The sequence below is a fragment of the Gordonia aquimaris genome (assembly GCF_026262595.1).
Taxonomy (GTDB): Bacteria; Actinomycetota; Actinomycetes; order Mycobacteriales; family Mycobacteriaceae; genus Gordonia; species Gordonia tangerina.
The window spans coordinates 57,008-98,404 of the sequence record NZ_JAPKFM010000022.1; the positions used below are offsets into that span (position 1 = coordinate 57,008).

Sequence of the window (41,397 nt, forward strand, 5' to 3'; positions counted from 1 at the left end):
CCGGGAGAGCCGACTGCCGGGTTTCGACACGTGCACCGGCGGCCGCCGCGCTCGCCATGGTGTTGTCCGACGACCCCGAGTCGACGACCACGATCTCGTCGACAAGTCCGCCGAGCAGAGGCGTGATGCTCGCGACCACCGACGCGACCGTGGCCTCCTCGTCGAGCGCGGGCAGCACCACCGACACCGTCCGGCCGTCCTTGCGGTCGATGAGCTCGTCGACGCTCCAAGGCAGGCGATCCCAGGTGTTGGTCTCCAACCAGGTGGCCGAATCCTGCATCCCCGCGATCGTCATCCCGCCAACGCCTCCTCGAATTGCGGCCAGGCCCGGTGGAGTTCGTCCTGCCAGTACGGCCAGGAATGCGTGCCACCGGCATAGAGGTGGAAGGTGGCCGGCACGCCGAGGGCACGCATGCGTTGCTGGAGGTTGCGAGTGCACTGCGCGGTCGCCGTCTCGATCACGGCGCCCACCGCGAGCTGATCGAACAGCTTCATTCCGTCTCCGTCGATGCCCGGTCCGTCGAGGGTGTCATAGCGTCCGGGCGCCCCCGACCCGTTGGACACGTAGATGGATTTGCCGCGGAAATCCTCGACATGCAGATAGGGATCATTGGCTGCCCAGGCCGGATCGGAGGGCGGGCCCCACATGTTCAGTGTGTTGCCGCCGCCGCGACCTTCCACGACCATTCGGACCACCGCCTGCCCGACCGGATCACTGGTCTGCGCGCAGCCGCTGAACGATCCGAGCGCCCGATACCGCTGCGGCGCATGCAGTGACAGCTGGAAGACGGAGGTGCCGGCCATCGAAATGCCGGCGATCGCGTTACGCCCGTTCCCGTCGAAACGGGTGTCGATGACCGCCGGTAGTTCGGCGGTCAGGAAGGTGGCCCACCGCTGGCGGCCCAGTGTCGGGTCGACGCGCTGCCAGTCGGTGAAGTAGCTGGCCGCACCACCCATCGGCACCACGACGTTGACGCCGCGCCCGGTGAAGAAGGATCGGATGTCGGTCTGATCGAACCAACTGCTGCCGCCCTCCCCGCCGGCGGCGCCGTTGAGCAGATAAAGGGTCGGGGCGGGCCCGTCGGTCGCTGCGGGCAGCACCTTCACCAGCAGGTCAGCACCCATCGACGGCGAACGGACGGTCACGTCGACTTCCCGGCTCGGCTGCACCTGCTCGGCCACAATCCGTGCGATGCGCGGGTCGGCCGATGCCACACCCGGCCACACCTGCGCCGTCATCGCCGACGCGATCGCGGCCAACACCGCACACCACACGACCGTCCGTGTCGGGCGTGCACCGCCCTCGGGTCTCATCACTGCGGTCCCCCAAGATTCGATCCGCCGGGCTCACATTCCAGATTCGAGTCGGAGTGTGCCCCACCCCCACTCACGTTCGTGGGAACAATGGTGGAGATCACAATTAGGACAATCGACCCAGACAGTCGAACATGTTGTGAAACAAGACCTTTCAGAGTCAACTCCTTGATTGTCACGCGATGCCGACGGTACGGTCACAGCGTCGTCGAGTGATCTGGCACACACGGCGCCAGCCGACGGCCCCGGGCGCACTGCCCGCAGTCACACAACGCTGATGCGCAATGAAATGAGGTGCGAGATGGTCAGTTTCGGACTCATCGACGAATGGGATCCCCGACCCGGCCGGGTGACGAGTTGGGTCGCCGCACCACAGACGGTCGCCGCCGCCGAACACGCCCCGGATCATCACGTCCCGCCGTCGCACCAGCAGGAGGAGTACCTGCGCGCCGCGCAACGCAACCGGGATGCCTGCTTCCGCTTCTCCCGCCTCTGCCTGATCGCCTTCGACATCCAGGCACCGCTCGACACCGAAGCGATGACCACGGCGCTGACCACGTTCCTGCGCCGTCACGACACCTTCCAATCGTGGTTCGCCGTCGACGATGACGGTGTGGTGTCCCGGCACGTGATCGACCCGGAGATCATCGAACTCGCCCACGCAGCTCACGGAGAGCTTCCCAACGCCGCGCAGATACGTGAACACGTGCAGGCGGAGACCCCCGGCCCGTTCCGTTGGGATTGCTTCAGCTTCGGCGCCATCGAGTGGGAGGGCGGGTTCACCCTCTACTGTGCGGTCGACCACCTCAACACCGACGGCATCTCCCAGGCGATGACCTGCGTCGACCTGATGACGCTCTACATGAATGCGGCGTTCGGTATGGAGAATCCACTGTCTCCGGTCGGCAGCTACGTGGACTATTGCGCGCGGGAACGGGCGATCTCACGCACGCTGAGCCGACACTCGCCGCATGTCCAGCGCTGGGTGGAGTTGGTGCAGGCACACGGCGGCAGCCTGCCCCGGTTCCCCCTGCCACTGGGCAAGGAGTCCGACACCCACACCCGTAGCGCGCATCTGACCACGACCGTTTTCGACGAACCGGCAGCGCAACGGTTCGAAGATGTCTGTCGCGCCAACGGCGCCAACGTCACTGCCGGCCTCATGGCCGTCGCAGCAATGGCCTACGCCGACTTCACCGGTGAGTCCGACTACCTCGGGATGACCCCGAAGAGCACTCGAGCGGCGGGCCCCGAACTCAACTCGGTCGGCTGGTTCACCAGCCTGATCCCGGTGCCGCTCACCGTCGACGGTGCGGCGAGGTTCACATCGATGGCGACCCAGGCGGGACACAGCTACGCGGCCGGCAAGGAGCTGACCGACGTGTCCTTCCATCGCGTCCTCGAACTCGTCGAGCCCGCCGACGGCATCCACGTCTCGCCCGGCTGGTCGGTGCCGATGATCTCATACGTCGACGTCCGCAAGCTGCCGGGTGTGGAGATGTTCGACGCGATCAACGGCTGCCTCTACGGCAACCGCGGCAGCAGCGAGGAGGTGTTCCTGTGGATCAACCGATTCCAGGACGTGACCTCGATGACGTTCCTCTACCCCGACACCGAGATCGCACACGTTTCGGTCAAGGAGTACATCGAGAAATTCATCGGCATCATGACCGCTGTCGCGACTGACGGCGACCACGTGTTGAGCGCCCCAGCGCTGGCGTGATGACGGGAACCGATGTCGCCGAATCACATTCGGGGAAATCGGGGGCGCGACGCTCAAGCGCGCCGCGCGAGGTCACGGCGTCCGGGCGGTCGGCGGCACTCGCACTGACCGGATGTCTGGTCGGCGTGTTCATGCAGATGCTCGACACGACGATTGTCAACATCGCCTTGCCCGACCTGACCCGCGAGCTCGGGGCGTCGACGTCGGAGCAGCTGTTCGTCCTCAGTGTGTACACACTGGCGTTCGCATGCACACTGCTCACCGCCGCGACCCTCGGCGGCCGACTCGGGCGGCGACGGGTGTTCGTCGGCTCGGTCATCGCCTTCGTCGTGACGTCGATGGCGTGTGGGCTCGCACAGAACCCGCTCGAGCTGATCGTGGCGCGGGGCGCGCAAGGGGTCAGTGCGGCGTTGATGTCGGCGCAGACACTAGCGTTGATCGCCGCGTTGTTCCCCAAGAGCCGGCATCCACTGGTGTTCGGTGTCTACGGTGCGGTCGCCGGCCTCGCGGCCATGCTCGGTCCGGTCATCGGCGGCGTGCTGGTGACCGCGGACATCGCCGGCTGGGGGTGGCGGACGATCTTCTTCGTGAATCTGCCGATGGGTGTCGCGGCATGCGCGCTCGCGTGGCGACGACTGCCGCAGCTGCGCGATCGGCCGGCGACCCGGATCGATCTGGCCGGCGTCGCGTTGTCCAGCGTCGGACTGTTCCTGCTGCTGTATCCCTTGGCGGTCGGCCGTGAGATGGGATGGCCGCCGCTGCTCTGGGTGTTGTTGGCACTCGCAGCTCTGATGCTCATCGCGTTCGTCGGGGTCGAGAAGCGCCTGCTCCGTGGCGGGGGCACACCGTTGTTGCGGTTGGACTTGTTCACCTCACGACGATTCGCACTCGGCCTGGTGCTGTCCCTGTTGTTCTTCAGCGTGTTCGCCGGGTTCTTCTTCACAGTGTCGATCACCACCCAGTTCGGCCTCGGATACTCCGCGTTGCGAACCGGGCTGCTCGCGCTCCCGTTCGCGATCGGGGGCGCGCTGGGTTCGGTGGCGTCGCCGCAGGTCGTGTCGCGGATCGGCGCTGCCCGCACACTGGCACTCGGCGCGTTACTACTCGGTGTCGGTCTGGCGTGTCTCGCTGTGGTCCTTCGCCCGGAGACCGCGATGTTGTCGGTGCCCGCGGCCATCGCCCCGCTGGTGGTGGGCGGGCTGGGTACGGGTGTGTTCGTCGCACCGTTGCAGACGACGATTCTGGCCGACACGTCCCCGGAGACCGTCGGATCGGCGTCCGGATGTGTTCCCACTGTCCAGCAGATCGGCGCCTCGATTGGCCTCGCCGTGGTGACGGTGTTCTTCTTCGGTCAGGTCGCCTCGCAGGCCGAGACGGCGGTGTCATCGGCGCGTACCCAGCTGACCGCCGAGCTGCGCGACAGCCCGGTCGAACCCATCTTCCGCGAGCCGGTGACCCAACGCTTCGCCGACTGCGCCTCGGCACAACTCACCTCGGCCCATCCCGAACGGCCGGCCGCGGGCTGCCAACCCGGCGGCGGGGACACCACCGGTATGGCGGCCACAATCGCCGCACAAGCCGGCCCGCAGCTGCACCACGCCACTCGCACCGTCGTCGCACACAGCTTCGTGGGCGCATTCGTCGCGACCCTGTGGGTACTGGCGGGTGCCTGCGTGCTGATCGCGATTCTGTCGGGAACCCTGGGCCTGCGACGTCGACCCCGATTGGGGTCGGGGTATCAGAACCGGGGCCACACAGCACGAACCCCGCGCCACCGGTAAGTGACGCGGGGTTCTGCGGTCTGCGACCGGCTCAGGCCTGGCCGACCTCGAAGCGGGTGAAACCGTTGATGGTCACGCCGGCCTCGTCGAGGAGAGCCTTGACGGTCTTCTTGGAGTCCTGGACCGACGGCTGGTCGAGCAGCACGACGTCCTTGTAGAAACCGTTGACGCGGCCTTCGACGATTTTCGGCAGTGCCTGCTCGGGCTTGCCCTCTTCCTTCGCGGTCTGCTCTGCGATACGACGCTCGTTCTCCACGATGTCGGCGGGGACCTCGTCGCGGGTGGCGTACTTGGCCCGCAGCGCGGCGACCTGCATGGCGGCGCCACGCGCAGCCTCGGCCGCGTCGTCGCCCTCACCGGTGTAGGACACCAGCACACCCACGGCGGGCGGCAGGTCGGAGGCACGCTTGTGCAGGTACACCGCGACCGGTCCGTCGTAGTAGGCGACGCGACGCAGTTCGAGCTTCTCACCGATCTTCGCCGAGAGGGCCTGCACGGCGTCGTCGACGGTGCCGTCGCCGAGCTTCGCGGCCTTCAGCGAGTCGAGGTCGGTGGTCTTCGCCGACGCGGCGACGGCGACGATCTTGTCGGCGAGTTCTTGGAACTCGGCATTCTTCGCCACGAAGTCGGTCTCGGAGTTGATCTCCACCAGGGCGCCGTCCTTGGCGGCCACGAGGCCCTCGGCGGTGGAGCGCTCGGCGCGCTTGCCGACGTCCTTGGCACCCTTGATGCGCAGCTCCTCGACGGCCTTGTCGAAGTCGCCGTCATTGTTGGCCAGCGCGTTCTTGCAGTCCAGCATTCCTGAGCCGGTGAGCTCGCGGAGACGCTTCACATCGGCTGCGGTGTAGTTCGCCATCGTTGGCGAGCCTCCTTAGAGAGAGTGTGTCGATGCCGGTCGGGTCGCGACCCGACCGGCATCAGGACCGGGTGAGGTGATGCGACCGGTTACTGGGCGGCCGGTGCGGTACCGGCTTCGCCACCCGCGGGAGCGGTGGCCTGGGTGAGCAGCTCCTGCTCCCACTCGGCCAACGGCTCGCCGCCGCCCGCCTCCGGCTTGGAGTCATCCGACGACTGGCCGGCGCGGGCCTGCACGCCCTCGGCAACGGCCGAGGCGACCACACGGGTCAGCAGTGCGGCACTGCGGATCGCGTCGTCGTTGCCCGGGATCGGGTAGTCCACGAGATCGGGATCGCAGTTGGTGTCGAGGATCGCGATGACCGGGATGTTGAGCTTGCGTGCCTCACCGACAGCAATGTGCTCCTTGTTGGTGTCCACCACCCAAACGGCAGACGGCACCTTGGCCATATCTCGGATACCACCGAGGGTGCGCTCGAGCTTGTTCTTCTCACGCGTGAGCATGAGGATTTCCTTCTTGGTGCGACCTTCGAAACCACCGGTCTGCTCCATGGTCTCGAGTTCCTTCAGGCGCTGCAGGCGCTTGTGGACGGTCGAAAAGTTGGTGAGCATGCCACCGAGCCAGCGCTGGTTGACGTACGGCATCCCGACGCGGGTCGCCTCTGCGGCGATCGACTCCTGCGCCTGCTTCTTGGTGCCGACGAACAGCACGGTGCCACCGTGGGCGACGGTCTCCTTGACGAACTCGTACGCCTTGTCGATGTAGGTCAGCGTCTGCTGCAGGTCGATGATGTAGATGCCGTTGCGGTCGGTGAAGATGAACCGCTTCATCTTCGGGTTCCAACGGCGGGTCTGATGCCCGAAGTGTGCGCCGCTGTCCAGCAGCTGCTTCATGGTCACGACAGCCATGTCGTCACTATCCTTTGTGTGCAGTTGATGTCGACACCGGTTGATGCCGACCCTGGCGCCTGCAACCGTGGTGGACCCGGCGGCGGAACCGCTCCGAGACCGCCCACCCGGCGGCGTGGACCGCGTCGTCACAGGTGACGGCGGCCGCTTCGCAGGCGCGCGAAGTCACCTCATCGATCTGCGATGAGGTGCGTGAGCGAGTTTACGCCGGTCAGCTGCAGAAAACCAAAACCCGGCAGCCGCCCCCGTGACCGGCGTCTCGCACATCCACGGGAGCCAACCGGCGCGCTCGTGCGTCTGAAAGACATGGCGCCCCTGTCTTCGCGATTCCGAGGTCGATGGTCACCCACGCTGCGCGTGCTGATGACCGCCATCGGCGAGCTCTGCGTGGTCACCCTGCTGCTGTGGCTGCTGCCCGCGATCGCATTCGGTGACGCCACCCGCTTTGTCGCACCGATCCCCTCGCCAGAGGTGGTGCGCGGCTTCGATCCACCGGAGCAACGGTGGCTTCCCGGGCATCGCGGGGTGGACCTCACGGCAACTCCTGGCGCCGCGGTACGCGCGGCCGGTGACGGCCGTGTCCGGTTCGCCGGGGAGGTCGCCGGACGCCCGGTCGTTTCGATCCGGCACACCGACGACCTGATCACCACCTACGAGCCGGTCCGGGCGTCGGTACGCGAAGGTCAGTCGGTGCGTCGCGGCACGGTGATCGGAGTGGTGGTGGCGGGTCATGTGGGGTGCCCGGCAGTGGCCTGTCTGCATTGGGGTGCACGGCGCGGCAGCGGTCGCGCGGCGGTGTACCTGAACCCGATGGCGTTGCTCGGCGCCGTCCGGGTACGACTCAAGCCGGTCGAACCGGACGATGTCAGGCTCTCGGGTGGGCTTGGCGATGCACGGCCCGCAGGCGTTCCACGCTGACGTGGGTGTAGATCTGGGTGGTCGCCAGCGACGAGTGTCCGAGAAGTTCTTGCACGACCCGCAAATCCGCTCCGCCCTCGAGCAGATGCGTGGCGGCGCTGTGCCGCAGACCGTGCGGGCCGATGTCGGGCAATCCGGCAGCCTGCACCGCGCGGTGCACCACGCTACGGGCCATCCGCTGGTCGAGGCGCCCACCCTTGACGCCGAGCAGCAGTGCATCGCCGGACCGCGTGGTCGCCAGCGTCGCGCGTCCGTCACGCAGCCATAGGTGCAACGCCCGGGCGGCGGGATCGCCGTAGGGCACCGATCGTTGCTTGTCGCCTTTGCCGATGACCCGCAGCACTCGCCGATCGGTGTCCACATCGCCGAGGTCGAGTCCGCACAGCTCACCGACTCGGATGCCGCTGGCGTAGAGCAACTCCAGGATGACTGCGTCGCGCAGGGCGACGGCGATGTGCACAGGATCGGTCTCGCCGTCGGCAGCGTCACCGCCGGTCACGGTGCCGACCGCCGACACGGCGGCCGCGGCCTGATCCTGACCCAGCACGGTCGGCAACGTCCGGTGTGCTTTGGGGGCCTGCAATCGGGTCGCCGGGTCGTGCTCCAGCACTCCTTCACGAACGGCCCACGCGCAGAATGCCTTTGCCGAGGAGACCTGACGCGCAACAGTGGTCCGGGCCGCGCCGCGGCGGGTGTGGTCGGCGAGCCAGCCGCGCAACAACGCCAGATCCATCGCGGTGATCGCAACTCCGCGCGCACCCGCGAAGGCCACCAGGCCCCGAGTATCACCGACGTAGGCGCGAACGGTGTGCTCGCTGAGTCCCTTCTCGTAACGGAGATGGGTGGTGAAGTCGTCGAGGAGCCCGTGGCCATCCACAGTGGACGACGAATTTCGGGTGTTGGACCGGTCGGTCATGGTCCGACCCAAGCGGCTTGGCGGGCCGGGCGCAACCGGCCACGCGGGTCGTTGCCGGATCGTGGCCGCCGACGCGGCGAGCTGCAGGCGTTCAGGCAGGCGCGCCGGCCGCTTCCTCTGCGGCCCGTAGTTCCGATTTCCACTCCCGGAAACCCTCTTCTGTGCGGCCCCGGCGCCAGTACCCGGAGATCGACGCGTTGGCCGCACTCACGCCACGTTCCTTGCGGACGTAGGCGCGAAGGTTGTGCATCACTGCCTGGGCCTCACCGTGGATGAACACCTGCGGTTCCCCGTCGAGCCAGTCCGCGTCGCGGACCGCGCTGATCAGCGGTGCGTTGTCGCCGGCCCGTTCGTCTGCGACCTCACCGGCCGCGCCACCTCGATGCACCCAGACAATGTCGGCCCCGGGCGGGGCGGTCAGCTCGATCTCGTCCTCGGGTCCGGCGACCTCGACGAAGACCTTTGCGATCGCGTCCGCCGGCAGCGCCTCGAGGGCAGCGGCCACTGCGGGCAGACCCGCCTCGTCGGCGGCCAGCAGGTGCCACGGGGCGTCGCCGCGCGGCCGGTAGCCGCTACCCGGGCCGAGGAAGTGGATGGTGGTGCCGGCCACGACCCGCGCTGCCCACGGGCCGGCGATACCCTCGTCGCCGTGTACGACGAAGTCGACCGCGATCTCGCGCGCCGCGAGGTCGATTGCCCGGACCGTGTAAGTCCGCAGCACCGGTTGCTCGCGCGAAGGCAGCAGTCGGATCATCTTGCGGTCGAAGTCGCGTCCGCGGTACGGCTCACCGTCGGGCCCGAAGGCGAGCTTGATGTACATGTCGGTGTCCCAGCTCGCCGGCTCCCCCGCTGGGACGAAGTCGTCGAAACCGTTGCCACCGAGATACAGCCGGACGATGTGCGGGGTCAGCTGCTCGCGACGTAGCACCGTCATCACGTTCAGATTCTTGGCCATGAAGCCTCCTCTCCGCGACCACAGTACGCCCTATTAGGTAAACCTAACCAGAACGGGACGTCGGGCGACGTCCCGTTGGCACCGAGCTGCCCAGCGACCTGCACCGCGCCCGCACCGGCGACGGTGGTGATCTAATCTTGGACTTCAGGTCGTTGAATATCTGTCTCACCAGTCCGAGCGAGGGAAGTCATGCCGGAGTCGTCGTCACCCAGACGAGGGTCCCGCCTCACTGTGGACGATTGGCTCGACGCGGCGATGCAGGTGCTGATGAGTGACGGTGTCGGTGCCATCAAGATCTCCCGTCTGTGCGACCGGCTCGGGGTCACCAAGGGCAGCTTCTACTGGCATTTCACCGACATCTCGGCGTTGATGACGGCGCTGTCAGATCATTGCCGTGGGATCGAGGAAGCGGCCCGGCGGACGCTCGCCAATCTGCAGGAGTTGCCGCCGGTCGAGCGAATCCAGTCGATGGGCGAACTGGTCAGCAATACCCGCCGCCGTTCGGTGGAGGCAGCGGTACGTGCGTGGGCCGAGACCGACCCCGAGCTCCAGGCGGCGGTGGTGGCGCTCGATCACACGACATTCGATGTCGCACAGGACGCTTTCGTGGAGCTGGGTTTCTCGCCGTTGGACGCGCACGCGCGCGCCACCGCGCTCGTGTACGTCGGGATCGGCTACATGCAGGGCGGCGAACGAGTCGAGGCGCCCACCGAGGACGACAAACGCATCTTCGTCGAGATGCTGATCCGTAGATAGGACGAGCAGCAACTCGCCGTCGGGTGTCTGGTCATGCCAGCCGCCACGCACCGTCGACGTTGACGACATGACCGCTGACATCCATGTGAGCCAGCGCCGACCTGACCCGGGCGGTCTCGAGGCCCGCCGAGAAGGCGATCTCTTCGATCGTCACCGACCCGCGTGCGGGTATCGCGTCATGCACCCGCTTGGCTTCCGGCGACAACGCGTCAGTGGACCGCACCGGACCTCGCTCCATGTCCCCACTGCCATCCGGGGCAGCCAGCGCGATCACCGCCTGCGGGTCGATGATGAGCGCGGCGAGCCCCTCGGCGATCAGCTGATGACATCCGATCGACGTGGCCGAGGTGACGGGCCCCGGGACCGCGCCGAGCGGACGACCGAGTTTGCGCGCCCAGGCAGCGGTGTTCGCAGCACCCGACCGTCGACCTGCCTCAACCACCACCACAGCTTTCGACATCGCCGCGACCAGCCGATTGCGGGTGAGGAACCGATGCTTCGCAGCTGTGGTGCCCGGCGGATACTCGGAGACCACGAGCCCGCTCTCGGCGATCTGGTCGAAGAGTCGAGCATGTCCTGCCGGGTAGTCGCGGTCGATTCCGCAGGCCATCACGGCCATCGTCTGGCCGCCACAGGCCACCGCCGCGCGATGCGCCGCGCCGTCGACGCCGAAGGCCCCACCCGAGACCACCGCCCAGTTCTCCGCGACGAGCCCGCCCGCCAACGTCGAGGTGACCTGTTCGCCGTAGCGTGAGGCCGCCCGCGACCCGATCAGCGCGATGCCGGTGGACGCCACCTCGTCGAGACGGGAGGTGCCGCGAACCCACAAGGCGAGGGGTTCGCCGCCACGAAATGCGGTGTCGGCCTGACCGAGCGCCAACAAGGGCCAGGCGGGCCACTCCGGGTCGTCTCGGGTCACCAATCGGGCACCGATCCGCGCGGCAACGTCCAGATCCTGCGCCGCCAGATCGGTGTCGGCTCGGGCAGCCGTCGCCGTCAGAACCTCGTCGTGGCCGTGCGGCACCGAACGGGCACGGATAGCGGCAGCCGTCTCGATAGGACCGAGCTCATCGCACAGCGACAGCAGCGGAGCGTTGGGTGGCTCGACAACCCGGGCGAGGTAGGCCCAGGCACGCAGTTCGGTGTCGTCGGTCATCAGCACCCACCACGGTCGCGATAGAGCAACGCCTCGGCGACCTCCGTCTCGCCCGGCTGCGTCAGCCCTTTCAGGTCTCCCAGCGTCCAGGCCAACCGGATTGCCCGGTCGGCGCCGCGCGCGGTCACACGTCCGTCCCGTAAGAACAACTCGATCGGACGCAGAGCCGACGGTGACAGCCGAAAACGCTGCCGCAGAGCCGAACCGGGAACTTCGGCATTGGTCAGCCACCCGTGACATCCCCACCGATCCAGCGCCGCACGACGAGCGGCCGCCACACGGTCCCGGACGGCGGTACTGGATTCCTCGGCGTCCGACATCAATGCCGTATTGCCTGGCGGGTCCATCCTTACCCGTATGTCGACGCGGTCCATCAGCGGTCCGGACAGCTTCCCCAGGTAGCGTCGCCTGGCAACCGCCGAGCAGATGCAGTCGATGTCGTGCGCCGGGGCGCACGGGCACGGGTTGGCGGCCATGATCAGCTGAAACCGCGCCGGGTAGGTGGCCACCCCGTCGCGTCGCGAGACCCGGACCTCCCCTTCTTCGAGCGGTTGGCGCAAGGCGTCCAACACTTTCGGCCCCATCTCGGCACATTCGTCGAGGAACAGCACTCCTCGGTGCGCCCGGGATACTGCACCCGGCCTGGCCATCCCGGTACCACCGCCGAGCAGCGCCGTGGTGGAGGTGGTGTGGTGTGGGGCGATGAACGGTGGCTCGGTCACCAACGGGCGACCCGCACGTAGGGTACCGGCGATGCTGTGAATGGCGGTCACCTCCAGCGATTCCTCGGATCCGAGCGGCGGGAGTATCCCCGGCAGGCGTCGCGCCAACATCGTCTTACCGATGCCAGGCGGCCCGGTCATCAACACGTGATGCGCTCCCGCCGCGGCGATCTCGAGCGCGTGGCGCGCCTCGGACTGACCCACCACCTCGGACATGTCGTGATACTCGATCGGCGGCGGGAGGGATTCACTCTCGGTCACCGTGTCGAGGACCGTCTCGCCGGCCAGCCATCGCACCACTTCTGTGAGGTTCTCCGCGCCGCCGATCTCCAGGTCGGTCACCAATGTGGCCTCTGCGACGTTGGACATCGGCACGACCGCATGGGTGAAACCGTGATCGCGGGCGTGTTTGAGCGCAGGCAGCACGCCTCGGACCGGTCGGAGCCCGCCGTCGAGTCCGAGTTCTCCGAGGAACACCGTGCGTGCGGTGCGCGAGACCGTGACCTGCTTGGTCGCGGCCAGGATCGCCAGTGCCATACCGAGATCGAAAGAGGACCCGGCTTTGGGGAGGTCGGCCGGTGCGAGCGATACCGTCACCTTGAGATCGGGGAACTTCAGCCCGCTGTTGCTGATCGCGGCGCGCACCCGGTCTTTGGCCTCTCGCAACGATGCGTCGACCTTGCCGTTGACGACGAAGCCGGGCAAGCCGTGTCCCACGTTGGCCTGGATCTCGATCTGATTGGCTTCGAAAGCGTTGAGCCCCACCGACTGGATCGAACCCAGCCCGGTCGTCAGGCGCGGGTCGTCGGTCATTCGAACACTCCCCGGTGGTGGCGCACCCTCGCGCGGTCGAGCGCCAACGGTTCGTGCGGGTCGAGTTGCACGCTGATGATGTCGAACCGGATACGTGACCACCAGCGGTCGCGGTTGCCGGCGAGCCATTCTCGGGCCAGGCGGCGCATGCGTGCCAACTTGAGTGGTGTGACCGCGGCGACCGGATCGTCGAAGACCCGCGAGGCCCGTGTCTTGACCTCGACCACCACCAGTTCATCGGCGTCGGCAGCGATGATGTCGAGTTCCCCGAAACGGTTACGCCAGTTGCGATCCAGTACTCGCCAACCGAGTTCCACCACGAAGTCGGCGGCCAGATCCTCACCGCAACGGCCGATCTCGGCTGTGCTCGGTCGAGTCCGCGATGAGTTCCGAGCAGACGGTGGATCGGACGGCCGGGATGGGTTCTCGCTCATGAGAGCAGCATCGTCGGGTGAGGCCGCGAATCAGCCTGTACGACGATGTCCGGTGCAGATCTGTGGACAGAGCACCCCTGTGGACAGCCGGTCCGGGGGCGGCACGGGTCAGAGCTTGAGGTCTCGGTCCGGGTGGTCGTCGGGTTCGGACGACGACGCGGCATCGTCGGAGGTGGCCGGCGTGATCGGTTGTGGTGGTGCCCAATCGCCGATGACCGGGGGGCCCACCAGTGGCAGGGTGCCGACGATTTCGGCACCGTTGTCGGTGGTGTGCAGATAGTGTGCGGATTTGTGCTCGGTGTTGTTGGGCCCGCGGCCGCGGCTGCCGCCATGGGGTGCGCCCATCGGAGCCGCACCCGCTCGGCTCGGACCGGCACCGACCGGCGTCGTCGTCGCGGAGGTGCCCGACGTGGGCGCAGCTGTGGGCATTGCGGCCGACAAGCGGCGAGACAGTGCCGCGGGATTCGCTCCGCTCGAGCCGCTGGACCCGCCGGCCGAAGAACCTCCCGCGCCCCCACTGCCCGCGAGTTTTGCACCACCCGCGCCGGCGGCCGCACTGCCGGGCATCATCATCGCGGACGGTGACACCGTGCTGCTCGACGAGTCGGGGCTGCCAAGTCCGCCACGGGTCAAGCTGTCGGGCCCATCTCCCCCGCCGCCGCCGTTGCCACTGCCCTCGCCGAGGGACAGCGGGGAGTCGCCGGCTTTCGCCGAGTCTGCCTGTGGCACGGGATCGGTGGAGGTACCGCCGCTCGGCGGGGCCGTCGGTTCCTTCGTAGACTGCGAACCGTAGTCACCCAGATCGGTGGCTGCGGCCGCCGAGGACCACGCCGCTGCGCTGGGGCCACCGCTGCTACCGGCCCCGCCAGCCGATCCCCCGGCACCTGTTCCGGCCAGTAGACCGTCGGCTCCGGTAATGCCGGCCAGACCCAGGCCATCGCCGGCCGAACTCATCGGACCGTTGTAGGTTTCGGTCATCAACAGCCCCGCCCTGGTCATGGCGCCGAATGCGTCGCCCAACGGGTTCAGGAGCTCGCCCTGAAGTTCCATCAGCGACCCACGCTGGGCCTGCGAGGCCAGCAAGACCGACTGGGCGTTCACGAGCGCGTCGATGCCAGGCTGGGCGTTCGCCGCCGCGGACACGATGTCGCTGGAGATCTGCCGAGCCGCGTCCTCGCTGGAGCTCGCCGCGACCCCCTGCAGGCCGTCACCGCCGAACCGGTAGAGGTGTTGCGCCGCCTCGTGAGCTGCGGAGATGGCCTGGGCCAGCGCTTGGGCGTCGGCAGCCGCCGACTCGGGACCCATTGACTCCAGACGCGACAAGATCTGCTGAATCGCGACAAACCAATTGGTGTTGCCGCCCCCGACCGCCCCCGTCATCGCCCCTCCGTCCCGACTCGACCCACGGACATCCGTGCCACCGGATCTGGCCCGCTATGCTACAGACACTTGGAGCGGATCACGCCACACCGCTCGCAAGCGTTGACGCTTGGAACCACATCGGGGGTCTGTGCGTCCAAACCAACGTGGGGAGGAAACCGTGAGCGGCGGACAAAAGGCGTCCGACTATGTCCTGGAACCCTGTGTCGCGATGCCCGAGGTCACGCGTGCGCCGGATCAGAGGGACTGGGGGCAGGCAGTAGATGGGATTGGTGTGCTTTCCGAGAAGGGGATGTGGGAGGCGCGGGCGAAGGCGGCGGACGATGCGGCGGAGAAGCTTCGCGACTGCCTCAATACCGTGTCGCAGATCGCTGCAGCAAACTACTTCGGGCGAGACTGCCAAGAAGGCGGATTCCTGAGGGACCGCCTCAGATCGAGTATCACAAGTGACGCTGGATGGGCTGCCGCGATAGACCTGCAAATTAGCGAACTGATGAAACTCGCACAGAAGTGCGCAGAAGCAGCAGAAACCCTCGAATCACAGGACCGCTCGTCGGCGGGCAATTTTGCAGAGAAAAGGTAGACCATCGCGAATGGGAAACCGTGGATGGTTTGCAGCGCTAGTTGCACTTGCCGCATTGACAGCCAGCTGCTCACAGCCCAGAGATCTGACACCAGAATCTGCCCCTGTGGATTCGACTAACCCCACTGGGTCATACGTTCGACAGACGGACTCAGATGGTCTCCCCCTCCCGTTCGTAAACAGAATGCCGAAGCGATGGAACTCCTCAAACGACGGCTCGCCCTATGAGCCGTGCACGGCAATGGATCAAGGTACGGCCGCGGAACTAGGCTTAGACCTTAATTCGGTAAAGGACGCCGCCAAAGTCGACGGGCAAACGCTGAGAGGGTGCGAATGGCGATACATTGACGCCGAGGAGTGGTCATGGTCTGCCTACCAAATGGTGGCAGATTACGACGGCCTCGCCGACTATAAGAGTTTGAACCCGACATTCAATTGGCTTGAGAACCAAGAAGTTGATACACGTAGCGTGGGAGTTGCCTCCTTGAACTCTGGGCAATGCTTCACGTACGTGCAGTCCCTGGATTCCGGGGTCGTCACCGGGGTGGGTTATGCCGGTCTCCCCAAACCCCCACTCACCGAAATCTGCCAACGCGCAATCGATCTCACCGAGGCAACTATCGACAAAATCCCGGAGTAGCCCGATCCGAGTGAGGTGAACGTGCCGGAAAACAGCACGTTCTACTCAGTCGCCGGGGAGGTCACGGTTCGTCGGGGAGGCGGAGTTCGGGCTTCTCGAGTTCCTCGATGTTGACGTCCTTGAAGGTGATGACGCGGACCTGCTTGACGAAGCGGGCGGGGCGGTACATGTCCCAGACCCAAGCGTCGGACATGCGGAGCTCGAAGTAGATCTCGCCCTCGGTGTTGCGCGGGACCAGGTCTACGGAGTTGGCGAGGTAGAAGCGCCGTTCGGTCTCGACCACGTAGGTGAACTGTCCGACGATGTCCTTGTACTCCCGATACAAGGAGAGTTCCATCTCGGTTTCGTACTTCTCGAGATCCTCAGCACTCATTCGTCAAGCCTATCGTGGTCGGGTCGGGGTCGGAGGTCACGCGGGAGGCGACATTCCGGTAGGACATTCGGTGTTGCTGCGACGGCCCGTGACGGTCGAGGCAGGCCATGTGATGTGCGGTGCTGTAGCCCTTGTGGACGGCGAAATCGTAGCCGGGCAGGTCCTGATCCATCGCCACCATCAGCCGGTCGCGCGTCACCTTCGCGATGATGCTCGCGGCGGCGATGCAGGCGGCGGCACCGTCCCCGCCGATCACCGGCAGCGACGGAACGGTCAGTCCTGGCACGACGAAACCGTCGGACAACACATAACCCGGGGTCACATCCAGGCCGGCGATGGCCCGCCGCATGCCCTCGATGTTGGCGACATGGATGCCGATGCGGTCGATCTCGGCCGCGGGGATCACCACCGCATGCCAACTCAACGCGTACTTCGTGACCGCCTTGTAGAGCTGCTCGCGCGTGGCCTCGGTCAGTCGCTTGGAGTCGTCGAGATCGGCGAGCGAGGCCAGCTGCGTGGGCTTGAGTACACACGCGGCGACCACCAGCGGCCCGGCACAGGCGCCGCGGCCTGCCTCATCGACCCCGGCGACAGGGCCGAGCCCGTTGCGGTGCAGCGCGAACTCGTAGGTACGCAGACTCGCTGCCCGTCGGATCGGGAATCTCGGCGGCCACCGGCTCATCGGTCGGGCTCCCACATCACAGGTCAGCTCTCATGACTGCGGGTTGTCCGAGGACACACCACCGATCCTCGAGAAGGGATAGATGATGAACTGCACCTTGCCGCGAATGTCACTGACCGGCACCGTGCCCTGGTACTCGTCCTCCATGTGGAACCGGGAGTCCGCCGAGTTCGCGCGGTTGTCGCCCATCACCCACACGTTGCCATCGGGCACCTTGACGGGACCGAAATCCGGCCCGAAGCACGCATTGGGCTGACCGTTCGGATTCGCCGCGAACTCGTTGCCGGCCGCCACGTCTTGGGCCTGCAGCGACTTGTCTACGTAGGGCTCGTCGAGTGGCTTACCGTCGACGGTGACACCCACGTTGTCGGAGTTGCGACACTCGACGGTCTGCCCGCCGGTGGCGATCACCCGCTTGACGAGGTTGTTCTCGTCCGGCGGCGCGAAGCCGAACCACGACAGTCCGTCCTGGATCTTGTGCACCACCGCGTTGTCCGACCGCGGCGACAGCCACGCCCCGTCCCAGGATTCGGTCGGAGCCTTGAACACCACCACGTCACCGGGTTCCGGCTCGCCGAAGCGATACGACAGCTTGTCGATGACGATCCGGTCGTTGGTGCACCCCGTACAGCCATGCAACGTCGGTTCCATCGATTCCGACGGAATCACGTACTGCCGTCCGACGAAGGTCTGCAGCAACCAGGTCAACAACAGCACACAGCCGATGATGATGACGGCTTCGCGCAGAAGCGAGCCACGCTTCTCCGGCTTGTCCTTCTTGCTGCGCCACGGACGCTCGTCGGGGTGCTCGCCGTCGTCATCCCAGCCGTAGTCCTCAGGACGCGAGGACGAATCGGCAGACGACCGCTGCGCACCGGGGTCGGGTTCGTTACCGGCGGAGTGAGAGTCGGCCACGTCGTCAGGGTAGACGGGTCAGCGCTTTTCCTTGATCTTGGCTGCCTTGCCGCGCAGATCGCGCAGGTAGTACAGCTTGGCGCGACGGACGTCACCGCGGGTGACGACGTCGATCTTGGCCAGGTTCGGGCTGTGCACCGGGAAGGTGCGCTCAACGCCGACGCCGAAGGACACCTTGCGCACGGTGAAGGTCTCGCGAACGCCGCCACCCTGGCGACGGATCACGACACCCTTGAACACCTGGACACGTTCCTTGGAGCCCTCGATGACCTTGACGTGGACGTCAAGGGTGTCGCCGGGGCCGAATTCGGGGATGTCGTCGCGGAGCGACTGCTTGTCGAGGAAGTCGAGGGTGTTCATCGTGGTTGATCCAATCTGGCGTATGCGCTGAACAGAGGAACCTGGCGGCCCCGCACATGTACCCCCGACAGGTCGGGAATCATCTGTGAGGTTCGACCGGTTCGTGCTCCGAGTCGTTGGGTGCGCCCGGATCAGGTCCGTCCGGAGCTCTCCTCCGAGTCGAGACATCGTCTCCAGGCAACCCGACTATTGTGCCAGAGATACCCCGGTGGGGCGAAATCGCCGGTGGCGGCGGTGCCGGATGAACTGTCTGATTCAACCGGTCTTCGGTGGCCGCGCGCACGTGTGGCAGCACATCGGGCGTGCCGGCGATGAGATCCTGCACCAGGATCTTGGCTCGGACAAACGGTCGGCGCAAGGTGCGTTCGCGGGCAATGGCTCGCTCGAGCTTGCGGGGCCGGGACAGATACCGCCAACGCGCCCACGGCGAGGTCGGTCGCGCCAGGCGCAACACCCCGACGATCAGCAGCGGCCAGGCGAACACTCCGATGACCCCGGTCCACACCTTTCCCTTGAGAACGACGAGCGCCGCCAACGCGAGATTCAGCGTGGCCGCCGCGACGTCGACGACGGCGGTTCGACCGACCCGCAGATCATCGAGAGCATCGAAATAGAGATCCAAGGGCCGGAAGCCCAGCAGGATCATGCCGGTCGCGGCCAGCGCGATGAAGACCGCGTCGACCGATGTGCGTCCCTCGTGTGACCAGTACACATCGCGCAGATAAAAGATCAGTGCGAACTCGTCGAGGATCAGGGCGGCGCCGACACCGAACAGCCCCGCCAACACCGTCATCACCGCTTGATCGCCACTGACTGCGAACGCGATCAGTCCGAGCCCCGACAGCAATGTCAGCACCACACCGAACACCATGTGATGGATGTGGGTATCGCCGGCGGTCACGTTCGAGAACCACCACCGCACGTCGGCGCGGATCAGGCGAACACTGATCCGAATCCCCACGAACCCGACGATCAGCCCGAAGAAGAACACCAGCAGGGGCAGCCGCCCACGATCGATGATGTCGTGGTTCAGCCAGTCCGAGGCCCCTCGGGTGAGCCAATCGTGCACATGCCCAGGCTAGCCCGCATAGCGGATCAGCACGCTGCGCACGGCGGCCGGACCGCGGCAGGCCACAGCCGCCTCGTAGGTGGCATCGCGCAGCCGATCACGAGCGGGTCGACCACCCCGATCCGCACCGATCACGTGCGCGACGCAGTTGAGCGCCCGCGCCTGGAAGAACGCTCGCTCCCGCGCCGCCTGGTCCCCTCGCCGCCGTGCGGCGAAGGCACGTTGCTCGTACTGCGAGAGCAGGCTGTTGATCTGGAGCGCACTGCTCGGCGCCACCGACCCGCGTTCCTTGAGTTCGGTGAGAGCCGCGGTCACCTCGGTGTCGTCGCCCGTATCGACGGCCGACATCACCGTGATGGCCAGAGAATACAAGCACGGTGAGAGGTCGTCGGCTCCGACGCGATCCACCAGGTCGGCAAGTCCCGCGTCCAGGCGGTCGACGCGGTGACTCACGGTTGGTCCAGCTGCGAATCGTCGGCGAAGTCCGATCCGACGTCGTCGGAGCCATGCGCGTCTGGTGCGAACAGTTGGGTGTCCGTGTCGGCCAGGGACGCCACGGTCGCAGCATCCATGGGGGTCGCGGCGGCGATCGCCTGGCACCGGATGCCGTGGCGGGCCATGTGGTCGACGATGGCGAGCTCGGCGGCCTGACCGTCACCGACCAAAGTCTCGGCCGCGCCGATGCCGACTCCGTCGCGCTCGTAGGGATAGCACTCGTCAGTACCGACGACGAGTGTGCGGGCTCCGTCGGGACCGCGGCCGACGCCGACCGCCATCCGAACCGAACCGGTCACCGACGCCGGTAGCGCCGATTGCAGTGCCGCTGCGCGTCGCTGCAACCATTCGGCATCGGTCACGCTCATCTCCGAGGACTCGGCGCCGGCCGCGGCGGCGTGTGACCCCGCGAGCACCCCGGCCCCGGCGGCGATCGGCCCCAGCGCGGAGAACGGCATCATGCCGCTGGTGGCGGCGGGCGGGTGATCCCCACCGTGACGGCCGGCATCGGTCGCCTGGTCGGTGTAATCGTCGCCCGCCGCGGTCAGCGCCATCCGCCCGGCACCGGCCGCCACCACTCGCGCGGAATCGTCGCCGAGTGACGCCATCAGGTCCCCGCGCAACCGTTCACGATCGGCGACCGATGCGATCACCGTCATGTCGTTGTGCGTGGTGACCGTGGCTGCCGCGTAACGCTCCAGCGAGTCGGCGGCAGACTGCAGGCGCTCGGCGGTGCGGGCGAGCGCGGAGTCCGAGGAGGCCACGATGTCCCGATACCCCGCGTCGAGCCCTTCCCGGAACTGTCCGGACCCGCCCGAGCCTCGCCGATGGGCTGCATCCAGTTCGGCCACGACGGCGGCGAGCCGGGTTGCCAACCGGCGGCAGCGTGCTGCGGACTCGTACAGCGTCGCCACGTCGGCGGTAGGCCACCGACCGGGGGCGAGTTCGTCGGCCAGCGCCCGGATCTCCGGCGGTACCGGGAGCGCTACGACCCCGACGGTCACCGGGATTCCTTGGTGAGCCTCAGCGCGACATCGTGATCGGCGGCGTCGAGTTCACCGATGCCGCGGCGGATCAGATTTCGGTGACGTTCCAGCTCGGCGGCCGCCGATTCGGCCGCCCCCCGGATCTCGTGGGCCCGCGGTGCGAAGCCGGAGCGAAACGCCCGTGCGCCCTCGTCGACGCCGATCGCGGCATCGGCATCCCCGAGCACCGCATCGAGCTCATCCAGCAGACGGTCGACGTCCCGGTGGACAGCGCCCACCTGCTCGGCCAACTCGGTCAGCTCCGTGAGGTCGGCGTGAAGCCGGTTACCGCCGGATCCCGCGGCCGTTGCCTCGGTCATGTCTGCTGCCTCGGTCATGTCTGCTCCCCCGTCTGTCGCATTCCTCGCCGACGATCCTCGCCGATCTCGGCATAGCCCGGTGATGGTTGGACGGCCGCGGACAGGATCTGGTTCCGCTGATCGTGCAGACGCTGGTCGGCCTCACTGACGAGCGAGGTGATCTGCGCCGACAATTGCTCGGCCCGGTACCGACGCATGGCGCGCGGATCGATGCTCAGATCCACCAACAGCCCGCGGGCGTCGACGGTGACCGACACCAACTTGTCGGCGCTCGTCGCGTGCGCCGTCACCCGTGCGACCGCCTCGCTCACACGGCTCAACTCGGCACGCTGACGTTCGAGTTCGTCGAGCATGGCCGACCATCGATCAGACATGAGCCCCCTCCCCGGTGCGATCGATCGTATCGGCAGCATCGACGGGGCGAGAACCGCCGTCGCAGTCAGCGCCGTGTGTCGACCGTCCGGCGCCTCACCGGCCGTCGGTCGAGTCGTCGGCGGGCAGCAGGTCGGGACGCCGTTCCCGGGTCCGTTCGAGCGCCTGTTCGCGACGCCACGCCGCCACTTTGGCGTGGTCCCCGCTGAGCAGCACCTCTGGGACATCCAGGCCACGCCACGACACCGGTCGGGTGTAGCTCGGGCCTTCGAGTAGACCGTCGGAAAACGAATCCTCTTGGTGCGAACGAGGATTGCCCAGCACTCCGTCGAGCAGCCGGACGGTGGCCTCGATCATCGCCATGGCCGCCACCTCACCGCCGATCAGAACGAAATCCCCCAGCGACACCTCTTCGACGCGCACCCGGCGGGCCGCGTCGGCAAAGACCCGTTGGTCGATACCCTCGTAGCGCCCGCAGGCGAACACGAGGTGGCGTTCGCGACTCCAACGCTCGGCCGTGTCCTGGGTGAAGGGCACGCCGGCCGGTGTCGGCACCACCAGCAGCGCGGCGTCGGGGCACACGTCGTCGAGACACGGTCCCCACACCTGCGGCTTCATCACCATGCCGGGACCGCCGCCGTACGGCGAATCGTCGACACTGCGGTGGACGTCGTGGGTCCATTCACGCAGGTCGTGCACATCGACACTGATACGGCCGGCCTCGATGGCCTTGCCCAGTAGCGCAACGCGCAACGGGTCGAGGTAGTCGGGGAAAATGGAGACGACGTCGATCCGCATCGTCATCCTTCGGGGTGGTCGATCAGGCCCGGCGGCGGATCGATCGTGATGCCGTCCGTCGTCACCGACGGCACGATCTCGCGGACGAAGGGCACCAGCACCTCGCGATCGTCCGGAGTCCGCACGGCTAGCACATCGCTGCCCGGCAGGTGCAGGACGGAGGCGAGCACACCGACCTCGACGCCGTCGACGGTCGTGACGGGCAAGCCCTCGATCTCGTGGTCGTAGAACTCATCGGGATCATCCCCGGAATCGACCTCGGAACTGTCGATCACGAACAGCACCCCGCGCAGCGCATCGGAAGCAGTGCGGTCGGATGCCTCCGCCACCGACAGCAACAGCCGCCCGGCATGGTGCCGGGCGGCTGTCACGGTGAAATTCTGCTCGCCACCCCCGCGCGGCAGCAGTCCACGCAGAACAGTGCCGGGCCCGAATCGTGCCGTCGGATCATCGGTGCGGATGTCGACGACGATCTCGCCGCGCACTCCGTGCGATTTGGCCACGCGGCCGATCACGAGATCCATCGCGCAGAAGTGTCGATCAGCGGTCGGTGTCGACGATGTCCACACGCATCCCGCGGCCACCGATGCCGCCGACGAGAGTGCGCAGGGCGGTAGCGGTGCGACCATTGCGGCCGATCACCTTGCCGAGATCCTCGGGATTGACGTGTACCTCGACCAGCCGGCCACGACGCCCGGTGATCATTTCGACACGGACGTCGTCAGGGTTGGCAACGATGCCACGGACGAGATGCTCGACCGCGTCGGCGACGACAGCGCTCACGCGTCACCCTGAGCGGCCGGGACCTGGTCGGCAGGCGCCTCGGCCGGGCGCGCCTCTGCGGCCGCGGTGTCGGCGTCGGCCTTCTTGGCGGCCTTCTTCTTGGGAGTGGTGGCATCGGCGACCGGCTCGCTGTCCGCGGCGGCGAGCGCAGCGTTGAACAGATCCAGCTTCGACGCCTTCGGCTCCTTGGTCTTCAGGGTGCCCTCGGCGCCCGGCAGGCCCTTGAACTTCTGCCAATCACCGGTGACCTTGAGGATGGCCTCGACCGGTTCGGTCGGCTGGGCGCCGACGCCGAGCCAGTACTGGGCGCGCTCGGAGTCGACCTCGATCAGGCTCGGCTCTTCCTTCGGGTGGTACTTGCCGATGGTCTCGATCGCCCGGCCGTTGCGGCGGGTCCGAGAGTCGGCGACGACGATGCGGTATTGCGGGTTGCGGATCTTGCCGAGCCGCGTGAGCTTGATCTTGACAGCCATGTCTTCTCTTTCAGTGGTCACTGCGCAATTCAGCGGCCCGCCCGGAGCGACGGACCCGGTTTTGCGTTCTGTTTCGGTGTGACCGCCGGTCGGTACGTAACCGGTTCCGGCGAACCGACGTGCAATTCTGCCAGATGAGCGGGCCGGATCGGAAATCACGGGCCAAAGCCGCACCACTGACACGGGTGCGATTCACGGGGTAGCGGTGGAGTCTGTCGGTGGGGGTCCGACATGTGGTTACCCACCCCGCTGAAGGTAACCACATGTCACGCAAACGATCGCTGAGCTCTTTCGCACCTCGGTCGACTCGGCGGCCTCCCCCGACCGTTACCCGAACCGTCGAACCGAATGCGGGCTCCGGCGTCGCGAACCCTGCTGCGCAGCGATTACTTTACCAGCCGGTAAGTTAGCGCCACCAGCCCACACCGAGTGCATTACCTCACACGAATACGTCACACCAAAGGCTGCGACCTGGGATTACTGTGAGCTACCGCTAGTGGACAGTTAGCCCCGAGCAAACGATCTCGGTGGGCCGTCGCAGCGTGGTCAGGTCGACGCGGGGATCCTCGGCGAGCACCAGGAAGTCGGCCGGGTCGCCTTCTTCGAGCACCCCAGCACCCAGCCAGCGTCGAGGCGCGACCGATGCCGCGAACAACGCATCGCGCGCACCGAAGCCGACCGCGGCCATCGCGTCGATCTCGTCGACGATCCGACCGTGCTCGACGAAGCCGCCGGCGTCGGTGCCCGCGAACATCGCGACACCCGCCTCTCGCGCGGCGGCGAACACCGCACCGGCATTGTCGTAGAGCTTGCGCATGTTGGCCTGGTAGGTGGGAAACCGGTCCGCGCCGTCGGCGATACCCGGAAAGTTCTCCACCTGGATCAGCGTCGGGACCAACGCGATCGATCGCTCCACCATCGCATCCATCAGATCGGTGGTCAGCCCCGTACCGTGCTCGATGCAGTCCACACCGGCGGCGATCAGATCGGGCAGGGCATCGGCCCCGAACACATGCGCCGTGATGCGCGCGCCCTCGGCGTGGGCCGCGGCGACGGCGGCGTCGAGCTGCGCTCTGGTCCACAGCGGGGCGAGGTCGCCGACCTCCCGGTCGATCCAGTCGCCGACCAGCTTGACCCAGCCGTCGCCGTCGCGGGCCTGCCGGGTGACCTCGGCGGCCAGATCGTCGGGGTTCTCGAGGTCCACACCGTAGTCGCGCAGGTACCGCTTGGGCCGAGCGATGTGCTTGCCGGACCGGATGAACCGGGGGCAACTCGAGTCACCATCGAGCGGATGGGTGTCCAGCGGGGAACCGACCTCGCGGATCAGCAGGGTGCCCGCCCGCACGTCGGCATGCGCATACCGGCGGGCCTGCTCGATGGTCACGCCGAGTCCCGGTGCGATGCCGACATGGTTGTGCGCATCCACCAGACCCGGGATGATCCAGCCACCGTCGGCAGCCGTCTCGGCGCCGCGCACCGGCTCCCGGGTGATGAACCCGTCGACGACCCACAGGTCGATCTGTTCATCGGTGAACGGGTCGATGCCGCGGTAGTGACGAATGTCGCGGTCGGGCACGGCTTCGGTCACGTCGGCGGCCTCGTCACTTCTTCTTCGGGTTCTGGAACTGTGAGACGTCGATGCCTTCGAGCCCCGGCGGCAGTTCGTCGAGACCCGCCGGCATGTTGGACAGATCGGGGAACCCGCCCGGCATCCCGGGCATCCCGGCCATCCCGGGGAATCCACCCCGCACCTTCGGCGGCGTGGGCCCCCGACTCTTGCCCTTGCCCTTCTTGCCCTTGCCCTTCTTGCGGTTGTTCTTACGGCCGCCACCGACGCCCATCCCCATCCGGCCGGACATCTGCGCCATCATCTTGCGGGCCTCGAAGAAGCGGTCCACGAGTTGGTTGACCTCGCTGACCGTGACGCCGGAGCCATTGGCGATGCGCAGCCGCCGGGAGGCGTTGATGATCTTCGGGTTGTCGCGCTCGGCAGGCGTCATACCGCGGATGATCGCCTGCACCCGATCGAGCTGCTTGTCGTCGACCTGTGAGAGCGCGTCCTTCATCTGCCCGGCCCCCGGCAACATGCCAAAGATGTTGCCGATCGGCCCCATCTTGCGGATCATCAGCATCTGGTCGAGGAAGTCCTCGAGGGTGAGTTCACCCTGGGTGATCTTGGCGGCCGCGGCCTCGGCCTGCTGGGCATCCCAGTGCTGTTCGGCCTGCTCGATGAGCGACAGCACATCGCCCATGCCCAGGATGCGACTGGCCATCCGGTCGGGGTGGAAGACGTCGAAGTCGTCGAGCTTCTCCCCCGATGACGCGAACATGATCGGGCGCCCGGTGACCTCGCGCACCGACAGCGCCGCACCGCCGCGGGCGTCGCCGTCGAGTTTGGTGAGCACCACGCCGGTGAAGCCGACGCCGTCCTGGAATGCCTCGGCGGTGCTGACGGCGTCCTGACCGATCATGGCGTCGACGACGAACAGGACCTCGTCGGGTTCGGTGGCCTCCCGGATGTCGGAGGCCTGCCGCATCAGCTCCTCGTCGATACCGAGTCGACCTGCGGTGTCGATGACGACCACGTCGTAGTGCTGCGCCGTCGCCTCGGCCACACCATCACGAGCCACCGCGACAGGATCACCGGAACTGACCGTGCCCAGCTCACCGGTCTGTCCGATGCTGGTACCGGGGTCCGGTGCGAACACTTTGACGCCGGCACGTTCGCCGACGATCTGCAGCTGCGAGACCGCCCCGGGCCGCTGCAGGTCGCAGGCCACCAGCAACGGCTGATGCCCCTGCTTCTTGAGCCAGTTGCCGAGCTTGCCGGCCAACGTGGTCTTACCGGCACCCTGCAGGCCGGCGAGCATGATCACCGTCGGCGGCTTCTTCGCATATTCGATCCGACGGGTCTCCCCACCGAGGATGCCGACGAGTTCGTCGTTGACGATCTTGACGACCTGCTGCGCCGGATTCAGCGCTCCGGACACCTCCGCGCCCTTGGCACGTTCCTTGACCTTCGCGATGAAACCGCGCACCACCGGCAGCGAGACGTCGGCCTCCAGCAACGCCAGCCGGATCTCCCGGCAGGTGCGGTCGATGTCGGCGTCGGACAGCCGTCCTTTGCCGCGCAGGTCCTTGAGCGCACTGCCCAACCGATCGGAAAGCGAATCGAACATTCTTCTAGTCTTCCATGCTCGTCATGCGGCACTCCGGGTGTGGCCCCGACTCTTTGCCTGGCTGTCGCGCGTCAGCTGATGGGCACCCCGGACCGGGCGGTACCACCATAGGCGTCGGGACCGTTTCCGTCGTCGTCGGAACGCGGTTGGGGCGGTGGGCACACGGCGAGCACGTCGTCGGCGAGGGCGGTGCGGGCGGCTTCGCCGTCATCGGCGAGGTGCAGGCAGAACGTGTCGACCACGGTGCTGCCCAACGTGGTGACCTTGGCCCAGCGGACCTGCGCGCCGTGGCGTTCGATGACCGAGCTGACCCGACTCAACAACCCCAGTCTGTCGTCGGTGCGCAGCTCGAGGATCACCTCGCCGGGATCGGGGCCCGGATCGGGTCCCGTCGCCTCGGCATCGTGGTGCACCCACAGCACCCGCGGCGGCGCGACGGCGAACAATGCGGGCACCGCGTTCTTGGGGTGCCCGGCACCGTCGACGGCCGGATCGGTGCTGCCGGCCGACGTCGCGGCGCCCGGTGCCGACACCGAACCGATCGTCGGGATCGGCGACTCGGTCTCGCGGGCGTCGAGACGGGCCAGCACATCGATCTTGCCGTCCACCGCCGCCATCAGTTGTTGACGGATCAGCCCGGCCTCGGGTGGACTGCCGAACAGCGGCACCACCACGAAGGTGTTGACCGCGCTGCCCGCATGGCTCTGCACGGTCGCCGAGTGCGACCGCAACCCGTTCAGACTCAACACGCCGGCCATCTTCGACAGCAGGCCCGTCGCATCCGGGGCGACCATCGTGATGCGGAAGGTGTGCGGTCCGTCGGCCTGCTCGATGTCGACCGAGAAGCCGCCCGCCTCGGCGAGAGCAAGCTGTTCGGAGGTGAGCGCATCGGGGCGGGCGAGTTCGTCGCCGTCGATGAGGCGAAACGCCCGACGAACGAGGTCGTTGATCAACGACGCCTTCCACTCCCCCCACACACCGGGGCCGGTGGCCAGCGAGTCGGCCTCGGCCAACGCGGACAGCAATTCGAGCAGCGCCCGGTTGTATCCGAGTGTCTCCGCCACGAATTCGGCGGTGGCCGGGTCGTCCAGATCACGTCGGGTGGCGATGCTCGGGAGCAGCAGGTGATGTCGCACCATCTCCGAGAGCACCGTGACATCCTGCGGCCACAGCCCGAACCGGTTACCGATCTGGATCGCGAGGTCGGCGCCGACGATGCTGTGGTCGGCCCCGCGGCCCTTGCCGATGTCGTGCAGTAGCGCACCGAGCACCAGCAGATCGGGCCGCGACACCCGCGTGGTCATCGACCCGGCATGGGCGGCCGTCTCCACCAGATGCCGGTCGACGGTCCAGGTGTGAATCGCATCCCGCGGGGGAAGGTCTCGGACCGCACCCCATTCGGGCAGCAATCGACCCCACAACCCGGTGCGGTCGAGGGCCTCGATCGGGTCGACCATGTGGTGTCCGGCACCGAGCAACACCAGCAGATCGCTGAGTGCTTCGGCCGGCCACGGTTCACGCAGTTCCGGCGCGTAGTCGGCCAGTCGGCTCAGTGTCGACGCGCTGATCGGCAGACCCGTGCGCGCCGATGCCGACGCGACACGCAGGATCAGACCGGGGTCTTTACTCGGGATCGCGTTGCGCGCCAACACGATTTCCCCGTTGTGCTCCACCACCCCCTCGTCCAGGGGCCGTCGTATCGGCGACCGCCGTAGTTTCGCCAATCCACGGCGCGGCAAAGCGTTACCCGCGGTGCGCAAACCGACGTCGATGGAGTAGCTGATGGTGCGGGCGGCATCGCTGATCACCCGGGCGAGATCGAAACGGTCACCGATCCGCAGCGCCGCACCGATCTCGTCGGCATCCTGGGCACGCACCTGTTCGCGCGGTCGTCCGGCGATGCGGTGCAGCTCGGTGCGGATGTCCAGCAAACGCGCATACGCCACCTGCGGCCCTGCGCCCGGCGAGTCCGGGCGCAGACTGGCCATGCCGTCGGTGAGTTGGGCCATCGCCAGCGCCCCCAGCAGTTGCACATCACGCAGACCGCCCCGGCCGTTCTTCAGGTCGGGCTCCGCGCGGTGCGCGATGTCACCGGCTCGTCGCCACCGGTCCTGCGCATGTGACACCACGGCCGGGAACCGATCGCGGATCTCGGTGCGCCACTGCTGGCGGACCCCACTGATCAACAGATTGGACAGGTCCTCATCGCCGGCGATGTGCCGGGCCTCGAGCAACCCCATTGCGGCGCTGACGTCTTCGGCCGCCACCTGCAACGCCTGTGGCACCGTTCGCACACTGTGGTCGAGCGCAATGTTGGCGTCCCACAACGGATACCAGAGCCCGTCGGCCACCTCGGCGACCTCGTCATGCGGCATTCCGTCGTGCAGCAGGATCAGATCGAGATCGGAGAAGGGCAACAGCTCTCCGCGGCCGAGTCCGCCGACGGCGACGATGGCATACCCACTCTGTGGGCGCACACCGAGCTCGGCTCCCTTGCTGGTCAGCCAGAACTCGTGGAGATCGACAAGCACCTGTCGCAGGCCGGGGGCGTCGAGCTTGCCCGCCTGCCCCGACTGCAGGAGTTGCCGACGGGTCGCCGCGAGATCTGTTGCTGCCACGGAGTTCTTACACTTCCTTCGTGATGGACACGACCCCGCGCCTGAGTCGTCAGACGCGGGGTCGTGAGTCTTTTTTCAAAGGGGCGGGTTGCCCCGGATCAGAGCGCGTCGCCGCCGCGCTCCCCGGTCCGAACTCGGACAACCGATTCGACCGGCGAGACCCACACCTTTCCGTCCCCGATCTTGCCCGTGCGCGCCGCCTCGACGATCACGTCGACGACCTTGTCGACGGCGGCGTCGTCCACGACCACCTCGACGCGGACCTTGGGAACGAAGTCCACCGAGTACTCGGCGCCGCGATAGACCTCGGTGTGGCCCTTCTGGCGGCCGTATCCCTGGACCTCACTGACGGTCATACCCAGGATTCCGGCCTGCTCGAGTCCTGCTTTGACGTCCTCGAGCGTGAACGGCTTCACGATTGCGGTGATCAGCTTCATCAGTTATCCCTCTCCACAGGAATCAGCGTATAGGCGAAAGTGCAGGGATTCATGCCAGTTCATAGGCCGTCTCCGCATGTTCTGCCTCGTCGATGCCGTTGTGCTCGTCCTCCTGGCCGATCTTCCAGCCGAGTGGTTTGAGCGCGAGGGCGATGATCGTGGTGAGGACACCGGTGAAGACGAGCGCGAAGGCCGCGATGACGATCTGCACGACGACCTGCTTGTAGTCGCCGCCCCAGAACAGGCCGACGTCCTTGGCGAGCAGGCCCACACCGACGGTGCCCCACAGGCCGGCGACGAGGTGCACGCCGACCACGTCGAGCGAGTCGTCGTAGCCGAACTTGTTCTTCAGACCGATGGCGAGGGCCGCCAGTGCACCGGCGATGACGCCGAGCATCAGCGAGCCGACCGGGGTCAGCGAGCCACAGGCCGGGGTGATCGCGACCAGACCGGCGACGATACCGGACGCGGCGCCCACGCTGGTGGCGTGCTTGTCGCGGATGATCTCCACCGCAAGCCAGCCGATGATCGCTGCGGCGGTGGCGGCGGTCGTGTTGACCCACACCAGGCCGGCGGTCATGTCGGCGGCCAGTTCCGAACCGGCGTTGAAGCCGAACCAGCCGAACCACAGCAGCGCTGCGCCGAGCATCACGAACGGGATGTTGTGCGGACGGTAGGCGGTACGGCCGAAGCCGGAGCGAGCGCCGACGATCAGGGCCAGGACCAACGCGGCCATACCGGCGTTGATGTGAACCACGGTGCCACCGGCGAAGTCGATCGGCGCCACGTTGGCCTCACCGTCGGTGCTGCCGAACATCCAAGCAGCAAAACCGTCTTCGCCGCCGCCCATGATGCCGCCGCCCCCGACGAGACCGCCCCACACCATGTGCGAGAGCGGGAAGTAGACGATCGTCGACCAGAGCACGGTGAAGATCAGCCAGGTCGAGAACTTCACGCGTTCGGCGAGCGCGCCGCTGATCAGGGCGACGGTGATGACCGCGAAGGTCAGCTGGAAGCCCAGGAACACGATGGCCGGGATGCTCATTCCGGCGGTCACGTACGTCGTCGCGTCCTCGGTACCCGCGGTGGCCGTCAGTTGGTCGGAACCGAACAGCGCGAACGGATTGGCGAAGATGCCGGCGATGTCACTGTTGCCGGTGATGCCGTCGGAGAACGACATCGAGAATCCCCACAACACGTAGACCACGCTGACCGTGGCCAGCGAGCCGAACGACATCATCATCATGTTCAGGACAGACTTGCCCCGAGCCAGCCCCCCGTAGAAAAAGGCGAGTCCGGGCGTCATCAGCAACACCAAACCCGCTGCGGCGAGCATCCACGCCGTATCACCGGGGTTGACTTCGCCAAAAACTTCTTCTGGCAGTGCCAAAACCACTTTGTGAAACCTCCCTCAAGTGCGCCGACGGCTCGACGCCTGCACAGAGACTCTGTCGGCAGACGGTTTCAGCTGTGGTGCCCTGAGGTTTCGGGCGTGTGAACCCGTGAACGTTTTATATTTCGTGCGCGTAACGGCCCTGGTCGCGCTTCAGCTGCTTCTCAGCCTCGCCGAAGGATGTCCGACGCCGCTTTTGTGTTGTCGGATCGCGACTGTGACTACAGCAAAGCGTCGACGAAGGCCTCCGGCTCGAACGGCGCGAGGTCGTCGGCGCCCTCGCCGAGGCCGACCAGTTTCACCGGCACACCGAGCTCCTCCTGGACGTGGAAGACGATGCCCCCCTTTGCGGTGCCGTCGAGTTTGGTCAACACCACGCCCGAGATGTCGACCACCTCGGCGAATACCCGGGCTTGGGTGAGCCCGTTCTGCCCGACGGTCGCGTCGAGCACCAGCAACACCTCGTCGACCGGCGCCTTCTTCTCGACGACGCGCTTGACCTTGCCGAGTTCGTCCATCAGCCCGGTCTTGGTGTGCAGTCGACCGGCGGTGTCGATCATGACCACGTCGACGCCGGTGTCGATGCCCTTGGCGACGGCGTCGAAGGCCACCGACGCCGGATCGGCCTGTTCCTTGCCGCGCACGACGTCGGCACCGACCCGCTCACCCCAGGTCTGCAGCTGGTCGGCGGCCGCGGCGCGGAAGGTGTCCGCGGCGCCGAGCAGCACCCGGCGGCCGTCGGCCACGAGCACTCGGGCGAGTTTGCCGGTGGTGGTGGTCTTGCCGGTGCCGTTGACCCCGACGACGAGGATGACGGCCGGTCCACCCGCATGCGGCAGCGCCCGCACCGATCGATCGAGTTCGGGCCAGAGCTGGTCGACAAGGACCCGGCGCAGTGTCGCGCGCGCCTCGTCGGCGGTGCGCACGTTGTTGGCGGCGAGTTCGGTGCGCAGACGCTCGACGACGGCCATCGTCGCGGTGGTGCCGAGGTCGGCCATCAGCAGCGTGTCCTCGATCTCCTCCCAGCTGTCCTCGTCGAGGTCGCCGGCACCGAGCAGTCCGAGCATGCTCTTGCCGATGGCGCCTTGCGACCGCGAGAGCCGGCCACGTAGTCGTCCGAGGCGTCCGGCGGTGGGCGCGATCTCCTCGACCGGGGCCGGGCCGGGCGCGAGCCCCGCCTCCACCTCGGGCGCGCTGTCGGGTTCGGTCTCGACGGGGATGGTGTCGGGCGCGCCGGCGGCATCGGGCGCAGGTGCCTCGAACAGTTCCGCCGGGGACTCGGGAACCTCGACGCTCCCGGCAGTCTCGGTGGACTCGGTCGCCGCGGGGGTGTCCCCCGGTGCTTCCGCCACCTCGGAGGTCTCCACAGCGGCGTCCTCGACGACTGCTTCGTCGGGAGCCGAGTCGTCGATACCGGGCAGTGCGACGTCCTGGATGCCACGCTGCGCGGAATCGCGGGGAACCGAGGCGTCGTCACCGACGCCCGGCTGTCCATCGACCTCGGTCCGTTCGGTCGGCGGCACCGGTGTGGCCGGTTCGGCAGGCGTGGCCGGTTCGGCAGGTGCGGTGGGCGCTGCGGGCGTGGCCGGCTCCGGCGGCTCGGCGAGCCCGACCCCGCCCGCGCCACCCTGGCTGAAGCTGAATCCCGACCCGGCCTTGTATCCGCCCGATTTGTCGACCTGACGGGTCGTGCCGTCGACCGCACCCTGCGATCCGGTGTCGTCCGACAGCGAGATCCGCCGGCGTCGCGACACCGCCACCCCGCCCGCGACGAGCGCGATGAGCACGATGACGGCGATGACGATGCCGATGATGATGGGGGTGTTCACTGGCGATTCGCTTTCCGTTGGTTGTCGGTCGGGTGGACGCCGCGACTATCCGGGCGCCTGGGTTTGTTGACTCACCGGGATGTCGACACCTCGCAGGCGCTGAGAGATCACCGCGGTGATCCCATCGCCACGCATGCTCACGCCGTACAGCGCGTCGGCGACCTCCATGGTCGGCTTCTGATGGGTGATGACTATCAGCTGCGAGCGCTCGCGCAGTTGCTCGAACAACGAGATCAGGCGACGCAGGTTGGTGTCGTCGAGGGCCGCCTCCACCTCGTCCATGACGTAGAAGGGCGAGGGCCGGGCGCGAAAGATCGCCACCAGCATCGCGACGGCGGTCAGCGACTTCTCGCCGCCGGACAGCAGCGACAGACGTTTGACCTTCTTGCCCGGTGGCCGTGCTTCCACTTCGATACCCGTCGTCAGCATGTCTCCCGGTTCGGTGAGTACGAGGCGTCCCTCACCGCCGGGGAACAGGGTACGGAACACCTCGGTGAACTCGCGTTCCACATCGGCGTAGGCCTCGGTGAACACCTGCAGGATGCGCGCATCCACCTCGTCGACCACCGCGAGCAGGTCGCGTCGCGCCGCCTTGACGTCCTCGAGTTGAGCCGACAGGAAGTTGTAGCGCTCTTCGAGTGCGGCGAACTCCTCGAGGGCGAGCGGATTCACCTTCCCCAGCGTGTTCAGGTCTTTCTGGGCTTTCTTCGCGCGCGCCTCCTGGGCCTTGCGATCGAAGGGCATCGGTGCGGGCGCGACCACCGACTCGCCGCGTTCCTTGGCTTGTTCGTACTCCTGCATCTCGAGGGCGGACGGAGGCATCGGGACCTCAGGGCCGTACTCGCCGATGAGATCGTCGGGTGCGATCGCGAACGATTCCAGGATCTGTTCCTCGAGCTGTTCGATCCTCAGCGCCGCCTGCGCGCGGGCCACCTCGTCGCGATGAACCGCGTCCTTGAGGCTGCCCAGCTGCGCGGTGAGGTCGTTGACCTGGCCTTTCAGGTCGTCGACAGCGGCGGTGCGTTCGATTCGCATCTGTTCGAGTTCGTCCCGGCCGGACTGTGCGGCCGCCACCGACACCTGCAGCCGGTCCGAGACGTCGCGCGCCGCGGCCGCGACGGCCTCGGCGACGGCTGCTGCCTGACGTCGGGCCCGATCCTGGCGTTCGGCCCGCACCCGCGCCTCGCGTTCGCGCACGGCCGCCCGACGCAAGGAATCGGCGCGTCCGCGCACCGAGGCCAACCGTTCCTCGGCGGTGCGCAGCTGCAGCCGGGATTCCATCTCGGCCGCCCGGGCAGCGGCCACGGCCTCGGCGGCCGCGGCTCTCGGTTCCTCGTCCCCCACCTGGGCCGGCGCGGTCTCCGATTCGTCGCGGGCATACCGGAGGCGCTCTTCGAGTTGCCGCAGGTTCTCGACCATCTCGCTGCGGCCTTCTTCGGCCTTGGTGCGTTGCCGGGTGAGGCGGTCGGCCTCCGCGTGGGCGACCCGGATCTCGTGGCCCAGCCGCGCCATCTCCTCGTAGGTGCCGCCGACGTTGGCGTCGGACTCGTGCAATGCCGCGAGCGCCTCCTCAGCGGATTCGCGCCGGGTGACCTGCTCGGCGAGTGCGCCGTCGAGCGCGGCCTCGATCTCCTCGGACCGCCGGCGCGCCGCCACCAATTCCTCGGCGGCGATGTCGATCGACGACTGCACCTCGAGTGTGGACGGCCGGTGCGACGACCCGCCTTCCACCGATCCCGGGCCGATTCGGTCGCCGTCGCGGGTGACCGTGCGCAGTCGGTGGCGCTGGGCGATCTCGAGGCCCTGCTCTGCGGTGGCGACCACCACGGTGTCCCCCAGCACCAGTTCCACCGCGCCGCGGATCGAGTCCGGACACGACACGACCGTCGCCGCCCAGCGCGCCCCGGCCGGCAGCTCGATGTCGGGGGTTGGGCGCTGGCTCGGCAGACCCCCCAGGATCAGCGAGGCTCGCCCGCCGTCGCCGGATTTCAGTGCCGCAAGGGCGCTGACAGCGGCGAGCGCATCCACGGTCGCGATGGCGTCGACCGCGTTGCCCAGCGCTCCCGCGATCGCCGTCTCGTATCCGTTGTCCACGGTCAGCAGCTCCGACATCGGCGCGAGCAGGCCGTCGGGCGCGTGCTCGAGCAGCCAGGCGCCGCCGTCGTTGCGTTCCAACCCGAGTTCGAGTGCCTCGATACGCGCGGTGAGCGATGCGATGCGCTGCTCGGTCTCGCGCTGCTCGGTCTGCAGCGACGCGACACGTTCGTTGGCCAGATTCAGCGCGGTGACCGAACGTTCGTGGTGTTCATCGAGCCCGTGCTCGGCGGCTTCGTATTCACCGAGCACGGTGGCCGTGGCGTCCTGGCGGGCCTGCGCGGCCTCGGCACGTTCGTTGGCCGCGGCGATGGCCGCCGTCAATCGGGCCGCCTCGGCATCCACCGACTCCGACCTGGTGCGCAGGTTGTCGACCTGACCTTCGAGTCGGGCCAGCCCTTCGCGCCGGTCGGCGATGGCTCGCACCGCGGCCATGTGGGCGCGTTCGGCCTCGGCTGCGGCCTCCTCGTGGCGCGCCAGTTCCTCCTGCGTCGCCTCGAGATACTCCGCGGCGGCGGTCACCGCCGCACCGAGCTCGGACTCCGTGGCGGCGGCCTGCTCGGCCTGCCGGTCGAGTTCCTCGGGATCGGGGCCGCTGCTGGTGGCGACGGGTTCGCTGAGGTAGCGGGTGCGCTCGGCCGCGACGCGCGAAGTGGCGTCGACGCGTTCGGCCAGGGCCGACAACCGAAACCAGGTCTGACCGGCCGCCGTGGCGGCGGGTGCGACCTCGGCCAGATGACGTTCATGCTCACCCAGTTCCTCGGTGGCCCGGTCGAGCAATGCGGTCACCTCGTCCTGCTGGGCCCGCACCTCGTCCTCCACCGCGGTGTGTTCGGCCATCTCGGTGCGCCGGGTCACCAGGTCGTCGGCGGCCAACCGCAACCGGGCGTCACGCAGGTCGGCCTGCACCGTCTGCGCCCGGCGGGCGACCTCGGCCTGACGCCCCAATGGCTTGAGTTGGCGGCGCAGCTCGCCGGTCAGGTCGGTCAGGCGCGCCAGGTTGGCCTGCATCGAATCGAGTTTGCGGACCGCCTTCTCTTTGCGTTTGCGGTGTTTGAGGACGCCGGCGGCCTCCTCGATGAACGCTCGACGCTCCTCGGGCCGGGCCTCGAGGATCGCGGCGAGGCGGCCCTGTCCGACGATGACGTGCATCTCGCGGCCGATACCGGAGTCGCTGAGCAGTTCCTGCACGTCCATCAGGCGGCACGAGTTGCCGTTGATCTCGTATTCACCCGCGCCGTCGCGGAACATGCGCCGGGTGACCGACACCTCGGAGTACTCGATGGGCAGGGCCCCATCGGCGTTGTCGATGGTGAGGGTCACCTCGGCACGCCCCAGGGGCGGACGACCGGAGGTGCCGGCGAAGATGACGTCTTCCATCTTGCCGCCGCGCAGGGCCTTGGCACCTTGCTCGCCCATCACCCAGGTCAGGGCGTCGACGACGTTGGATTTGCCCGACCCGTTGGGGCCCACCACGCAGGTGATGCCGGGCTCGAAGCGCAGCGTCGTGGACGACGCAAACGACTTGAAGCCCTTCAGGGTCAGGCTCTTGAGGTGCACGACGGTACAGAATACTCACCATCGCGCGGTGGCGGCGCCAGCACGCGCACCCTGTGCAGAGTCGTCGGCACGCAGCTATTTCTCGACGAAACCCCGCAGGTCACCGCGTGGCGGGTCGACTCGTTCCACCACGACGTCGACCGACCCGGGTGTGTCGCCGGAACGCAACGCGGCGAGCAGAGCTTCGGTGTCGGCGCGGGAGCCCTCGGCGACCACGAGGACGCGGCCGTCGGCGAGGTTGGCGGCGTAACCGACCAGACCGAGTTCGAGCGCACGCGACCGGGTCCACCACCGGAAGCCCACACCCTGCACCAGTCCGTGGACGTGTGCGGTGAGCCGGACCAGGTCGTCGGCGTTGTCGGTCATCGCGCTCAGTCCGTTTCGATACTCAGATTGACCGTCGCGCCGGCCTTGATGGTGCGGCCGACCGTGCAGACGGCGTCGACCGCCCGCTCGACCACCACCAGTAGTCGTTGCGCTGCGTCGGCGTCGAGTTCGGACAGGTCGATCTCGAGCACTTCGTCGAGGACGGGATACACCTCGTTCTCCCGATCGGCGGCGCCGCTCACGCGGACCGTGGCGTCGTAGTCATCGCCGAGGCGGCGCGACAGCGGCCGGTCCGAGGACATGCCGGTGCATGCGGCGAGCGCGATCTTGAGCAACTCGCCGGGGGTGAAGACGCCGTCGACGTCCTCGGAACCGACCAGCACCTCGGCGCCGCGAGAACTGCGCCCGGTGTAGCGGCGCGTTCCGGTGCGTTCCACCCAGAGTTCGGTGTGGGGGCGTGCAGTGCTGCCATCGGTCTGGGACAGGTGTTGATCGGTGCTCATGGTCGCTTTCGTTTGCTTTTCGTTGACTGGGCTCTGATTCTCGTCGACTGGGCGCTGAACTTCGTCGACTGGGCGACAGACTCAGCGCTTACGTTGACACTTCGGACAGAAGTACGAGCTGCGGTTCATGAATTGCTCGCGCCGCATGATGGCCCCGCATCGTCGACACGGTTCACCGGCGCGACCGTAGGCGTTCAGCGAGCGCTCGAAGTAACCCGACTATAGCAGTATGTGACATTCATATTGATACCCTGCCGCCATGACGATCGCAGCGGTCTATCTCCGTGTTTCGAAGTCGGATGAGCAGGACGACGAGTCGCTCACCATCGAGACTCAGAGGCGGCGCATCGCTGCGCTGTGCGAAGCCCGGGGCTGGACGTACGGGCCGGAGTACCTGGATGAGGGCGTGAGCGCGACGAAATCCCGCGGCACGTCGACGAGGTGGTCAGAGATGCTGTCGCACGTCGGCGCCGGACGGTTCGACGTCATCGTGGCCCGCGACCTCGACCGGCTGCTGCGCACCCTGCAGGACCTCGTAAAGCTGATCGACCTCGGCGCCAAGGTCGCCACCGTGGACGGCGAGATCGACCTCACCACCGCCGACGGCGAGTTCAGGGCGACGATGCTGGCCGCGGTGGCACGGTTCGAGATTCGGCGGAAGTCCGAACGATCGGTGCACGCCAACGAGACCAGGAGACGCAGGGGCCTGCCCATCGTGCGGGCGAAGATCCTGGGGTACGACGACGACGGCGTGACCCAGATCGATGACGAGGCCGCCGCGGTCCGCGGCGCGTTCGAGGACTTCGTGATGGGCAAGCGGATCACGCACGTCGCGCGCGACCTAGCCGCGGCGGGGTTCACCACCTCGCGGAACCGGGAGTGGAGTAACGAGAACATTCGGGCGCTCCTACGGAACGCGAAATATAAGGGTGTGCTGACGAAGTGGGGGTCTGACGAGGAGTACTCCGGCGACTTTGAGGCGATCGTGCCCGTCGACCTTTGGGAGGCTGCGCAGGCGAAGCTGGACGACCCCGATCGCAAGCGCGCGTGGGGAACTCAGCCGCAGTACCTGCTGAGCGGGATCGCACTCTGCGGCAAGTGTGACGACGGGAAGACCAAGCTCTACACGAGCTACTACCAGCGGTCTCCGTACACGGGCAAAGACGGCATGTACCGCGAGTTCGAGCCGCGACGGCTCTACAAGTGCCTGACGCACCAACACCTTTCGCGCGGCGCCGAGGACGTCGAGCAGTTCGTCGAGGCGGTGGTGATTGGACGCCTTAGCGCGCAGGACGCGCGCGAGGCACTCGCTCCGCGGGACGACGGCCTCGATCGGGACGCGCTGAGGTTCGAGCGACGGACGCTGCAGACCCGATTCGACGGGCTGGCCGCTCTCGCGGCCGACGGGGTTCTGCCGCTAGACCAGGTGCGCGAGCAGTCCGCACGACTGCGGTCGCGCCTCGCCGAGATCGACGGGGTCCTCGCGCCGTCCACGCTGTCGCCGGTCACGGCGATGCTGGACGCCGACGACGTGGCACTGGCCTGGAGCGCGATGGACATAGCACAGCGGCGTGCGATCGTGCAGGCGCTGCTGACGGTGACGATCCTGCCAGCGAAGCGCGGAGCGAAGGGATTCGACCCCGCCCTCGTGTGCGTGGCTTGGCGGTCGTAGCTGAAGGCGTTTCGCAAGTTGGGCGCAGCTGAGCGCAGAATGGCAGGTCAGGTGGTTATGGGCTAGAGTGGCCAGCGTAGTCATAGAGCGTGATCACACGACGATTGACGCGTCCTGGCGCGGTGAAAGTGCTTGCAGCACTGACGAACTGGCGGCGCCCGCCGACCGTGAGGTTGGCGGTGTGTACTAGGCCCGGGACACGCGGTGCGCCCCGGCACCCGCGTAAAAGCGGTCCAGCGTGATGATTGAGTGATCTGGCGTCGGTGAAAGTGCTTACAGCACTGATGAACTGGCGGTAGCGGCTCGGCCGTGAGGCCCGCCGGTGCACTAGGCCCGGATCACGTGGTGTACCCAGACGGACACCACGTAAGCACGACGAACGGCCCCGGTGGGGACGTGATCGCTCCTCATCCGAGGAGTCCCGTCGTGCCCATGTCCGCGTCCGTAGAGCCGACAGTCGCTGTCGCCGATACCGATACCCGCATCACCCCACCTGACGACCCTTTTCGCTGGCTTTGGCTCTCCGAAGCCGCCGCCGAACACTACGGTGCCAGGTCTACTCTCCGCCGCCACATCGCCGAAGGCCGACTCGCGACAGCCCAGAAGATCGGTCGGTCGTGGCGCGTCCGTAAGTACGACCTCGACAGCCTCATCGTCGAGCGTGCGGCCGAACCCAGCTGTGAGGATGTCGAGGCCGCAGTGGCGCGCATCGTCGCGTCAGCGCCTCCACTCACCGACGCACAGATTCGGACACTGAGCGCCGCGTTCGTCGACCAGCTTAAGCAGCGGCAAACGGTCGGTGCCAAATGAGCGCATACCTGTCGTCGCCTCGATGTGGCAACAAGGTCCGGGCATACCGGGACCACGGCCGCGTCGGCTCGGGTTTCGGCGCCTGGTCAGGTGGCGAAAAGGCTGCGGTAGCCGTGCTGCTCGGCGACAACGGTCTACTGCGCGAGCTTGGCTGGGCGTCGGCCGCCGCGGCGTGCGCAGCGTACGGATGGCCGCACCCGTTGTACATCGACTACGCGGTCGTCGATGCCTGATGACCGCACACGACAACCCCGGAGTCACCGACTCCGGGGCCACCAGAGTCGGCAGCGGCCACTCCCGCGATGATGCCTGGACAGGCGATTTCCGGCAGCTGTGGCTGCCGCTGTGGCCACTCGCATCAGACGACCTCCTCGAGGGCGTCTACCGGCAGTCCCGGACGTCCGCTCTCGGCCGCCGCTACATCGAGGCCAACCCGCAGGCGATGTCAAACCTGCTCGTCGTCGACATCGACCACCCCGATGCCGCGCTGCGCGCACTTAGCGCGCAAGGCTCGCACCCCATGCCGAACGCGATCGTGTCCAACCGTGCCAACGGACACGCGCATGCGGTCTGGGCGCTCGCCGAGCCGGTCATCCGCACCGAGTACGCACGGCGCAAGCCGCTGGCGTTTGCCGCCGCGGTAAACGAGGCGCTGCGCCGCGCCGTCGACGGCGACAAGGGCTACAGCGGGCTCATCACCAAGAACCCGGTACACGAGCATTGGGACACTGAGTGGCTCCACGCTGAGCTGCGATCGCTGCCACACCTGGCCGACGAGCTCGGCGCCCGGATGCCGCCGGCGAACTGGCGCCAGCAGAAGCGCTACCGCGACAGTCCGACCCCACTGGGTCGCAACTGCATGATCTTCGATTCGGCGCGGCATTGGGCGTATCGAGAGGCCCGATACTACGTAGGCACCCGAGACGTGGCCGGCCTCGGCCGCGCGATCACCAGAGAGGTCGCCAGTCGCAACGCGGCAATCCCGATCACCGACACGTGCCCCGGCCCGATGCCGCCATGTGAGGCCCGTGCGATCGCCGCAAGCATCCACCGCTGGATCGTGACCCGCTCGCGCATCTGGGCCGACGGCGCGGCCGTCTACGAAGCCACCTTCTCGACGATTCAGGCCGCGCGAGGCCGTAAGAGCGGTCGGGCCCGACGTGCAGGATCGCCTATCCAGGAGGTCCTAAGGTGATCACCTACCACGACCGGATTTCTCGGGGCGGAAGAACTGCCCGCGACGTGGCGGAGCAGGCCGGCCTATCCCTCCGTCAGGTGCAGAGATGGACGTCAGAGCCACGTACGACATACCTGGCAGGGGTCCAGGCGCGACGCCAGAAGATCCGCGCTCTGCGGGCCGAAGGTCTATCGATGCGTCAAATTGCCGCCGAACTCGGATGCTCAGTCGGTACCGTTCACCAGGCACTGACCGAGTGACGAGTCGACCGCGTCGCG

Annotated in this window: 43 protein-coding genes and 1 pseudogene (1 of these 44 running past the window's edge); 11 read left to right on the top strand and 33 right to left on the bottom strand. The window is 67.3% G+C overall.

The window, feature by feature from the left end; all coding sequences use genetic code 11:
* On the bottom strand, positions 1-295 hold the beginning of the coding sequence (locus tag OSB52_RS18410; RefSeq protein ID WP_266063015.1) for a glucosyl-3-phosphoglycerate synthase. The gene continues 650 nt to the left of window position 1, outside the view; only the first 295 of its 945 coding nucleotides appear in the window; the start codon lies at positions 293-295; the stop codon falls past the left edge of the window.
* Positions 292-1,314: an alpha/beta hydrolase gene (locus tag OSB52_RS18415; RefSeq protein ID WP_372474960.1), complete on the bottom strand. Its 1,023-nt coding sequence runs from the start codon at positions 1,312-1,314 to the stop codon at positions 292-294. Before OSB52_RS18415 ends, OSB52_RS18410 begins: the two co-directional genes overlap by 4 nt.
* 301 nt (positions 1,315-1,615) lie before the next feature.
* On the opposite strand from OSB52_RS18415, the gene OSB52_RS18420 reads away from it, so the two are divergent.
* Together OSB52_RS18420 and OSB52_RS18425 are read left to right on the top strand one after the other, a co-directional pair.
* Positions 1,616-3,037, top strand: a complete 1,422-nt coding sequence (locus OSB52_RS18420) for a condensation domain-containing protein (protein ID WP_266063016.1) — start codon at positions 1,616-1,618, stop codon at positions 3,035-3,037.
* A complete protein-coding gene (locus OSB52_RS18425; RefSeq protein WP_266063018.1) occupies positions 3,037-4,818 on the top strand; it encodes an MFS transporter in 1,782 nt (593 codons plus the stop codon). Before OSB52_RS18420 ends, OSB52_RS18425 begins: the two co-directional genes overlap by 1 nt.
* Positions 4,819-4,849: 31 nt before the next feature.
* Here the strand turns inward: OSB52_RS18425 and tsf are convergent, their stop codons facing one another.
* Entirely contained in the window at positions 4,850-5,674 is an 825-nt protein-coding gene (gene tsf, locus OSB52_RS18430) for a translation elongation factor Ts (RefSeq protein WP_266063019.1), read from the bottom strand.
* An 89-nt stretch (positions 5,675-5,763) separates the two neighbouring features.
* Positions 5,764-6,582, bottom strand: a complete 819-nt coding sequence (gene rpsB, locus OSB52_RS18435; protein ID WP_235722272.1) for a 30S ribosomal protein S2 — start codon at positions 6,580-6,582, stop codon at positions 5,764-5,766.
* A 363-nt stretch (positions 6,583-6,945) separates the two neighbouring features.
* Here rpsB and OSB52_RS18440 point away from each other — a divergent pair, with 363 nt between their 5' ends.
* Positions 6,946-7,500 (top strand): murein hydrolase activator EnvC family protein, encoded by a 555-nt coding sequence (locus tag OSB52_RS18440; protein ID WP_266063020.1) that lies wholly within the window; start codon positions 6,946-6,948, stop codon positions 7,498-7,500.
* Here OSB52_RS18440 and OSB52_RS18445 read toward each other — a convergent pair.
* Positions 7,448-8,416, bottom strand: a complete 969-nt coding sequence (locus OSB52_RS18445) for a tyrosine recombinase XerC (protein ID WP_266063021.1) — start codon at positions 8,414-8,416, stop codon at positions 7,448-7,450. The genes OSB52_RS18440 and OSB52_RS18445 overlap by 53 nt on opposite strands.
* 91 nt (positions 8,417-8,507) lie before the next feature.
* Positions 8,508-9,371, bottom strand: coding sequence for a siderophore-interacting protein (locus OSB52_RS18450; protein ID WP_266063022.1), 864 nt, complete (start codon positions 9,369-9,371; stop codon positions 8,508-8,510).
* 231 nt (positions 9,372-9,602) lie between these two features.
* On the opposite strand from OSB52_RS18450, the gene OSB52_RS18455 reads away from it, so the two are divergent.
* Complete coding sequence (locus tag OSB52_RS18455; RefSeq protein ID WP_235722276.1) at positions 9,603-10,127, top strand: TetR/AcrR family transcriptional regulator; 525 nt, start codon at positions 9,603-9,605, stop codon at positions 10,125-10,127.
* A gap of 31 nt (positions 10,128-10,158) precedes the next feature.
* On the opposite strand, the gene dprA is transcribed toward OSB52_RS18455, so the two are convergent.
* The 4 genes from dprA to OSB52_RS18475 form a co-directional block, all read right to left on the bottom strand.
* Positions 10,159-11,283: a DNA-processing protein DprA gene (gene dprA / locus OSB52_RS18460; RefSeq protein ID WP_266063023.1), complete on the bottom strand. Its 1,125-nt coding sequence runs from the start codon at positions 11,281-11,283 to the stop codon at positions 10,159-10,161.
* Positions 11,283-12,818, bottom strand: a complete 1,536-nt coding sequence (locus OSB52_RS18465; protein WP_266063025.1) for a YifB family Mg chelatase-like AAA ATPase — start codon at positions 12,816-12,818, stop codon at positions 11,283-11,285. The genes dprA and OSB52_RS18465 overlap by 1 nt, the downstream gene beginning before the upstream one ends.
* The gene (locus tag OSB52_RS18470) at positions 12,815-13,252 is read right to left on the bottom strand and encodes a YraN family protein (RefSeq protein ID WP_266063026.1); all 438 of its coding nucleotides are present in this window, start codon (positions 13,250-13,252) and stop codon (positions 12,815-12,817) included. Before OSB52_RS18470 ends, OSB52_RS18465 begins: the two co-directional genes overlap by 4 nt.
* Positions 13,253-13,360: 108 nt before the next feature.
* Complete coding sequence (locus OSB52_RS18475; RefSeq protein WP_266063027.1) at positions 13,361-14,632, bottom strand: hypothetical protein; 1,272 nt, start codon at positions 14,630-14,632, stop codon at positions 13,361-13,363.
* A gap of 160 nt (positions 14,633-14,792) precedes the next feature.
* Here OSB52_RS18475 and OSB52_RS18480 point away from each other — a divergent pair, with 160 nt between their 5' ends.
* Entirely contained in the window at positions 14,793-15,215 is a 423-nt protein-coding gene (locus OSB52_RS18480; RefSeq protein WP_266063028.1) for a hypothetical protein, read from the top strand.
* 10 nt (positions 15,216-15,225) lie between these two features.
* Complete coding sequence (locus OSB52_RS25185) at positions 15,226-15,855, top strand: DUF3558 family protein (protein WP_372512450.1); 630 nt, start codon at positions 15,226-15,228, stop codon at positions 15,853-15,855.
* Between the two features lie 61 nt (positions 15,856-15,916).
* Here OSB52_RS25185 and OSB52_RS18485 read toward each other — a convergent pair whose 3' ends face one another.
* The 23 genes and pseudogenes from OSB52_RS18485 to OSB52_RS18595 form a co-directional block, all read right to left on the bottom strand.
* On the bottom strand, positions 15,917-16,228 hold the full coding sequence (locus OSB52_RS18485; RefSeq protein WP_235722282.1) for a DUF2469 domain-containing protein: 312 nt from the start codon (positions 16,226-16,228) through the stop codon (positions 15,917-15,919).
* A complete protein-coding gene (locus OSB52_RS18490) occupies positions 16,218-16,910 on the bottom strand; it encodes a ribonuclease HII (protein ID WP_235722283.1) in 693 nt (230 codons plus the stop codon). Before OSB52_RS18490 ends, OSB52_RS18485 begins: the two co-directional genes overlap by 11 nt.
* 30 nt (positions 16,911-16,940) lie before the next feature.
* Entirely contained in the window at positions 16,941-17,825 is an 885-nt protein-coding gene (lepB, locus tag OSB52_RS18495) for a signal peptidase I (protein ID WP_266063029.1), read from the bottom strand.
* 18 nt (positions 17,826-17,843) lie between these two features.
* Positions 17,844-18,185, bottom strand: coding sequence for a 50S ribosomal protein L19 (gene rplS / locus OSB52_RS18500; RefSeq protein ID WP_235722285.1), 342 nt, complete (start codon positions 18,183-18,185; stop codon positions 17,844-17,846).
* A 79-nt stretch (positions 18,186-18,264) separates the two neighbouring features.
* Complete coding sequence (locus OSB52_RS18505) at positions 18,265-19,254, bottom strand: hypothetical protein (RefSeq protein ID WP_266063030.1); 990 nt, start codon at positions 19,252-19,254, stop codon at positions 18,265-18,267.
* 9 nt (positions 19,255-19,263) lie between these two features.
* Positions 19,264-19,707 (bottom strand): hypothetical protein, encoded by a 444-nt coding sequence (locus OSB52_RS18510; protein WP_235722287.1) that lies wholly within the window; start codon positions 19,705-19,707, stop codon positions 19,264-19,266.
* A complete protein-coding gene (locus OSB52_RS18515; RefSeq protein WP_235722288.1) occupies positions 19,704-20,753 on the bottom strand; it encodes a hypothetical protein in 1,050 nt (349 codons plus the stop codon). Before OSB52_RS18515 ends, OSB52_RS18510 begins: the two co-directional genes overlap by 4 nt.
* Positions 20,750-21,112, bottom strand: a complete 363-nt coding sequence (locus OSB52_RS18520) for a hypothetical protein (RefSeq protein WP_266063031.1) — start codon at positions 21,110-21,112, stop codon at positions 20,750-20,752. Before OSB52_RS18520 ends, OSB52_RS18515 begins: the two co-directional genes overlap by 4 nt.
* Entirely contained in the window at positions 21,109-21,468 is a 360-nt protein-coding gene (locus OSB52_RS18525; protein ID WP_266063033.1) for a YbaB/EbfC family nucleoid-associated protein, read from the bottom strand. The genes OSB52_RS18520 and OSB52_RS18525 overlap by 4 nt, the downstream gene beginning before the upstream one ends.
* A 94-nt stretch (positions 21,469-21,562) precedes the next feature.
* Positions 21,563-22,264 (bottom strand): tRNA (guanosine(37)-N1)-methyltransferase TrmD, encoded by a 702-nt coding sequence (trmD, locus tag OSB52_RS18530; RefSeq protein ID WP_266063034.1) that lies wholly within the window; start codon positions 22,262-22,264, stop codon positions 21,563-21,565.
* Positions 22,265-22,266: 2 nt separating this feature from the next.
* The gene (gene rimM / locus OSB52_RS18535; RefSeq protein ID WP_266063035.1) at positions 22,267-22,788 is read right to left on the bottom strand and encodes a ribosome maturation factor RimM; all 522 of its coding nucleotides are present in this window, start codon (positions 22,786-22,788) and stop codon (positions 22,267-22,269) included.
* Between the two features lie 16 nt (positions 22,789-22,804).
* Positions 22,805-23,047 (bottom strand): RNA-binding protein, encoded by a 243-nt coding sequence (locus tag OSB52_RS18540; protein WP_235722293.1) that lies wholly within the window; start codon positions 23,045-23,047, stop codon positions 22,805-22,807.
* Positions 23,044-23,520 carry a 30S ribosomal protein S16 gene (gene rpsP, locus OSB52_RS18545; protein ID WP_266063036.1) on the bottom strand — a complete coding sequence of 159 codons (477 nt, stop codon included), beginning with the start codon at positions 23,518-23,520 and terminating at the stop codon, positions 23,044-23,046. Before rpsP ends, OSB52_RS18540 begins: the two co-directional genes overlap by 4 nt.
* A gap of 493 nt (positions 23,521-24,013) precedes the next feature.
* A complete protein-coding gene (locus OSB52_RS18550) occupies positions 24,014-25,108 on the bottom strand; it encodes an amidohydrolase family protein (RefSeq protein ID WP_266063037.1) in 1,095 nt (364 codons plus the stop codon).
* A gap of 13 nt (positions 25,109-25,121) precedes the next feature.
* Positions 25,122-26,699, bottom strand: coding sequence for a signal recognition particle protein (ffh, locus tag OSB52_RS18555; protein ID WP_266063038.1), 1,578 nt, complete (start codon positions 26,697-26,699; stop codon positions 25,122-25,124).
* Between the two features lie 71 nt (positions 26,700-26,770).
* Positions 26,771-29,317, bottom strand: a complete 2,547-nt coding sequence (locus OSB52_RS18560; RefSeq protein WP_266063039.1) for a [protein-PII] uridylyltransferase — start codon at positions 29,315-29,317, stop codon at positions 26,771-26,773.
* A 98-nt stretch (positions 29,318-29,415) separates the two neighbouring features.
* A complete protein-coding gene (locus OSB52_RS18565) occupies positions 29,416-29,754 on the bottom strand; it encodes a P-II family nitrogen regulator (protein ID WP_004572306.1) in 339 nt (112 codons plus the stop codon).
* A 49-nt stretch (positions 29,755-29,803) separates the two neighbouring features.
* Positions 29,804-31,150: an ammonium transporter gene (locus tag OSB52_RS18570; RefSeq protein WP_266063040.1), complete on the bottom strand. Its 1,347-nt coding sequence runs from the start codon at positions 31,148-31,150 to the stop codon at positions 29,804-29,806.
* Between the two features lie 218 nt (positions 31,151-31,368).
* Complete coding sequence (gene ftsY, locus OSB52_RS18575; RefSeq protein ID WP_235722299.1) at positions 31,369-32,976, bottom strand: signal recognition particle-docking protein FtsY; 1,608 nt, start codon at positions 32,974-32,976, stop codon at positions 31,369-31,371.
* Positions 32,977-33,021: 45 nt separating this feature from the next.
* The gene (gene smc, locus OSB52_RS18580) at positions 33,022-36,630 is read right to left on the bottom strand and encodes a chromosome segregation protein SMC (protein WP_235722300.1); all 3,609 of its coding nucleotides are present in this window, start codon (positions 36,628-36,630) and stop codon (positions 33,022-33,024) included.
* 75 nt (positions 36,631-36,705) lie between these two features.
* Entirely contained in the window at positions 36,706-36,996 is a 291-nt protein-coding gene (locus tag OSB52_RS18585) for an acylphosphatase (RefSeq protein ID WP_235722301.1), read from the bottom strand.
* 5 nt (positions 36,997-37,001) lie between these two features.
* On the bottom strand, positions 37,002-37,460 hold the full coding sequence (locus OSB52_RS18590) for an OsmC family protein (protein ID WP_235722302.1): 459 nt from the start codon (positions 37,458-37,460) through the stop codon (positions 37,002-37,004).
* An 81-nt stretch (positions 37,461-37,541) separates the two neighbouring features.
* Positions 37,542-37,679 (bottom strand): annotated as a pseudogene (locus tag OSB52_RS18595) (zinc finger domain-containing protein); the annotation flags it as partial.
* A 40-nt stretch (positions 37,680-37,719) separates the two neighbouring features.
* Here OSB52_RS18595 and OSB52_RS18600 point away from each other — a divergent pair.
* The 5 genes from OSB52_RS18600 (at position 37,720) to OSB52_RS25190 (ending at position 41,379) form a co-directional block, all read left to right on the top strand.
* Complete coding sequence (locus OSB52_RS18600; RefSeq protein ID WP_266063042.1) at positions 37,720-39,132, top strand: recombinase family protein; 1,413 nt, start codon at positions 37,720-37,722, stop codon at positions 39,130-39,132.
* A gap of 432 nt (positions 39,133-39,564) precedes the next feature.
* On the top strand, positions 39,565-39,942 hold the full coding sequence (locus OSB52_RS18605) for a helix-turn-helix transcriptional regulator (RefSeq protein WP_266063043.1): 378 nt from the start codon (positions 39,565-39,567) through the stop codon (positions 39,940-39,942).
* Positions 39,939-40,175 (top strand): hypothetical protein, encoded by a 237-nt coding sequence (locus OSB52_RS18610; RefSeq protein ID WP_240862571.1) that lies wholly within the window; start codon positions 39,939-39,941, stop codon positions 40,173-40,175. The genes OSB52_RS18605 and OSB52_RS18610 overlap by 4 nt, the downstream gene beginning before the upstream one ends.
* Entirely contained in the window at positions 40,175-41,137 is a 963-nt protein-coding gene (locus tag OSB52_RS18615) for a replication initiation protein (RefSeq protein WP_266063044.1), read from the top strand. Before OSB52_RS18610 ends, OSB52_RS18615 begins: the two co-directional genes overlap by 1 nt.
* An 80-nt stretch (positions 41,138-41,217) precedes the next feature.
* A complete protein-coding gene (locus OSB52_RS25190; protein ID WP_226514210.1) occupies positions 41,218-41,379 on the top strand; it encodes a helix-turn-helix domain-containing protein in 162 nt (53 codons plus the stop codon).
* Positions 41,380-41,397: the final 18 nt, after the last annotated feature.

Excerpts from the sequence above, each read along its gene's own strand:
- OSB52_RS18600 (WP_266063042.1), top strand. The coding sequence starts at position 37,720 with ATGACGATCGCAGCGGTCTATCTCCGTGTTTCGAAGTCGGATGAGCAG.
- OSB52_RS18440 (WP_266063020.1), top strand. The coding sequence starts at position 6,946 with ATGACCGCCATCGGCGAGCTCTGCGTGGTCACCCTGCTGCTGTGGCTG.
- OSB52_RS18610 (WP_240862571.1), top strand. The coding sequence starts at position 39,939 with ATGAGCGCATACCTGTCGTCGCCTCGATGTGGCAACAAGGTCCGGGCA.
- OSB52_RS18525 (WP_266063033.1), bottom strand. The coding sequence starts at position 21,468 with ATGTCTGATCGATGGTCGGCCATGCTCGACGAACTCGAACGTCAGCGT.
- OSB52_RS18590 (WP_235722302.1), bottom strand. The coding sequence starts at position 37,460 with ATGAGCACCGATCAACACCTGTCCCAGACCGATGGCAGCACTGCACGC.
- OSB52_RS18490 (WP_235722283.1), bottom strand. The coding sequence starts at position 16,910 with ATGAGCCGGTGGCCGCCGAGATTCCCGATCCGACGGGCAGCGAGTCTG.
- OSB52_RS18445 (WP_266063021.1), bottom strand. The coding sequence starts at position 8,416 with ATGACCGACCGGTCCAACACCCGAAATTCGTCGTCCACTGTGGATGGC.
- OSB52_RS18605 (WP_266063043.1), top strand. The coding sequence starts at position 39,565 with ATGTCCGCGTCCGTAGAGCCGACAGTCGCTGTCGCCGATACCGATACC.
- OSB52_RS18520 (WP_266063031.1), bottom strand. The coding sequence starts at position 21,112 with ATGACCGAGGCAGCAGACATGACCGAGGCAACGGCCGCGGGATCCGGC.
- OSB52_RS18485 (WP_235722282.1), bottom strand. The coding sequence starts at position 16,228 with ATGAGTGCTGAGGATCTCGAGAAGTACGAAACCGAGATGGAACTCTCC.
- OSB52_RS18475 (WP_266063027.1), bottom strand. The coding sequence starts at position 14,632 with ATGACGGGGGCGGTCGGGGGCGGCAACACCAATTGGTTTGTCGCGATT.
- dprA (WP_266063023.1), bottom strand. The coding sequence starts at position 11,283 with ATGACCGACGACACCGAACTGCGTGCCTGGGCCTACCTCGCCCGGGTT.
- OSB52_RS18565 (WP_004572306.1), bottom strand. The coding sequence starts at position 29,754 with ATGAAGCTGATCACCGCAATCGTGAAGCCGTTCACGCTCGAGGACGTC.
- tsf (WP_266063019.1), bottom strand. The coding sequence starts at position 5,674 with ATGGCGAACTACACCGCAGCCGATGTGAAGCGTCTCCGCGAGCTCACC.
- OSB52_RS18465 (WP_266063025.1), bottom strand. The coding sequence starts at position 12,818 with ATGACCGACGACCCGCGCCTGACGACCGGGCTGGGTTCGATCCAGTCG.
- rpsB (WP_235722272.1), bottom strand. The coding sequence starts at position 6,582 with ATGGCTGTCGTGACCATGAAGCAGCTGCTGGACAGCGGCGCACACTTC.
- OSB52_RS18425 (WP_266063018.1), top strand. The coding sequence starts at position 3,037 with ATGACGGGAACCGATGTCGCCGAATCACATTCGGGGAAATCGGGGGCG.
- OSB52_RS18420 (WP_266063016.1), top strand. The coding sequence starts at position 1,616 with ATGGTCAGTTTCGGACTCATCGACGAATGGGATCCCCGACCCGGCCGG.
- rpsP (WP_266063036.1), bottom strand. The coding sequence starts at position 23,520 with ATGGCTGTCAAGATCAAGCTCACGCGGCTCGGCAAGATCCGCAACCCG.
- OSB52_RS18450 (WP_266063022.1), bottom strand. The coding sequence starts at position 9,371 with ATGGCCAAGAATCTGAACGTGATGACGGTGCTACGTCGCGAGCAGCTG.
- ffh (WP_266063038.1), bottom strand. The coding sequence starts at position 26,699 with ATGTTCGATTCGCTTTCCGATCGGTTGGGCAGTGCGCTCAAGGACCTG.
- OSB52_RS18415 (WP_372474960.1), bottom strand. The coding sequence starts at position 1,314 with ATGAGACCCGAGGGCGGTGCACGCCCGACACGGACGGTCGTGTGGTGT.
- OSB52_RS18585 (WP_235722301.1), bottom strand. The coding sequence starts at position 36,996 with ATGACCGACAACGCCGACGACCTGGTCCGGCTCACCGCACACGTCCAC.
- OSB52_RS25185 (WP_372512450.1), top strand. The coding sequence starts at position 15,226 with ATGGGAAACCGTGGATGGTTTGCAGCGCTAGTTGCACTTGCCGCATTG.
- trmD (WP_266063034.1), bottom strand. The coding sequence starts at position 22,264 with ATGCGGATCGACGTCGTCTCCATTTTCCCCGACTACCTCGACCCGTTG.
- OSB52_RS18470 (WP_266063026.1), bottom strand. The coding sequence starts at position 13,252 with ATGAGCGAGAACCCATCCCGGCCGTCCGATCCACCGTCTGCTCGGAAC.
- rplS (WP_235722285.1), bottom strand. The coding sequence starts at position 18,185 with ATGAACACCCTCGACTTCCTCGACAAGCAGTCGCTCCGCGACGACATC.
- OSB52_RS18615 (WP_266063044.1), top strand. The coding sequence starts at position 40,175 with ATGACCGCACACGACAACCCCGGAGTCACCGACTCCGGGGCCACCAGA.
- rimM (WP_266063035.1), bottom strand. The coding sequence starts at position 22,788 with ATGGATCTCGTGATCGGCCGCGTGGCCAAATCGCACGGAGTGCGCGGC.